The sequence below is a fragment of the Pseudomonas sp. MYb185 genome, assembly GCF_002979975.1.
Lineage (GTDB): Bacteria > Pseudomonadota > Gammaproteobacteria > Pseudomonadales > Pseudomonadaceae > Halopseudomonas.
This window is the reverse complement of sequence record NZ_PCQD01000012.1, coordinates 56,930-107,837: the sequence shown is the minus strand read 5'-3', so window position 1 is coordinate 107,837 and position 50,908 is coordinate 56,930. Positions and strand designations below refer to the sequence as shown.

At 63.2% G+C, this 50,908-nt stretch carries 41 protein-coding genes and 1 pseudogene; 21 read left to right on the top strand and 21 right to left on the bottom strand.

Annotation, left to right across the window (positions count from 1 at the left end):
• From CQ007_RS16190 to CQ007_RS16170, 5 genes and pseudogenes are all read right to left on the bottom strand, one after another.
• A pseudogene (locus tag CQ007_RS16190) lies at positions 1-107 on the bottom strand (electron transfer flavoprotein subunit beta/FixA family protein); the annotation flags it as partial.
• 172 nt (positions 108-279) lie between these two features.
• A complete protein-coding gene (locus tag CQ007_RS16185) occupies positions 280-1,413 on the bottom strand; it encodes an acyl-CoA dehydrogenase family protein (protein ID WP_105646867.1) in 1,134 nt (377 codons plus the stop codon).
• Between the two features lie 12 nt (positions 1,414-1,425).
• Positions 1,426-2,622 carry an acyl-CoA dehydrogenase family protein gene (locus tag CQ007_RS16180; RefSeq protein ID WP_105646866.1) on the bottom strand — a complete coding sequence of 399 codons (1,197 nt, stop codon included), beginning with the start codon at positions 2,620-2,622 and terminating at the stop codon, positions 1,426-1,428.
• 63 nt (positions 2,623-2,685) lie between these two features.
• Positions 2,686-4,779: a 3-hydroxyacyl-CoA dehydrogenase NAD-binding domain-containing protein gene (locus tag CQ007_RS16175; RefSeq protein WP_105646865.1), complete on the bottom strand. Its 2,094-nt coding sequence runs from the start codon at positions 4,777-4,779 to the stop codon at positions 2,686-2,688.
• Between the two features lie 134 nt (positions 4,780-4,913).
• Positions 4,914-5,699 (bottom strand): IclR family transcriptional regulator, encoded by a 786-nt coding sequence (locus CQ007_RS16170; RefSeq protein WP_105646864.1) that lies wholly within the window; start codon positions 5,697-5,699, stop codon positions 4,914-4,916.
• Between the two features lie 231 nt (positions 5,700-5,930).
• Between CQ007_RS16170 and CQ007_RS16165 the strand changes: the two genes are divergently transcribed.
• The 3 genes from CQ007_RS16165 to CQ007_RS16155 all read left to right on the top strand — a co-directional run bounded on the left by CQ007_RS16165 (position 5,931) and on the right by CQ007_RS16155 (position 10,979).
• Entirely contained in the window at positions 5,931-7,556 is a 1,626-nt protein-coding gene (locus tag CQ007_RS16165) for an AMP-binding protein (protein ID WP_105646863.1), read from the top strand.
• 14 nt (positions 7,557-7,570) lie between these two features.
• Positions 7,571-8,248, top strand: a complete 678-nt coding sequence (locus CQ007_RS16160) for a crotonase/enoyl-CoA hydratase family protein (RefSeq protein WP_218278899.1) — start codon at positions 7,571-7,573, stop codon at positions 8,246-8,248.
• A gap of 199 nt (positions 8,249-8,447) precedes the next feature.
• Positions 8,448-10,979, top strand: coding sequence for a penicillin acylase family protein (locus tag CQ007_RS16155; protein WP_158256786.1), 2,532 nt, complete (start codon positions 8,448-8,450; stop codon positions 10,977-10,979).
• Between the two features lie 63 nt (positions 10,980-11,042).
• Here the strand turns inward: CQ007_RS16155 and CQ007_RS16150 are convergent, their stop codons facing one another.
• Positions 11,043-11,864 carry an acyl-CoA thioesterase II gene (locus tag CQ007_RS16150; protein ID WP_105646860.1) on the bottom strand — a complete coding sequence of 274 codons (822 nt, stop codon included), beginning with the start codon at positions 11,862-11,864 and terminating at the stop codon, positions 11,043-11,045.
• 63 nt (positions 11,865-11,927) lie between these two features.
• Positions 11,928-12,365, bottom strand: coding sequence for a hotdog fold domain-containing protein (locus CQ007_RS16145; RefSeq protein WP_105646859.1), 438 nt, complete (start codon positions 12,363-12,365; stop codon positions 11,928-11,930).
• Between the two features lie 174 nt (positions 12,366-12,539).
• Between CQ007_RS16145 and CQ007_RS16140 the strand changes: the two genes are divergently transcribed.
• On the top strand, positions 12,540-13,154 hold the full coding sequence (locus CQ007_RS16140) for a TetR/AcrR family transcriptional regulator (RefSeq protein WP_105646858.1): 615 nt from the start codon (positions 12,540-12,542) through the stop codon (positions 13,152-13,154).
• A 34-nt stretch (positions 13,155-13,188) separates the two neighbouring features.
• Here the strand turns inward: CQ007_RS16140 and CQ007_RS16135 are convergent, their stop codons facing one another.
• The 4 genes from CQ007_RS16135 to CQ007_RS16120 all read right to left on the bottom strand — a co-directional run bounded on the left by CQ007_RS16135 (position 13,189) and on the right by CQ007_RS16120 (position 17,035).
• Entirely contained in the window at positions 13,189-13,671 is a 483-nt protein-coding gene (locus CQ007_RS16135) for a YbhB/YbcL family Raf kinase inhibitor-like protein (protein WP_105646857.1), read from the bottom strand.
• A 36-nt stretch (positions 13,672-13,707) separates the two neighbouring features.
• Complete coding sequence (locus tag CQ007_RS16130) at positions 13,708-14,004, bottom strand: hypothetical protein (RefSeq protein WP_105646856.1); 297 nt, start codon at positions 14,002-14,004, stop codon at positions 13,708-13,710.
• 312 nt (positions 14,005-14,316) lie between these two features.
• Positions 14,317-15,516 (bottom strand): 3-oxoadipyl-CoA thiolase, encoded by a 1,200-nt coding sequence (locus CQ007_RS16125; protein ID WP_105646855.1) that lies wholly within the window; start codon positions 15,514-15,516, stop codon positions 14,317-14,319.
• A gap of 4 nt (positions 15,517-15,520) precedes the next feature.
• Positions 15,521-17,035 (bottom strand): 3-hydroxyacyl-CoA dehydrogenase, encoded by a 1,515-nt coding sequence (locus tag CQ007_RS16120; RefSeq protein WP_105646854.1) that lies wholly within the window; start codon positions 17,033-17,035, stop codon positions 15,521-15,523.
• A gap of 201 nt (positions 17,036-17,236) precedes the next feature.
• Here CQ007_RS16120 and CQ007_RS16115 point away from each other — a divergent pair, with 201 nt between their 5' ends.
• From CQ007_RS16115 to mutM, 3 genes are read left to right on the top strand one after another with little or no spacing between them, the layout of a single operon-like run.
• On the top strand, positions 17,237-17,665 hold the full coding sequence (locus tag CQ007_RS16115) for a PaaI family thioesterase (RefSeq protein WP_105646853.1): 429 nt from the start codon (positions 17,237-17,239) through the stop codon (positions 17,663-17,665).
• Positions 17,662-19,002, top strand: a complete 1,341-nt coding sequence (locus tag CQ007_RS16110) for a hypothetical protein (protein WP_105646852.1) — start codon at positions 17,662-17,664, stop codon at positions 19,000-19,002. The genes CQ007_RS16115 and CQ007_RS16110 overlap by 4 nt, the downstream gene beginning before the upstream one ends.
• Positions 19,003-19,013: 11 nt before the next feature.
• Complete coding sequence (mutM, locus tag CQ007_RS16105) at positions 19,014-19,826, top strand: bifunctional DNA-formamidopyrimidine glycosylase/DNA-(apurinic or apyrimidinic site) lyase (protein ID WP_105646851.1); 813 nt, start codon at positions 19,014-19,016, stop codon at positions 19,824-19,826.
• A 46-nt stretch (positions 19,827-19,872) separates the two neighbouring features.
• On the opposite strand, the gene CQ007_RS16100 is transcribed toward mutM, so the two are convergent.
• Complete coding sequence (locus CQ007_RS16100; protein ID WP_105646850.1) at positions 19,873-20,334, bottom strand: DNA-binding protein; 462 nt, start codon at positions 20,332-20,334, stop codon at positions 19,873-19,875.
• A gap of 341 nt (positions 20,335-20,675) precedes the next feature.
• On the opposite strand from CQ007_RS16100, the gene CQ007_RS16095 reads away from it, so the two are divergent.
• The 3 genes from CQ007_RS16095 (at position 20,676) to CQ007_RS16085 (ending at position 24,779) form a co-directional block, all read left to right on the top strand.
• A complete protein-coding gene (locus tag CQ007_RS16095; RefSeq protein ID WP_146114597.1) occupies positions 20,676-22,397 on the top strand; it encodes a bifunctional diguanylate cyclase/phosphodiesterase in 1,722 nt (573 codons plus the stop codon).
• 219 nt (positions 22,398-22,616) lie between these two features.
• Positions 22,617-22,895, top strand: coding sequence for a hypothetical protein (locus CQ007_RS16090; protein ID WP_256582315.1), 279 nt, complete (start codon positions 22,617-22,619; stop codon positions 22,893-22,895).
• Positions 22,896-22,958: 63 nt separating this feature from the next.
• A complete protein-coding gene (locus CQ007_RS16085; RefSeq protein ID WP_105646847.1) occupies positions 22,959-24,779 on the top strand; it encodes a Na/Pi cotransporter family protein in 1,821 nt (606 codons plus the stop codon).
• On the opposite strand, the gene ggt is transcribed toward CQ007_RS16085, so the two are convergent.
• The 6 genes from ggt to CQ007_RS16055 form a co-directional block, all read right to left on the bottom strand.
• Positions 24,766-26,454 carry a gamma-glutamyltransferase gene (gene ggt / locus CQ007_RS16080; protein ID WP_105646846.1) on the bottom strand — a complete coding sequence of 563 codons (1,689 nt, stop codon included), beginning with the start codon at positions 26,452-26,454 and terminating at the stop codon, positions 24,766-24,768. The two genes, CQ007_RS16085 and ggt, sit on opposite strands and share 14 nt — an antisense overlap.
• Positions 26,451-26,702 carry a YfhL family 4Fe-4S dicluster ferredoxin gene (locus CQ007_RS16075; RefSeq protein ID WP_105646845.1) on the bottom strand — a complete coding sequence of 84 codons (252 nt, stop codon included), beginning with the start codon at positions 26,700-26,702 and terminating at the stop codon, positions 26,451-26,453. Before CQ007_RS16075 ends, ggt begins: the two co-directional genes overlap by 4 nt.
• A gap of 29 nt (positions 26,703-26,731) precedes the next feature.
• Complete coding sequence (coaD, locus tag CQ007_RS16070) at positions 26,732-27,211, bottom strand: pantetheine-phosphate adenylyltransferase (protein ID WP_105646844.1); 480 nt, start codon at positions 27,209-27,211, stop codon at positions 26,732-26,734.
• A gap of 201 nt (positions 27,212-27,412) precedes the next feature.
• Positions 27,413-28,006, bottom strand: a complete 594-nt coding sequence (gene rsmD, locus CQ007_RS16065) for a 16S rRNA (guanine(966)-N(2))-methyltransferase RsmD (RefSeq protein WP_105646843.1) — start codon at positions 28,004-28,006, stop codon at positions 27,413-27,415.
• Positions 28,003-29,580 (bottom strand): pitrilysin family protein, encoded by a 1,578-nt coding sequence (locus tag CQ007_RS16060; RefSeq protein WP_105646842.1) that lies wholly within the window; start codon positions 29,578-29,580, stop codon positions 28,003-28,005. The genes rsmD and CQ007_RS16060 overlap by 4 nt, the downstream gene beginning before the upstream one ends.
• Positions 29,580-30,941, bottom strand: coding sequence for a pitrilysin family protein (locus CQ007_RS16055; RefSeq protein WP_105646841.1), 1,362 nt, complete (start codon positions 30,939-30,941; stop codon positions 29,580-29,582). Before CQ007_RS16055 ends, CQ007_RS16060 begins: the two co-directional genes overlap by 1 nt.
• A 112-nt stretch (positions 30,942-31,053) precedes the next feature.
• On the opposite strand from CQ007_RS16055, the gene ftsY reads away from it, so the two are divergent.
• The 6 genes from ftsY (at position 31,054) to hemN (ending at position 37,543) form a co-directional block, all read left to right on the top strand.
• Positions 31,054-32,295, top strand: a complete 1,242-nt coding sequence (gene ftsY, locus CQ007_RS16050; protein ID WP_105646840.1) for a signal recognition particle-docking protein FtsY — start codon at positions 31,054-31,056, stop codon at positions 32,293-32,295.
• 3 nt (positions 32,296-32,298) lie between these two features.
• Complete coding sequence (gene ftsE / locus CQ007_RS16045; RefSeq protein ID WP_105646839.1) at positions 32,299-32,961, top strand: cell division ATP-binding protein FtsE; 663 nt, start codon at positions 32,299-32,301, stop codon at positions 32,959-32,961.
• A 1-nt stretch (position 32,962) separates the two neighbouring features.
• Positions 32,963-33,967 (top strand): permease-like cell division protein FtsX, encoded by a 1,005-nt coding sequence (gene ftsX / locus CQ007_RS16040; protein ID WP_256582313.1) that lies wholly within the window; start codon positions 32,963-32,965, stop codon positions 33,965-33,967.
• 198 nt (positions 33,968-34,165) lie between these two features.
• Positions 34,166-35,029, top strand: a complete 864-nt coding sequence (gene rpoH, locus CQ007_RS16035; RefSeq protein WP_105646837.1) for an RNA polymerase sigma factor RpoH — start codon at positions 34,166-34,168, stop codon at positions 35,027-35,029.
• A gap of 90 nt (positions 35,030-35,119) precedes the next feature.
• On the top strand, positions 35,120-35,728 hold the full coding sequence (locus tag CQ007_RS16030) for a hypothetical protein (RefSeq protein WP_146114596.1): 609 nt from the start codon (positions 35,120-35,122) through the stop codon (positions 35,726-35,728).
• A 426-nt stretch (positions 35,729-36,154) separates the two neighbouring features.
• Positions 36,155-37,543: an oxygen-independent coproporphyrinogen III oxidase gene (gene hemN, locus CQ007_RS16025; protein ID WP_105646835.1), complete on the top strand. Its 1,389-nt coding sequence runs from the start codon at positions 36,155-36,157 to the stop codon at positions 37,541-37,543.
• A gap of 592 nt (positions 37,544-38,135) precedes the next feature.
• Here the strand turns inward: hemN and CQ007_RS16020 are convergent.
• Both CQ007_RS16020 and CQ007_RS16015 read right to left on the bottom strand, forming a co-directional pair.
• Positions 38,136-41,126 carry an EAL domain-containing protein gene (locus tag CQ007_RS16020; RefSeq protein WP_105646834.1) on the bottom strand — a complete coding sequence of 997 codons (2,991 nt, stop codon included), beginning with the start codon at positions 41,124-41,126 and terminating at the stop codon, positions 38,136-38,138.
• Positions 41,127-41,296: 170 nt separating this feature from the next.
• Complete coding sequence (locus CQ007_RS16015; protein ID WP_218278898.1) at positions 41,297-41,887, bottom strand: YigZ family protein; 591 nt, start codon at positions 41,885-41,887, stop codon at positions 41,297-41,299.
• Positions 41,888-42,002: 115 nt separating this feature from the next.
• Between CQ007_RS16015 and CQ007_RS16010 the strand changes: the two genes are divergently transcribed.
• The 5 genes from CQ007_RS16010 (at position 42,003) to CQ007_RS15990 (ending at position 48,653) form a co-directional block, all read left to right on the top strand.
• The gene (locus tag CQ007_RS16010) at positions 42,003-42,707 is read left to right on the top strand and encodes a response regulator transcription factor (protein ID WP_105646832.1); all 705 of its coding nucleotides are present in this window, start codon (positions 42,003-42,005) and stop codon (positions 42,705-42,707) included.
• Positions 42,704-44,041, top strand: coding sequence for a cell wall metabolism sensor histidine kinase WalK (locus tag CQ007_RS16005; RefSeq protein ID WP_105646831.1), 1,338 nt, complete (start codon positions 42,704-42,706; stop codon positions 44,039-44,041). The genes CQ007_RS16010 and CQ007_RS16005 overlap by 4 nt, the downstream gene beginning before the upstream one ends.
• A gap of 153 nt (positions 44,042-44,194) precedes the next feature.
• On the top strand, positions 44,195-46,276 hold the full coding sequence (locus tag CQ007_RS16000) for a TonB-dependent receptor domain-containing protein (RefSeq protein WP_105646830.1): 2,082 nt from the start codon (positions 44,195-44,197) through the stop codon (positions 46,274-46,276).
• 90 nt (positions 46,277-46,366) lie between these two features.
• A complete protein-coding gene (locus CQ007_RS15995) occupies positions 46,367-47,665 on the top strand; it encodes a class I SAM-dependent methyltransferase (protein WP_105646829.1) in 1,299 nt (432 codons plus the stop codon).
• Positions 47,666-47,723: 58 nt separating this feature from the next.
• Positions 47,724-48,653: an alpha/beta hydrolase gene (locus CQ007_RS15990; RefSeq protein ID WP_218278897.1), complete on the top strand. Its 930-nt coding sequence runs from the start codon at positions 47,724-47,726 to the stop codon at positions 48,651-48,653.
• Between the two features lie 444 nt (positions 48,654-49,097).
• On the opposite strand, the gene CQ007_RS15985 is transcribed toward CQ007_RS15990, so the two are convergent.
• On the bottom strand, positions 49,098-50,861 hold the full coding sequence (locus CQ007_RS15985; protein ID WP_371919838.1) for a S8/S53 family peptidase: 1,764 nt from the start codon (positions 50,859-50,861) through the stop codon (positions 49,098-49,100).
• Positions 50,862-50,908: the final 47 nt, after the last annotated feature.

Below are 50,908 nucleotides of genomic sequence, written 5' to 3'. Positions count from 1 at the left end.
TTCATGGACATCTTGACGTTGGCGAGGTCGACACCGCTGTTGTCCGCCTTGACGCGAACCTTGACGTTGTAGTCAACCACGCGCTTTACGGCGACGAGGATTTTCATGGACGTTAGTCCTCCGCAAGTCTGTGAGACGCCCGAGTGGGCGCGTGACATTTAAAAGGGGCCTTAGCATACCGGGCACTTTTCGTGTTCGATAGTACCCGGACACCCGATTTACAATGAATTGGTCGGGAAAACAGGACAAAGACCTGTTTTCCCGACCGGATGCCGTGGCTTAAGCAACAACCAGCTGGTTGGAGTAGGCTTCCAGGTGATGATCGTCATCACCGAACTGGTGGCTGATCATGACCAGGCGCTTGGCGTAGTGGGCACCGTTGTACTCCCAGGTCATGGCGATACCGCCATGCAGCTGGATGCACTGTTCGGCTACATAGCGGGCCGCGCGGTTGACGATGAACTTGGCGGCGGAGAGCTTGGCAGTGCGCTCGTCGCTGTCCTGGTCATCGGCCACACAGGCTGCCAGGATGGCCATCGAGGTGCCGCGCTCCAGCTCGCTGATCATGTCGACCATGCGGTGTTGCAGAACCTGGAACTTGCCGATCGGCACGCCGAACTGCTTGCGGGTCTTCAGGTAGTCCAGGGTCAGGTCGCAGGCGGTGCGCATGGCACCGACCGCCTCGCCGCACAGGGCGGCGATGGCGCGGCCGCTCTGGTAGCGGATCGCGTCGTAGGCATCGCCGGCGCTGCCGAGCAGCTCACCCTTGACGTTGTCGAGGAACAGTTCGCAACCCTTGCGACCGTCCATGGTGGCGTACACGCGGCGGGTAACGCCTTCGGCAGTCGGGTCGATGATGAACAGGCTGATGCCCTGCTGGTCGCGTACATCACCGGCGGTGCGCGCCGATACCAGGATCTTGCCGGCGGTCTGGCCGCCGATCACCACGCCCTTGCGGCCGCTCAGTACCCAGCTGCCAGCTTCCTGCGCGGCAGTGGTCTGCACGTCATGCAGGTTGTAGTGGCTGCTTGGCTCTTCCAGAGCGACACTGGCCTGCAGCTCGCCGCTGGCGATGGCGCCCAGCAGTTCTTCCTTCTGCTGGTCATTGCCCAGCTGGCCGATCAGGCCGCCGGCCAGGACGACCGACTCCATGTAGGGTTCCAGGCAGATGCCGCGGCCCAGTTGCTCCATGATCAGCATGGTTTCCACGCCGCCGCCGCCGAAGCCGCCGAGTTCTTCGGCGAAGGGGATGGCGGTCAGGCCCAGTTCACCCAGCTGTTGCCAGAACTCGGTGCTGAAGCCGGCGTCGCTGGCGCTGAACTCAAGGTGCTTTTCAAAGGTGTAAACGTCGCGTACCAGGCGGGCCGCGGTGTCCTGGAGCATCTGCTGCTCTTCGGTCAATTTGAAGTCCATGGTCGGCGCTCCTTAGAGTTCGAGAATCATTTTCGAGACGATATTCTTCTGGATCTCGTTGGATCCGCCGAAGATCGACAGTTTGCGCATATTGAAATAGGTCGAGGCCGGAGCAGCGGCATAGTCGTCGACGAGGAACTCGCCGTCATAGTCCAGCTCCAGCTCTTCCGGCAGGAAGGGCAGGGCATACGGACCCAGTGCCTTGCGCGTCAGGTGGGTGATGGCCTGACGGATCTCGGTACCCTGTACCTTCAGGATCGAGCTTTCCGAACCGGGTACACCACCTTCGGAGGCGGCGGCGACGATGCGCAGGGTGCTCACCTCGGCAGCCATCAGCGACATTTCCACTTCAGCGATCTGCGCGCGGAACAGGGTGTCTTCCAGCAGCGACTTGCCATTCTTCTGCTGCTTGGCGGCGATTTTCTTCAGGTGGCTCAGTGCCGCCTTGGAGGAACCAATACCAGCCAGGCCGGTACGCTCGTGAGTCAGCAGGTACTTGGCGCAGGTCCAGCCCTTGTTCTCTTCACCAACCAGGTTTTCCACCGGTACGCGCACGTCGTCGAAGAACACTTCGTTGACTTCATGATCGCCGTCCAGGGTGATGATCGGACGCACGGTGATGCCGGGGGTGGCCATGTCGATCAGCAGGAAGGAGATGCCGCGCTGCTGCTGGGCTTCCGGATCGGTGCGCACCAGGCAGAAGATCCAGTTGGCGTGCTGGCCCAGGGTGGTCCAGGTCTTCTGGCCGTTGACGATGTAGTGGTCGCCATCGCGTACCGCACGGGTCTTCAGCGAGGCCAGGTCGGAACCGGCGCCCGGCTCGGAGTAGCCCTGGCACCACCAGTCCTCACCGGACAGGATGCGCGGCAGGTACTGCTGCTTCTGTGCTTCCGTGCCGAACTTGATGATCACCGGGGCGACCATGTTGACGCCGAAGGGAATGGTGCGCGGTGCGCCGGCAGCGGAGCTTTCCTCGTCGAAAATATGTTTTTCGATAGGGCCCCAGGTAGTGCCGCCGTGCTCGACCGGCCAGCCCGGCGCGTACCAGCCCTTGTTCGACAGGATCTGCTGCCAGCGCTCGTGATCAGCCTTGGTCAGGTGCTTGCCGAGTTTGACCTTGGTTGAGATATCGGCCGGCAATTCCTGCTTGAGGAATTCACGCACTTCGTCACGGAAGGCGAGTTGTTCAGCTGTGTAATGGATTTCCATGTTGGGTCCTCGTTGTTATTCAGCTGTCGGTGCCGAGGTAGGGACGGCACCGACAGAAAAGTCTCAGAGATCGGCGAACTTGCGACCTTCTTTGGCCAGTTTCTCCAGCAGCGGAGCCGGTTTCCACCAGGCGCCGAGCTGTTCGTGGAATTCGCAGATGCGGGCATAGACACGATCCAGACCGACTGCATCAGCATAGAACATGGGCCCGCCCTGATGTGCCGGGAAGCCGTAGCCGTTGATGTAGATCACGTCGATATCGCTGGCGCGCTGGGCAATGCCTTCTTCGAGGATCTTCGCCCCCTCGTTGATCAGCGCATAGATGGTGCGTTCGATGATGTATTCATCGGACAGCTGATGCCGCTCGACACCCTGCTCTTTTGAAGCGGCTTCGAGGATGGCCGGCAGTTCCGGGTTCGGCAGCGGGGTACGCGAGCCCTTTTCATAGACATAGAAGCCCTTGCCGGTCTTCTGACCGAGCATGCCAGCCTCGGCCATCTTGTCGAGAATGGTCGGCAGCTTGAACTCGGCGGGCAGGGTCTGACGCTGGCGGGTACGGATCGCCAGGCCGATATCCAGGCCGGACAGGTCGCGCATGGCGAACGGGCCCATGGCCAGGCCGAACTTGCGCAGCACGCCATCGACCTGCTCCGGGGTCGCGCCTTCTTCCAGCAGGAACTCGGATTCGCGACCGTACTGGAACACCATGCGGTTGCCGACGAAGCCGTCGCAGACGCCCACTGGCACGGCGACCTTCTTCAGTTTCTTGCCGATGGCCATGGCGGTGGCCAGCACGTCGTCGCTGGTCTTCTCGCCGCGCACCACTTCCAGCAGACGCATGACGTTGGCCGGGCTGAAGAAATGCAGGCCGACCACGTCCTGCGGACGCTGGGTGAAGGCAGCGATCTGGTTCAGGTCCAGTGATGAGGTGTTGCTGGCAAGGATGGCGCCGGGCTTGCAGTTGGCATCCAGCGCTTCGAAGACCTTCTGCTTGACGCCCATCTCCTCGAACACCGCTTCGACGACCACATCGGCATCGGCCAGATCGGCGTAGTCGGTCACCCCGCTGACCAGGGCCATGCGTTTTTCCAGGGCGGCTTCGGTCAGGCTGCCGCGCTTGACGCTCATGCCGTAGGTATCGCGGGCGCGTTGCAGCGCCTGGTCACGGGCGGCTTCGCTGATTTCCAGAATCTGCACCGGGATGCCGGCGTTGGCAAAGCACATGGCGATACCGACGCCCATGGTGCCACCACCGATTACCGCAGCGGATTTGATGTCGCGCACCGGGGTGTCCTTGGGCAGACCATCGACCTTGGAGGCCAGCCGTTCGGTGAAGAACGCATGCACCAGGGCGGCACGTTGCGGGGAGACCAGACACTCGCCGAACAGCTCGCGCTCGCGCTTCAGGCCTTCGGCCAGCGGCAGAGTAAAGGAGGCTTCGACGGCGGACACGCAGCGCTGCGGCGAGAACAGACCCGGGGTCTTCTTCTCGATCTCGGCGCGCTTGGCCGCGACCAGCGCGGCATTGTCCACGCCTTCCAGCTTGTCGGTGCGCTCACCGGTGCGACGCGGGCCCTTGCCCTCGGCGATCAGCTTCTCGGCAAAGGCCAGTCCGGCAGCCAGCAGCTCGCCGTCGAACAGCTCATCGACCACACCCAGTTGTTGCGCTTCGGCAGCAGCGATAGGGGCGCCGCTGACGATCATGTCCAGGGCTTTCTCGACACCGACCACGCGGGGCAGACGCTGGGTGCCACCGGCACCCGGCAGCAGGCCGAGCTTGACTTCCGGTAGGCCGACCTTGGCGTCCTTGCGGGCGATACGGTAGTGGCAGCTCAGGGCCACTTCCAGGCCACCACCCAGGGCGGTGCCGTGGATCACGGCGATGCTCGGCTTGCTGCCGGCCTCGATACCGTTGACCACGTCAGGCAGGCCCGGCGCTTGCGGCGGCTTGCCGAATTCCTTGATGTCGGCACCGGCAATGAAGGTGTTGCCTTCACAGACCAGAACGATGGCCTTGACCTCAGGGTCAGCCTCGGCTGCATTGAAGCTGTTCTGCAGCCCTTCACGCACGGCCACGCCCAAGGCGTTGACCGGCGGATTGTTGACTCTGACAACGGCAACGGCGCCTTGCCGTTCCAGGGTGACGACGTCCGACATGCTGAATCTCCTGTGAATCAGATCAGTTTCATTGTGCGAAATAATGGAATCACGTTTCGCATAGCAAAATACAAAACTTGGGAAGCATTGTCGATGCCCGTTGCAAAATGGTGCGTCATAACAGGCATTGATGATCAGACGCCGAGGCGTTCGATATCCCGGGCGAGGATCGCCAACTGGTGTGCCAGCTGGTTCTTCACCTTGTCTTCGGATACCAGATAGGTCGGCGCACCGCAGGTCAGGGCCATCAGGGTGCCGTCCTGCAGATGCAGGGCCACGCCGGCGGCATTGACGTTGCGGTCCCAGTCACCCAACGACAGGCAGAAGCCGTATTTTTCGTAGTCGCTGAAGGCCTGTTCCAGCTGCTTTTCCAGCTCCGGCCAGGTATCGGGATTGCGGGCGGCCAGCGAGCTCATCACATGCCGGCGCTCCTCTTCCTTCATCGCGGCCAGATAGGCGCGTCCGGCGGCGGTGGTGGCCAGTGGCAAGCGCACGCCGACATCCATGCGCAGGGAGGTGATTTCGGCGGGGCGGCAGTTTTCCACGTAGATCATCGACAGGCGGTCGCGGCAGGTCAGGCCCACGGAGGTATTGGTGTTGCGCGCGAACTCATCGAGATAGGGCTTGGCCAGCTGGCGCACCCGCAGGTTCGATACATAGGCGTAGCCGAGGGCCAGCACACCCGAGTCCAGTTGGTATTTCTCCAGTTGCGGGGAATAGGAGAGATAGCCGAGCTTGGTCAGGGTGTAGGTCATGCGCGAGACGGTGGGCTTGGGCAGACCGGTTATCCGGGCGATGTCCTGGTTGCCCATCACCACCGCGCCCTGGCTGAAGGCGCGCAGCACATCCAGTCCGCGGGACAGGGCCTCGACGAACTTGCGGTCCTTGGGTGGGGTCTGTTCTGCCTGATCGTGATTCATAGAGCGTGAGTACCTTGGTAAATGCATCCGTAGAGAGCGGTTGTCGTTCCGATTGTTCGATGTCGGTCGGCTATTGTTGTCCGTGACGCTGAACGCTACCAGAGACAGGCGCTCCGCATGGCAATATTGTTTTGATTTGTTCGGATGATTGCACAGCCGCGACGGATAGAATAGCATCTTTTTGGTATCCTATTCCGCACTGCAAAATAATAGTCCAAAAAAGAGGTTCCGATGTCCACTCCCGAATCCTGCATTGTTGCCGGCCAATTGGCTGAACTCGGCCATACCAGCCTGTATGATCTGCTTGAACAGGCCTGTCGTGAGTATGCCGACAAACCGGCATTTTCCTGTGGCGCGGACTCGGTCAGCTTCACGGCGTTACGCAGTCACGCGGACTGCTTTGCCCGCTATCTGCGGCATGAAGCGGGGTTGCAGCCCGGTGATCGGCTGGCCATCCAGTTGCCCAACCTGCTGCAATATGTAGTCGCCATCTTCGGCGCGCTCAAGGCCGGTCTGGTCATCGTCAACACCAACCCGCAATACACTGCGCCGGAAACCCGCCACCAGTTCGCCGACTCCGGTGCCAGGGCGGTGGTGGTGCTCGACAAGCTGGTACCCCTGGTACGCAGCATCCAGCCGCAGACGCAGATCGAGCGCCTGATCGTCACCAGCCTGGACGACTGGCGACAGCCGCAGGAGCAGGGCGATGCCGCCGACGAGACCCGTTTCATGGCAGCGCTGGCCATCGGCAGGACACTGCCGGAGATCGAAACCGGGCGTGGGCTGGATGACCTGGCCGTGCTGCAATACACTGGCGGCACCACCGGGGTGTCCAAGGGTGCCATGCTGACGCACCGCAACCTGCTGAGCAATGTGCTGCAGGCGGTGAGCATCATCAAGCCCGGCGAGGTGGAGTACGGCAACGAGGTGCGGGTATCGCCGCTGCCGCTGTACCATATCTTCGCCTTCACCGCGAACTGCCTGGCCTCGGTATTCACCGGCTTCAACAGCGTGCTGATCACCAACCCGCGGGACCTGGACGGCATGATCGCCGACATGCAGCGGCACTCCATCACCCTGTTCACCGGCATCAACTCGCTGTTCGTCTCGCTGATGGCCCACCCGCAGTTCGACAGCATCGACTTCAGTCGCCTGAAGTGGGTCAACTCCGGCGGTGCGCCATTGAATCTCTCGGTGGCCCAGCGCTGGTTCGAGCGTACCGGCAGCGTCGTGCGGGAGGGCTTCGGCATGACCGAGACCTCACCCGTGGTGGTCGCGTCCACCGGCAACACTCCTTATAAGGAAGGTTTTATCGGCCAGGCGGTGATCGACACCGAAATGAAGATCGTCGATGACCAGGGCCAGGAGCTGCCTGCCGGCGAGCCGGGTGAGCTGCTGATCCGTGGCCCGCAGGTCATGCAGGGCTACTGGCAGCGTCCCGAAGCCACCGCGGAAACCTTCACCGAGGATGGCTGGCTGAAGACCGGTGACATCGGCGTGATCGACGAGGATGGATTCCTCAAGCTGGTCGATCGCAAGAAGGACATGATCCTGGTGTCCGGCTTCAACGTCTATCCCAATGATGTGGAAGATGCGGTGATGCGTCACCGGGGCATTCGCGAGTGTGTGGCCGTGGGCGTGCCGGACGAGCGCAAGGGCGAGGCGATCAAGCTGTTCGTCAGCCTGCATGATCAGAACCTGACCGAAGCCGACATCATCGCCCATTGCCGGGAACAGTTGACCGGCTACAAGGTGCCGAGCTACATCGAGATCCGCGACGACCTGCCCAAGTCCACCGTCGGCAAGCTGCTGCGTCGGGTGCTGCGTGACGAAGCCAGGGCGCAGGTACAGCCATGAGCGGGGATGCAGCCATGAGCGCTCTGTCGCTGAGGATTGCCGATGGCATTGCCGAAATCGCCCTGGATGATGGCAAGGTCAATGCGCTGTCCGAGCAGATGCTGAATGATCTGCTGGCGGCGATCGCCGAGGCGGCGAGGGCGGATGCCGCCTTGTTGATCTATGGCCGGGCAGGCTGCTTCAGTGGTGGCTATGATCGCAAGCTGATCGCCGCCGGTGGTCCGGCCTGCGACGCCATGCGCGCCGCCGGCGACCGGTTGACCCTGGCATTGCTGGACTATCCGGCACCGGTGGTGATGGCCAGCACCGGACATGCGATGGCCAAGGCGGCTTTCATGTTGCTGCTGGCCGACTACCGCATCGGTGCGGCGGGTGCGTTCAACATCGGCCTGAACGAAGTGGCCATCGGCATGACCATGCCCGATGCCGCCATGCCCCAGGCGCGGGCGGGACTGGCGCCGCAATGGCTCAATCGCTGCGCCCTGCAGGCGCAGATCCTCGATCCGCAGCAGGCGCTGGAGGCTGGCTTCTATGATGAGCTGGTGACCGGTGGCGAACTGCTGGAGCGTGCCCGGGACAAGGCCCGGCAACTGGCGGCACTGGACCGCAAGGCCTACCGGGAAACCCGGCAACTGCTGAATGCGCCGTTGCGCACGGAAGTGGTCGCGGCATTGGCGAACCAGAGCAACTGAGTATGCATGGGGGCGCATATCGGGATTATGCTGCTCCCCTGAATGGGGGATTAACAATTCCGCGAATAATGTGGTAGCCGAGCTTGTGCATGGTGGCGAATCGACAATACTGATTCTGGGCTATATCGCCCGAACAGCCCCACCCGGGTTGCAGTGGCCCGGATGAGGCGGGAAACAACAATAAAAAAGGATGATTCCCATGCAAACCAGGCTGATCAGCGCGCTGGCTGTCGGTTCGTTTCTCCTGACCGGATGTCTCAGTGGTGGCGGAGGCTCTTCGAGCCGGCCATCGACCCCCTCACCCGATGTCACCATTACCTATACCTCCCACGGCGTACCGCATATCCAGGCGTCGGATTACCGTGGGCTCGGCTATGGCGTGGCCCATGCCCATGCCGAAGACAACCTCTGCACCCTGGCCGAACAGATCCTGAAAATGCAGGGTAACAAGTCCCGCTATTTCGGCCCCGGTGAGAATATGGCCAACCTGCTGTCGGATGTGGCCTACAAGGCACTCGACTTCGAGGCGCGGGCCGACGCGCTGTACGACAGAATGTCGGACAATTCGCAGCAACTGATCGAAGGCTACGTCGAGGGCTACAACGCGGCGCTGGGCGCCTATAACAGTCCCCAGGACTATCCTTCCCCGTGCCGGGGCGCCGACTGGGTACAACCGATCACGCCCACCATCCTGGCAGCCTATCACCTGGATCTGGCGACGCTCGCCAGTACCCGCAACTTCCTGGCCGCCATGGCCATTGCCCAGCCGCCGAGCACTGTCGTCATGCAGGGCGAGCAGGCCGATACGCTGCTGGCCCAGCAGCAGCGCCCGCGCCCCTTGCGCAGCGCCTATCCGCTGACCGTCCAGCTGGATGCGGAGAAGGTCCTCACCAACGAAGGCATCGGCAGCAACGGCTGGGCACTGGGCTCGCAGCGGGTCAATGACGCCAACAGCCTGCTGCTGGGCAACCCGCACTTTCCCTGGGATGGCGAGCTGCGTTTCTTCGAGGCGCACCTGAAGATCCCCGGTGAGCTGGAGGTGCATGGCGCCAACATGCTCGGCCTGCCGGTGATCACCATGGGCTTCAACAAGGATATCGGCTGGACCCATACCGTATCCCAGGCCAAGCGCTTCACCCTGTATCAGTTGGCGCTCGATCCGTCCGATCCGCTGCGTTACTACTATGATGGCGAGCTGCTTGATATCGAGTCGAAGACTGTGCTGATCGACGTGCAACTGCCTGACGGCTCGCTCGTTCCCCACTCCCACGAACTGTACTTCAGTCATTACGGGCCGATGGTCGATCTGTCCAGCCTGAGCCCCGCCCTGGGCTGGACCGGCGCGACAGCCATCACCTACCGCGACGTCAATATCGACAACAACCGGGGAATGGACCAGTGGCTGGCGATGGGGCTGGCGACCAGTACCCAGGAGGTGATGGACAGTTTCGCCGCCCACCAGGGGCTGCCCTGGGTCAACACCATGATGATCGACAAGGAAGGCAACGCCTCCTATATCGACGCCTCGGTGACGCCGCTGTTGTCACCGCAGGCCGAGGGTTACTGGCGCTATGCAATGAGTTTGCCGGAGCTGGCCGGCCTGTGGCAGGACGGAGCCGGCCAGATCCTGCTGCCGGGCCATGAGTCGCAGTATGCATGGGTCAGCGACCCTGATGCCGTGGTACCGGGCATAGTGCCGTTCAGCCAGGCGCCCCGCCAGACTCGCACCGACTATGTCTACAACGCCAACAGCAGTCATTGGCTGTCCAACCTGGACGCGCCGCTGGAGAACCACAGCATCATCTACGGGCCGGAAGGAACCGTTCGCAGCCCGCGCACCCGCTACAACGCGCAGATGATCAGCGACCCCTACGCCTTTGGCCTGACCCAGGCCGATCAGCGCTTCGACATGGATTCGCTCAAGGCGGTACTGGACATGAATGGTTCGTTGTTCAGTGGCAGTTTCCGCAACGAGCTGGTCCAGCGTTGCACCCAGCATCCGCAGATCATCGTCGAGGGCCAGGCCCTGGATGTCAGCGAGGCCTGTGGGGTACTCGAGCGCTGGGACGGACTGTACAACCTGGACAGCCGGGGCGCGCACCTGATGCGTGAATACCTGCAGGGCTTCCGGGTGCCCCTGCACCGCGACCTGAGCGACGACCTGTTCGCCGTGCCCTTCGATGCGACTGCGGCGGCCTTCACCCCGGGCGGGTTGACCCAGACCATGGCGCCGGAAGACCTGCTCAAACCGCTGTACGATGCCGCCGAGCGACTCAGGGCCGAAGGGATTGCGCTGGATGCGCCGCTGGGCAGCATCCAATACGTGCTCAAGTCGCCAGAGCACAAGATACCAGTGCATGGCGGGCAATCCTTCGAGGGGCTGTTCAACATGATCAGCCAGGGCTCACGCTCGACCTCCGACCTGGCCACCATCCTGGTCGGTGAGCCGGTGCCCGACAGCGCCAGCCTGTCCCGTCTTGACGAAGGCAACGGCGAGCAAAGTGCCTATCGCATCACCTATGGCTCCAGCTTCGTGCTGGCATTGGCCTATACCGATGAAGGGCCGCAGGCGCAGATGTACCTGAGCTACAGTCAGGCGCATGACCCCGAGTCGGCGTTCTTCGCCGACCAGACCGTGATGTTCAGCCACAAGGAGTGGCGCGACATGGCGCTGACCGAGGCCGATATCGCCGCGGACACGGTGCGTGTCGTCGAGTTGAGTCTGCCGTAGAGCATTTCCGGCCGGCCCTGTTCTGGGCCGGCCGGCATCCTGCCCAGCGCTGCTTGCCAGCGCTCATTCCTTGAAATAGACGATCTGCGTGGTGCTCAGCAGCAGTTGCCCGTCCCTCGACCACAGATGGGCACTCTGATCGAAGTAATTATTGCGGGTCTGGTTGGCAACGGCCTCGGCCAGCAGATAATCATCACCGATCTGCGCCAGTTGCGTACTGTCGGTATGGAAATACATGGTCAGCGACACCGTGCCGGCGGGGACGAACTGTTGGCGACGGGTGAACAGGCGAGGAAAGAAGCTGTCGCCGATGGCGGCCAGTCCAGGGAAGTCCAGTGCCCGGCGCGGATGGTCGCGAATCCACAGCAGGCTGCGTGAACTGCTGGATTCATAGGGCCGGGCCGGATCATAGCCACCGGTCACGAAGCGAAAATCGTAATTGCTGATCCAGCCGCGCCGGCCCTCGGTTGGCAGCCGTTCCAGAGTGTCCGGTGCGGGTGCAGAGGGGGCCGCAAGCTCCTGCTCGGACCAGGTTTCCCGGCGAACGGCACAGAATACCGTGGCGGTGGTAGCAACCGTGCCGTTCTGGCGCAGCAGCAGATTCCAGTGCTGAGTGGAGCGGTTGGTGCGTACTGGCACGGCTTCAATGATGAATTCGCCCGTCTCGATCGGCCCAGCGAAATTCACCGTCAATGATACCGGCTCACCGATACGTTCGGGGTGCTGCATGACGGCGTTGAGTAGTGTTGCCGCGGTGATGCCGCCGAACGGGCCGACCATGTTGGCGTAGGGTTCGGAGGTATGGCCACTGAACTGGTTGGGTTCGGTTGGAGCCAGCAGGACTGCCTGGTCGAAGGCATGGGACGATAGGTTTACTTCAGTCATGGATAGGCCTTGTCACGGATTCAGGTCAGCTGCTCCGGCAGCCGGAGCAGCTTTTGCAGCGGGTTACAGTTTCACATTCATGGTGATGCGGGCAGTGAATACCTGTTGTTCCTGTTCATCGAAGATTGCCACAGTGACCACCTTGTCGCCAGCGGTGCTCCAATCGACGTCGCCGCCATCAGCAATGGCACGCACCGAGGTTTTTGCCTTGGCCAGATACTCCACTGTCATGCCTTTGGGAATCCAGCGTGCACCGGCCGGGATCGAAGCATCGGTCATCAAGCCGGCGGTCAGCTCGGCGGCATTGCACAGGGCGATGGCATGCACAGTGCCCAGGTGATTGGTGATCTCGCGGCGAAACGGCACAGTTGCTTCGGCATAGCCAGGCCGCAAGGCGATGACCAGCGGATTGATGGTGCTGAAATAGGGCGCCATCTGGCAGGTCATGGCGCTGAATTTTTCCGAGCCGAAACTGTTGAAGGCGTTCAATGCATTGCTCATGGTTCCTCCTGGGCAATAGAAACAGAATTATTTTCTGCAAAAGAACATTATTCTGTTATTCTCGATCCGTCAACCATACCGGTCCTGCGTGCGGTGCTTTACCATCAACGGCCTATGGCGCAGCGATACGATTGCGCCGCATCGTCCATCCACCTTGGGAGCAAGCCAGCATCCATGAGCAACACCAGCATTCTGGAACGCAGATTTCCCGGCAGACGGGCACAACTCAAGCGCGACATCCTGTTGCAGGCGCTGCAGTGCTTCAATACGCACGGCCTGGAGGCGACCACCATCGACATGATCAAGGCGCGGTGCGATACCAGCGTGGGGGCTATCTATCACCATTTTGGCAACAAGGATGGCCTGGTGGCGGCCCTGTTTCTTGCTGCGTTGGAAGATCAGCAGCAATTGATGCAGCAGTACCTTGAACAAGCGGACAGCTTGCGCGAGGGCATTGCTGCGCTGGTATACAGCTATGTCGATTGGGTGGAGGCGCAGCCAGACTGGGCGCGTTTTCAGTATCAGGCCCACTCGTCAGTGAGCAAGGGACCGCATGGGGCGGAGTTGGCTCGCCGCAATGCCGAGCGTGGCAAACAGGTGGCGCAGTGGCTGGAACAGCGCGAGCAGGGTGCCGCGTTGCGGGACTGGCCGGCCGAACTCAGGGCGTCACTGATCATCGGTCAGTCGGAGAATTATTGCCGGTCATGGCTATCTGGCAGAGCAGGTACGCCGCCCAGCGCCTATCGGGAGCTGCTGGCAGAGGCGGCCTGGCGCTCGGTAAGCGGTTGAGCGGGCACCTGGCGGATGCCCGCTGCAGCGGGGTTCAGCCGCGCTGGTAGGTACCGATCAGACGGTTCATCGCTAGGGTATGCGGCTCCACCTTGGCCAACAGCTGCCACATATCCAGCCCTTGCTCCAGGTTCGCTTCGCAATCGAGCGCCAGAATCCAGAAGTAGTACTTGTGTTGACCGTGACCCTCGGGCGGCATGGGGCCGCCGTAGCCGGCCTTGCCGAAGTTGGTCGGGCCGTCGGTGTGCTGTTTGCAGCCTTCGGGCAGCGAGGTGACATCGGCGGGAATGTTGTAGTGTACCCAGTGCACGAAGCCGTAGGTGCCGTTGGCCGAGACTAGCGGTGCATCCGGATCGTGGCAGATCACCGCGAAACTTTTGGTGCCAGCAGGCGCATTGCTCCAGCTCAGCGCCGGGGAGACATCCTCACCCTCGCCGGTGTGCCGGGTGGGAATCGCGCCGTCGGCCGTGAAAGCGCTGCTGGTCAGTTGCAGATCGAGATTCAATGCAAAACCCATGGTGTTCTCCTTGTTGGCATGAAGAGGGAAGGTGCGTCAGCGGATCAGCGTGCTCAATAGCCACAGCCCGAGCAGCAGCCAGATGATGCCGCCGATGAAGCGTTTCCTGATAAAGGCGCTGACCCCAAGATAGATGAGAAACAGCCCGAGCACGACAAAGGCGATGCTGAGGATGCTGCTGTCGACACCCAGCGCCCGGGAAAAGCCATTGACGAAGGCGGTGCTGGCGCCACTGAGCATATCGAACACCCAGGCCAGGCCATCGACGATCAGCCTGACCAGGGTGCCGAAGGCCTGGCCCAGCCATTCAAAAGGATTGGTACTCACATGCATCGGAAAGCGTCCGGTTGGATGGGATCGATACCATAGCAGAGATGTGGGCAAGGCCAGAAGTTCCAGTGCCCGGGTTCGATCATGTGGGGGTGGGCTGAGTTTGTTCCCCCTCTCCCCGGCCCTCTCCCGCAAGGGGAGAGGGAGAAAAACAGCGTCTCCGGCTACAGAGTGCCAGCCAGTAGGTTCTGCATTTGTACAACCGGAACATGGGTACCCATGTCATGGGTCTGATCTGTTACCCATGTTGCCGGCTTGCACAGACCGAGCCCCTCTCCCCTCGCGGGAGAGGGGTTGGGGAGAGGGGGAAAACCCTCACACCCGCTCGATCACCGCCGCCACACCCTGGCCCAGACCGATACACAGACTGACCAGCGCATAGCGCTTGCCAGTACGCTCCAGCTGGCGCAGCGCGGTCAGCGTCAGACGGGCGCCGGAGGCGCCCAGCGGGTGGCCGACGGCGATGGCGCCGCCGTTGGGGTTCAGGCGCGGGTCATCGAAGGCGATGCCCAGCTCCCTGGCGCAACCCAGCACCTGGGAGGCGAAGGCCTCGTTGATCTCGATCACATCCATGTCATCCAGGCCCAGGCCTGCACGGGCCAGGGCTTTCTTGCAGGCCTCCACCGGACCCAGGCCCATGACCCGTGGCGCGACGCCGGACACGGCACCGGCAAGGATACGGGCGCGCGGCTTGATGCCGTACTTCTGGCCAATCGCTTCGTTGCCGATGATCAGCGCCGCGGCGCCATCATTGACCCCGGAGGCATTACCGGCGGTAACCACGCCGTCAGCGGACAGCGGGCGCAGGCCGGACAGTGCCGCCATGTCGCTGCTCGGGCGCGGATGCTCGTCCTGATCGACCACCTTGTTCGGCTTCTTGCGGCCCTGGGGTACTTCGATCGGCAGGATTTCTTCGGAGAAGAATCCCGCGGCGCGGGCTTGTTCGTACAGCGCCTGGCTGCGAGCGGCATAGGTGTCCGCTTCTTCGCGGGTAATACCCAGCTCCGCGGCGACGTTGTCGGCGGTCTGCGGCATGGTGTCAGCACCGAATTCGGCTTCCACCCTGGGGTTGGGGAAGCGTGCGCCGATGGTGCTGTCGAAGGCGCGGAACTCGCGGGCGTAGGGGCTTTCGCTCTTGGCGATGACGAAGGGTGCCCGGCTCATGCTTTCCACGCCGCCAGCGACGAACAGTTCGCCTTCACCGGCCTTGACCGCGCGGGCGGCATCCAGAATGGCCGCCAGTCCGGAACCGCACAGGCGGTTGACCGTGACGCCGGCGACTTCCTGCGGCAAACCGGACAGCAGACCTGCGTGGCGCGCGACGTTGCGTGCGTCCTCACCCGCCTGGTTGGTGTTGCCGATGACCACATCTTCATAGTCAGTGCCGGCGAAGGGGTTGCGCGCCACCACGGCACGGATCACATCGGCCAGCAGGTCATCGGGACGCACGCTGGCCAGCGCACCGGCATGGCGGCCGAAGGGGGAACGCAAACCGTCATAGATATAGGCAGTCATGGGATTACTCCTGGGAATCGGGGGTGGTCAGCGGCAGGTCCAGCTGTACGCGGCGCCGCAGCCAGGGGCTGGGACGATAGCGCGGCTCGCCGTAGCTGGCCTGCATGTTGTTCAGAACAGTGAAAATCGCCTGCTTGCCATAGTGCTCACCGAAGGCCAGCGGGCCCTTCGGATAACCCAGCGCGAGCTGGATGGCGCGGTCCAGGGTTTCCGGCGTGGCGATACCTTTCTGGGCGATGTCACAGCCCAGGTTGACCACACTGGCGATCAGTCGCTGGATGACGAAACCGGGGGAGTCGTTGATCACTTCCACCGGTACACCATCGGCAGCCAGTGCCTGACGGGCCTGGGCCACGACATGGCTGTCGGCGGCGGGCTGGCGCATCAGCGTGCGGCGTTTGTCCCAGTTGGCGAAGCTGTCCAGCGCCAGGGTGCGGCTTGCGGGCAGACCCAGGCGGGTCAGCGCGGCCGTGCAGTCTTCGCCCTGCGGAGTAATCAGGCAGATGGCCTCGGCGGAGGGGTGCTCGCTGGTTTCCAGCGTGGCGCCGGCGGCACTCAGCACATCGGCTACCTGACCGCGCAAGGCCTGATCATCGCTCTGCAGCCAGAAGGGCTGGTTGAGCAGGACGGTTTCCACTGCTGGCTCGGGCTGCTCGATCTTCTGACCTTCCTCATAGCGATAGAAGCCCTGGCCGGTCTTGCGGCCGAGCAGGCCGGCGGCGACCCGCTGGGCAGCGATGAACGACGGGGTATAGCGCGGGTCATGATAGAACTGCTCGTACACCGACTCCATCACCGCATGGGAGACGTCCAGCCCGGTCAGATCGAACAGCTCGAACGGCCCCATGCGAAAGCCCGGGCCGTCACGCAGGATGCGGTCGATCTGCTGCGCGCTGGCCACGCCCTCGCTGAGCATGCGCAGCGCTTCGGTGCCGAAGGCACGGCCGGCATGGTTGACCAGGAAGCCGGGGGTGTCGGGGGTGATGGCCGGGAAGTGGCCGGCCTTGTCCGCCAGCTTCACCAGGCCGTCGATGTAGCGCTCCTCGGTACGTGAACCGCGTACCACTTCGACGATCTTCATCAACGGCACGGGGTTGAAGAAGTGAAAGCCCGCGACCCGTTCCGGACGGCTGCAACCGGCGGCGATGCGGGTAACCGACAGCGAGGACGTATTGGTGGCCAGCAGGCAATCTTCGCTGACGATGGCTTCCAGGTCGGCGAACAGCTTCTGCTTGACCTCGAGAATCTCGACGATGGCCTCGATGACCAGGTCGCAGTCCTTGAGCTGCTGCAGTTCGGCCGCCGGCTGCATACGGGCATTGATGGCCTCGAACTCCGCCTCGCTCAATTTGCCCTTGGCCAGCTGGCGTTGCAGCAGGTTGCGGTTAAAAGCCAGAGCGTCCTCGATGGCTTCGGCACGGGTATCGAACAGCAAGACCTGCTGGCCGCTGCTGGCGAACAGTTGGGCGATACCCCGGCCCATTGCGCCGGCGCCGATGACTCCAATCCGATTGAACATATACAGACCCCTTTGCTACCATGTTCCGCCATGCGAAATGGTATTTCAATTTAAAGTGGGACGAGATTAAATCCTGCGGGCCATCAGTGCAAGCCAGCCCTGTTTATGGCGGCCCATCAGTCAATATTAACTCTGCTTACGCTCAGCCTGGCCCATGGCATACTGCCGGCCCGTCGACAAGAGCCCTAGAGAACAGCATCTATGAGTGAAGATCGTAATCTGGCCGTACAACGCACGGTAACCGGTTTTTTTCAGGATATCGGGGGTGAGCTGCTGGAGTTCGGGCCTGGCCGTGCCGTAATCGGCCTGACCCTGGGGCCTCGCCACCTGAACAATGCCAGCAACCTCCATGGTGGCGTGACCGCGACCCTGCTGGATGTAGCCATGGGGCTGTGCGGCACCTATGCGGAAAATCCCGACGAGCGACGGGTTGCCATTACCCTGTCACTGAACGTCAACTTCAGCAGTGTCGCCAGCGCCGGTGCCTGCCTGCGCGCCGTAGCCACTTGTCGCAAGGCCGGGCACAAGATCTTCATGGCCAGCTGTGACCTGCTCGACGAGAACGACAACCTCATCGCCTTTGGCGAAGGCGTGTTCAAACAGGGTGCGCTACGTCGAGACCTGCCGTGAGGTCGCTGCTGCCGCTGGGGGTCGGCCTTGAGCTGGTGGCCCTGGCCGGACAATGGCCACAGCTGAGCTGGCTGGCGGCGGCAGCACTGGGCGGCTACTTCCTGCTGCATTTCCCCCGTTTGTTGCCCTACCCACGCATGCTCGGCCTGCTGACGCTGGGCATGTTGCTGGCGCTGGTGGTGTTGGGCCAGGCTGACCCAGCGCTCTGGGGCCGGCTGGCCAGCTCCGCGGCATATTACGCCAGCTTTCTCGGCGCACTGGGGTTGATGCAACTGCTGGCCAGGCACCTCCCGCACCTGCGGGAAATGCACAAGGCACTGCTGGCGGGCCCGGCGGTGTGGCTGTATCCGCGTTATGTCCTGACCGCCGGCAGCATTGGCTCGATCCTCAATTTCGGCATGATGAGCCTGCTGTGCGGCACCCTCAGCCAGCACCTGCAGCAGTACTCCCTGGATGACGCGCAACGCCGTGCCGGCATGCGCGCAGTGATGGTGACCACGCTGCGTGGTTTTGCCCTGGTGCCGCTGATCGCGCCGACCAGCATCACCATCGCCATGATCAGCCGGGAAATGCCCGAGCTGTCCTGGGCGGTCATGTTTCCCTACGGGCTGGTGGCGACCGTGCTGCTGGTAGTGGTGGGCTGGCGGCGGGAGACCCGGGGGCTGCTGGCGCTGCGCGAGAGCATCGGTGACAGCAGTCGCGCCGCCGGCATGGGCCAGTTGCTGCTTGGCAGCCTGCTCGGCCTGGCCGCGATCGGCGTGCTGGCCTGGCTGACGGTGTTGACGCCCTCCCAGGCGGCGATGATCCTGGTGCCGCTGGGCATCGTCGGCTACCTGTTGTGGCGCGAGCGCTCGCCGCGTGAGGTACTGAGCCAGGTGACCGACAACCTGGTGACCATGCATAACGAGATGTTCATCTTCGGCTGCGCCGCGTTGATGGGTGGTGTGCTCGGTGCCATCGCGCCGCTGGAGGAGCTGGCCGCCTGGCTGGCGCAGGAGCCGAAATACAACATGCTGCTGGCGGTGGCCAGCCTGCTGGGTATCATCCTGCTGGCCATGGCCGGAGTGGCGCCCATCGTGTCGCTGTCACTGCTGGTCGGCCTGTTGGCCGAGCTGGCACGGCTGGGAGTGCCGATCATGACGCCGGCCCTGGGGCTGATGTGCGGTTTCTCGATCGCCATGATCTTCTCGCCGTTCGGCCCATCGACCCTGATCCTGGCGCGCTACAGCGGCGAAAGGCCGCTGCGGGTGGCGTTCGGCTGGAACGGCCGCTTCGTCGCCAGTGCACTGCCGCTGCTGTTGCTGCTATTGTTCGTTGTCCATTGGTTACACTCATAGCAAAACTGTCCATGCCCGAGCTGCCCGAAGTAGAAACCACCCGCCGCGGTATCGCCCCTCACCTGGAGGGGCGCCGCGTGACCCGCCTGATCGTCCGAGATCCCCGTCTGCGCTGGCCGATCCCCGAGGACCTGGCGATCCAGATCGAGAACCAGACCTTCACCGCCATCCGCCGACGGGCCAAGTACCTGCTGATGGATATCGGCGGTGGCACCCTGATCAGCCACCTGGGCATGTCCGGCAACCTGCGGCTGGTACCGGTCGATACACCGGTGCTCAAGCATGAGCATGTGGATATCGAACTGGATTCCGGGCTGACCCTGCGCTACACCGATCCCCGGCGTTTCGGTGCCATGCTCTGGCAGCGTGCCGGGGAACAGCACCCGCTGCTGGCCCGGCTCGGCCCCGAGCCGCTGTCGCCGGAATTCGACGGTGAGCGCCTGTACCAGATGTCACGCAAGCGCAGCATGGCGGTAAAGCCCTTCATCATGGATAACGCAGTGGTGGTCGGGGTGGGCAACATCTATGCGACCGAGGCGCTGTTCGCCGCCGGCATCGATCCACGTCGCGAGGCGGGACGGATCAGCCGTGCCCGCTATCAGGAGCTGGCCGAAGAGATCAAGAAGGTGCTGGCGCGGGCTATCGACAGTGGCGGTACCACCCTGCGCGACTTCATTGGCGGAGATGGCAAGCCGGGCTATTTCCAGCAGGAACTGTTCGTCTATGGCCGGGCCGGGCAGATGTGCAAGGTCTGTGGCACTACCCTGTCCGAATGCCGGCTGGGCCAGCGCAGCTCGGTGTATTGTCGCCGCTGTCAGAGCTAGGTTCCTGGGCCTGGGTTGGGGTGCGTGGAGGGAGCGCCAGCAGACCTCAGGCCGGATCTTGTTCGGCGGTGGTGTTCTCCTGGTCATTGTCGGGTTTGGCTGGCGGTGTGCCGAATTGCGCCTGCTCGGCCAGGGCGAAGGTCATGATCACATCGCAAATTACCTGGCGACGGGACGGTGATAACTCAAGAAACATCTCGATGACTTCCTGTTCCCGATGAGGAATCTCGGGATAGGGGAGCTGTCGTTCCCGGACCTGATGACTGACCTGCTCGCCGAAGCGCAATTCGCGCACGTCCACCTTCAGCCATCGCGCCAATACCAGCAGCTTGTCTTCGCTGGGCAGGGTCTCGCCCTTCAGCCAGCGCCGCACGCCATGCAGCGTCATCGGTTTGCCCAGATAGCGCAGGTTGAACTCGCGCTCGAGCACCGCAGGCTTGGGCGCATAGCCCGCGTGTTTCAGAGCTTGCTGCAGGCGTTCGGCGAATTGTTGGCGTGTATTTTCCATGCCGGAAACACTACAGGCTAACCGGGAGGGGTGGCGTAACCGGGAAAACAGCTTTGGTTACGCCTGTTGCGTAATTTGTGGTTAACAAATGATGGTGTCGTGCTACCATTCGCTGGGTTTCGCTGGATGGATTGCGGCGGATGCGACGGAACGGGAGCGCTCAGCCCGCCGGACACGCAGGTGATTTCGGCACTCGCCATGAGCATGTATTTCGCATCCTTTGAGGTTTGATGGAGAGAGAAGCAAATCGTTGCAGCCATGGCGAACTTTATTGGGTTGCGGTCATGCCAGGCCGTATTGATCCCGGCTGAGCGTTGCAGCACGAGGACGAGGAATCTGCGGTGGAGTACCCAGGAGACGAAGTAGACAGCGGGGCCGGTGCAGCCAGTCTATTGGGCCGGGCAGGCCTGGATGCTGCGTTCCTCACGGCCATGTTCGATGCGCTGCAGGACGGCGTACTGGTGACCGACGAGCAGGGCACGATCCGGATGGCCAACAACGCTGCTCTGGAACTGTTCCGTTATACCGCCGGCCAGTTGCTGGGCCAGCATATCTCTCTGGTGATATCCCTGCCTGCTGCATTGTCCGACCCTGATCCCCAGCCGCAGTCCTGGTATACCGGAGGAATCACGGGGCGGGAGTTGGCGGGATGGCGCCGGGGCAGTGAATGTCTGACCCTGCGGCTGAGTGTTGGCGAGTTCATGTGGCGGGGGCAGCGGCTGTTCGTCAACAGCTGCCATGACATTACCGAGCAACGCAGATACACCGAGCATATCGCGTTTCTCGCTTCCCACGACAGCCTCACCGGATGCCCCAACCGCGAACAGTTCCTGCAGGCCCTGACTCAAGCACTACAGGAGTGCCGCAGCCGGGGCCACTCCCTGGCAGTGCTGTACATAGACCTGGATGGTTTCAAGGCGGTCAACGATAAACACGGCCATCGGTTGGGAGATCTGCTGCTCAAGAGGGTGGCCGAGCGCCTGCGTCGCAGGCTGCGTGATCATGATCTGCTGGGCAGGCTCGGTGGGGACGAGTTCGTGGTGCTGGCGCACCTGGACAATGACCCGGAGCTGGCGCAGCGGGTTGCTGCCCGTCTGGTCGCCAGCCTGCAACAACCGTTCAGCGTGGAGGGCCTGGCTTTGCAGGTCACCGCGAGCATTGGTATCAGCCTGCTGAACGGGCAGCAGGAGGCCGATGACTTGCTGGATGAGGCCGATATCGCCATGTACCAGGCCAAGCTGGATGGCGGTGATCGCGTCAGGGTCTTCAGCATGGCCTTGCTCGAGCGCACCGAGAAGGCCCATCGGCAACTGACAGCACTGCGTCGGGCCGTCGCACAGCGGCAACTGGAACTGCACTACCAACCGCAGTTCGATATGCGCAGCCTGAGGCCGTCCGGCCTGGAGGCGATGTTGCGTTGGCGCTCCGAGCAGCGGCTAGTCATGCCCGAGGAGTTCATGCCCATGGCCCAGGCGCATGGCCTGGCGGCTGATATCGAGCGCTGGGCCTTGCAGCAGGCCTGTCGGGACAAGGCGCAGCTGTTGGCGGCGGGGTTGCTGGATGCGCGAGTGACAGTGCGCATTGGCACCGCTCTGTTACGTACGCCGGGTTTTGCCCAACTGGTGCAGCAGGTGCTGCAGGAAAATGGCCTGGCGCCGCGCCATCTGGAGCTGGAGGTCATCGAGGAGACTGCCGTGGACCCCAGCACGCCGGTGCGGCAGAACCTGCTGGCCCTGGCCGAAACCGGTGTCAGTCTGGGAGTGGGCGGTTTTGGCACGGGCCACGCCTCACTCGCGCGATTGAAGGGGTTGCCGGCCAGCACCTTGAAGATCGACCGTCTGTTTACCGCAGGTCTGCCGGATAATATCGGTGACCGGGCGCTCACTCGCGCAGTGGTGGAGATGGCAGCGGTGCTGGGTATGCGGACCTTGGCGGACGGGGTCGAGACCGTGGCGCAGATGGCATGTCTGCAGGGCCTGGGTTGCGTGCTGGGACAGGGCTGCTGGTACGCCACGCCGATGCCGTTACCGGAGTTGGGCCAGTGGCTGGAGGACCTCGGTTGAGACTCGGTTGAGGAAAATGTGCGACTGGTAGCGCTTTGCCCATGTCACGTTTCCTAATATTCCGAATGGGCCTACAATTGCCATTGAGTGCACTCCGGGAAGGAGTGCCCTGACAACAAAACGATGCTCCCATCGGGCTCACCATCAGGGATTACACATATGCGCCTGTTACGTCACTTCACTGCTCTGTTCGCCGGCCTGCTGCTTGCCGGCAGCGTCATGGCCACCGAGGCCAACTATGGTTACCAGGAACACGTCGAGAACCCCGGCATCTTCGCCATGGTCGGTGATCTGGTCATCGCCCGGCCGATCGGCGCCGCCATCACTGCGGTCGGCGCGGCAGCCTTCGTCGTCAGCCTGCCGTTCACCGCACTGGCGGGCAACACCGCCGAAGCGGGGCAGGAGCTGGTGGTCCGCCCCGGCAAGGAAACCTTCATGCGTTGCCTGGGTTGCACCAAGAGCGGTTACGGTCGCAAGCAGCGCGACGAGAATCGCTGATCGAGGCAATCCGGCTGCGGCGTTAGCCGGCAGTCCTGGCCTGTCTGATGGTAGTCGGGGCTTATGCGCAAGATAGTCGGGCAGGTCTGGCTGCCAGCCCTGTTGCTGGGATTGCTCGGTTTGATGATCTGGAGCACGGCAGTGGCCACGCTGGCTGCCGGCGTGGCGCTGTTCGTGCTCGGTATTGGCCGGCTGGAGGAGGGCTTTCGCGCCTTCTCCGGCGGCGCGCTGGAGCGCTGGCTGAAGTGGAGCACCAGCGGCCTGTGGAAAAGCCTGCTGGTGGGGGTAGTGAGTACCGCCATGGTGCAGTCCAGCACCCTGGTCACGCTGCTCGGCATTGCCTTTCTCAGTGCCGGGCTGATCAACACCCTGGGCGGAGTCGGCCTGGTATTGGGTGCCAACCTCGGGACCACCTCCGGCGCCTGGCTGATTGCCCTGGCCGGTCTCAAGCTGGACATGGCCCAGCTGTCGATGCCCATGCTCGCCTTCGGCGTGTTTCTGGCCCGACGCGAGGCCGGCAACTGGCGTGGCCTGGGGCTGGCGCTGCTGGGTATCGGTTTGCTGTTTCTCGGCATCGATCTGATGAAGACCGGCTTCAGCGGCTTCGAAGGCGCCTTCGATCTTGGGCGCTACGCTGTCGAAGGCTGGTCCGGGGTACTGTTGTTCGTGCTGATCGGTGCGCTGGCCACGGTGATCATGCAGTCCAGCCACGCTACCCTGGTGCTGACCCTGGCGGCGCTGGCAGCGGGGCAGGTGCAGTATGACAATGCGCTGGCGCTGGTGATCGGTGCCAATCTCGGTTCCACGGCCACCGCGTTGTTCGCCGCCATCGGCAGCAACAATGCCGGTCGCCGCATCGCCGCCACCCACCTGATCTTCAACCTGGTCACCGCCGGTGGCGCGCTGCTGTTGCTGCATCAACTGATGGCAGCGGTCGAATGGCTGGCCGATGTGGGTGGCCTGGCGCCGGATGCGCACATGCTCAAGCTGGCGATCTTCCATAGCCTGTACAACGTCTTCGGTCTGGCGCTGATGCTGCCCTGGAGTTTTCTGCTGGTCCGCGCGCTGGAGCGCTGGCTGCCCGATGGCGAGCCACTGCCGGAAGGCGGCGGCATGCTCAGTGAGCAGCCGCGCACCCGAGCGTTGTACATCAACGAGTCGGCCTTGCTGCACGCCGATACTGCGCTCAAGGTACTGGACCAGGAGGTGCAGCATCTGGCGCAATTGAGCCGGCAGGTGGTCGGTGCGGCGCTGTATCTGCCGTCGCGCCTGGCCGAGCTGACGCCAGCCGAACTGCATGAGCAGGTGCGCCAGCCGGTGCCGCTGGCGATGCGTGAAGACGCCGATGCCTTGTACGAACGCCACATCAAGGGGGTGTATGCCGATATCGTCGACTTCCTGTCCCATGTCGACGTCTCGCTGCTGCCCGAGCAGCAACAGGCGATGCTCAACGCGACTACGGCGGCGCGGGATCTGGTGAGCGCGGTCAAGGCGGCCAAGCACCTGCAGAGCAACCTGCGTCATCAGATCGACAGCACCCAGCCGGCGATCCGTGAGGCGTACATGCGGCTACGGGAACAGGGTGGCCTGTCCCTGCTGGAACTGCGCCACTGGCTGGAGGTGGCCGATGATGCCGAGGCTCGCGGCCAGCGGCTGGAGGATGGCGAAGCGCAGGACCGGCTGTTTGCCGAGGCCTTCCAGCGTGAGCTGCAACAGCAGTTGCGCAACCGGGAGCTGGATGGCTGGCAGGCCACCTCGTTGCTCAATGACCTGCATTACATGCTGCGCGTGCGCCGGCATTTGCGGCGCGGCCATGCCGGGCTGGCGCAGCGGGTATCCACGAATGAGGCCCAGCGTCTGGAACAGGCGGTCAGTCTGGCTTGATCGGGTGCTGCACGCTGGCCTCGCCTTCACCGCGCGGATCACTGGCGGCGCTGAGCTCGCCGCGGCGCTTGTCCCACAACAGCGCCTGCATATCGCCATAATCCCGGCCGACCGGCCTGATGCTGTGGCCCAGGGCCTGCAGCGCTGCCTGTTGGCGGCTATCGAAGGCGCTGTCCTCGACCTGGATATGATCGGGCAGATACTGATGATGAAAGCGTGGGCGGCTGACCCATTCGGTCACCGGTCGGGCGTCCATCGCCTGCAGCGTGCCAAGCAGAACCATGCTGATGATGCGGCTGCCGCCGGGCGTGCCGAGCACCGCCAACTGCCCATCGTTTTCCAGCATGGTCGGGGTCATGCTCGACAGCGGGCGCTTGCCGGGGGCGATGGCATTGGCCTCGCTGCCGGCCAGCGCGTAGCTGTTCTTGCCCGAGGGGTCGGCGGCGAAATCATCCATCTCGTTGTTCAGCAGCACGCCGGTGCCCGGTACGGTAAAAGCCGCCCCGAACGGCAGGTTGATGCTGAGGGTGGCGGCCACCGCGTTGCCCTGGCGGTCGATCAGGGAGAAATGCGTGGTATTGGTGCCTTCCTGGAAGGGCTGTGGCGGGCCCAGCTCGGTGCTCGGTGTGGCTTGCTCGGGATTGACGCCTGCAGCCAGCTGGCGAGCGTACTCCGCTGATACCAGCCGCGCGGTCGGCACCTCGATGAAATCGCTGTCGCCCAGCAGTACTGCCCGGTCGCGGTAGGTACGGCGCATCAATTCGACCAGCTGATGCGTCCACTGCACGGAGCCCGGGGTTGCTGCCGGCAACTGTTCCAGCCCCTGCAGGATACCGGCCAGGGCGATGCCACCGGCCGAGGGCGGCGGTGCGCTGATCACCTCGAAACCGCGGCTGTCGAAGCGGATCGGTTCGCGCTCGATGACCCGGTAGTTTTCCAGGTCGGTGGGCTGCCAGATGCCGCCAGCGGCTTGCACTCCGCTGACCAGGCGTTCGGCTACCGGTCCGCGATAGAAACCGTCATGGCCCTGGGTGGCCAGTGCGCGCAGGGTATCGGCCAGCTCCGGCTGGCGGATCAGGCTGCCGGAGGCCGGTGCTTGGTCGTTCTGCAGGAAGATACGCGCCGTCTCCGCATCCGCCTGCATGGCGGCCAGACGGAAGCCGACCAGTGTGCGATAGCTCTCGCCCACGGCGAAGCCGTCTTCGGCGGCGGCGATGGCCGGCGCCAGGCTTTGCGCCAGCGGCAGCACGCCATAGTTCTCCGCCAGATGCACCAGTGCCGCCGGTGTGCCCGGGATGCCGGCGGCCAGCGGCCCGTTGATCACCCGTTGCGGTTCGTTGGCCTGATCCAGGTACATGTCCCGATGGGCCGCCAGGGGGGCGGTTTCCCGGGCATCGATGAAACGATAGCGGGGTGTGTTGTCGCCAGGCTGGCGCAACAGGAAGAAACCGCCGCCACCGATACCCGACCCGTAGGGCTCGACCACGGCCAGGGTAGCCGCCACGGCAATGGCGGCATCGAAGGCGTTGCCGCCCTGATCGAGAATCAGGTGGCCGGCGGCGGTAGCGACAGGGTGAGCACTGGCAACGGCCTGCTGATCGGGCGCCGGGGCGGCGTGAACCGTCAGGCTCAGCAGCAGTGCCAGCAGGATCGGCAGGCGCACCAACATACTCATTTGGTGCTGGTGAGCAACTGATACTTATCCATCAGCTGCTCCCTGGTCTCGGCGTGCTCGGGGTCAAGGGGTATGCAGTCGACCGGACAGACCTGCTGGCACTGGGGCTCGTCGAAATGGCCGACGCACTCGGTGCACAGGTTGGGGTCGATGACATAGATTTCCTCGCCCTGGGAAATGGCCCCGTTGGGACATTCCGGCTCGCAGACGTCGCAGTTGATGCAGTCGTCGGTAATGATCAGGGCCATTGACTTGCTTTACTCCGGGTAGCTGCCGTTCAGCCGCTGAAGCGCTCGAGCAGGGCTTCATGCACTACCGGATGAACGAACTTGGTGACATCGCCGCCCAGGGAAGCGATTTCGCGGACCAGGGTGGACGAGATATAAGAATACTTCTCCGAGGGCGTCAGGAACAGACTTTCCACTTCCGGTGCCAATTGACGGTTCATGTTGGCCAGCTGGAATTCGTATTCGAAATCCGATACCGCCCGCAGGCCGCGCAGCAGCACGTTGGCGCCGACTTCACGGGTGAAGTGCGCGAGCAGGCTGGAAAAACCCACCACTTCAACGTTCGGGTACTCCTTGAGCACCTCGCGTGCCATTTCAACGCGCTGTTCGAGCGAAAACGCTGGGTTCTTCTTCGGGCTGGCGGCGACCGCCACCACCACCTTGTCGAACAGCTTGGCTGCGCGTCCTACCAGGTCCATGTGGCCCTTGGTAATGGGGTCGAACGTGCCGGGATAGAGAACAGTATTCATTGGCTTTATCCTGCCTGTGGGTACCGGAGCGCAGATGGTAGCGTAATGACCCTGCTGCGGCAAAATGGAAAACGGCATGGAGGCCAGCTTTGCAAGCTATTCCAGGTCTGAGCGGCAAGCGTCTTTCGGGTTGTCGCGCGCCTGCGCGACGACAGGGGTTCCGGGTGGCCTGCGTGGGTACCAGAGCGTAGCGCGGGCGCACTACACTCCAAGGGCTTGTGTCTCGTGTCGCTGCCACAGGCTGTACCAGACCTGGCCGGCCTTCTTCTGCCGGTGCAACTGCCAGTTCGGCGGGTGCGGCAGGCGGTCCGGCGCGGTTTCGCTTTCGGTATAGATCAGCGCATCGGTGCTCAGCCAGCCGTTGGCTTCCAGTGCGGTACAGGCTGGAATCAGCAGATCCTGGTGGAATGGCGGGTCGAGGAACACCACGTCGAAGGGTGTCTCCGGGGAGCTTGCCAGCAGGCTCAAGGCATCCTGCTGGCGCACCTCGCCGCGTTCGCACTGCAGGGTCTGCAGATGGCCGCGCAGGGTTTCCACCACCTCGCGGCTCAGGTCGCAGCTCAGCGCGGTGGCTGCGCCACGGGACAGGGCCTCCAGGGTCAGCGCGCCACTGCCGGCGAACAGATCGAGGCAACGGGCCCCTTCGATGTAGGCGCTCAGCCAGTTGAACAGGGTTTCCCGTACCCGGTCGGGCGTGGGCCGCAGGCCCGGCTGTTCGGTGAAGCTGAAACGGCGGCTGCGCCATTCGCCGGCGATGATGCGCAGCTGGCTCTGGCGGGTTTTGGACTGCTTCATGCCTGGGGCTCCGGGACCGGGGGGTTGCTGCCAGGCTCGACGGCCTGCGTAGACTCGTCTTCCTGACTATCGAGATCCTCTTCGCTCTGCTGGATGACCAGCGCCGGGCCCACGGTGATCACCAGGCGCTGGTCCGGGTGGAAATACCGGGCGAAGGCGTCGCGGATATCCTCGGTGGTCAACGCCTGTACCTGGTCGAGGAACAGTTGCAGGTGATTGAGCGGCAGGCCATAGAAACCGATCACCCCCAGTTGGGCGACGATCGACGCATTATTGGCTGTGCTCAGTGGGAATTCGCCATTGATCTGCCGCTTGGTGCGCAGCAGCTCTGCTTCGGTCGGCCCTTCGCTGATGAACTCATCGAGGCTCTGGTGAATGACCGACAGCGCCAGGTCTACCTGGTCGGCACGGGTCTGCATGCTGACCATGACCGGGCCGGTGGCCTGCATCGGCACCAGGCGACTGCTGACCGAGTAGGACAGGCCACGGCTCTCGCGGATCTCCTGCATCAGGCGTGAACCGAAGCCCGACCCACCGAGAATCTGGTTGCCGACGTACAGTGCGGCATAGTCGGGGTTGTGCCGGCTGATGCCATGCTGGCCCACCAGGATGTGCGTCTGCTGGCCGTTGAAGTCGATGTGCCGATGGCTGGTGGCGATCGGCAACGGCTCGCCGATGGGGGCGGCAGCTGGACCCTGGGGCAGGGCGTCGGCCAGCCGCTGGGCGATGCGTTCGGCGCGTTCGCGGTCGATATCACCGACCAGCGCGATCACTGCATTGCCGGCGCTGTAGTACTGCCGATGGAACTGGCGCAGGTCGTCCGGGCCCAACTGGCCGAGGCTGTCGGCAGTGCCTTCTGGCAGGCTGCCATAGGGATGGTGCGGGTACAGATCGGCCCAGAATGCCTCGCTGGCCAGTGCCGAGGGGCGCTGCAGGCGGAACTGGAGGCTGGCCAGCAACTGGTTGCGCAGGCGCTCGAAGGCATCCTCGGGGAAGCTGGGGCGGGCGATGACCTCGGCGAACAGAGCCAGTGCCGGGTCGAGTTTGTCGGCGGCGGTCAGGCTGCGCAGGCCAACCAGTGCCATGTCCCGGTGCGAGCTGTTGGAAAACTCGGCGCCAAGCCGCTCGAAGCCCATCGCGATGGAGCCTGCGTCCTTGCTGCCGCTGCCTTCGTTGAGCATGGCATTGGTCATGGTCGCCAGCCCCGGCAGCTCGCCGTCGCGGCTGGCGCCGGCGGCGAACAGCAGTTGCACGTCGAGCATCGGCAGCTCCTCGGCGGGCATGAAATAGACTTGTGCGCCCTGGCTGGTAGTCCAGTGCTGCAGGTCCAGGTTGCGCCGGGCGGGTGGTTTTTGCAGATCGATGTTCTGCAGCGAGTCCAGTTCCGGCAGCAGCTCCTCCACCGCATCCGGTTGCGCCTCGGGGTCCGACTCGGTGACTGGCTGGCTGGTCTCGGCGGGTATCTGCGCCGGGGCTTGCGGTGCCGGCTTGCGCAGCAGCACCAGAGCCGCCACCAGGGCGATCAACAGCAGCAGGGCCAATACCCAGCGCCGGTTGGTTGTTGCAGCGGCCATCAGCGCTCCTCCTCGGTGGCAACAGGCAGAATGTGTGCACGGGTCAGGCGCTCGGGCACCAGGTAGCGTCGCGCGACCTCGCTGATCTGCTCGGGGGTGATCGCCTCCAGCGCGGCAATATCCTCATCCAGCAGGGTCCAGGGCAGGCCGATGCTTTCCAGCATGCCGATCTGGTTGGCCTGGTGGCTGATGCTGTCCTGGGCATAGACCAGGGCAGCGGTCATCTGTGCCTGCACCCGGTTCAGCTCCTCCTGGCTGGGCGGGGTCTGCTTGAGCTCATCGATCTGCTCCCAGAGTGCCTGTTCCAGTTGTTCGAGACTGACCTGCCGGGACTGGCTGGGTACACCCGAGAGCAGGAACAGGGTATCGCCGCGGGCGAAGCCTTCATAACTGGCCGAGGCTGCGGTGGCGATGGACTGGGCGCGCTCCAGATGGCTGGCCAGGCGGGCACTGTAGCCACCGTCGAGCACCGCTTCGAGCAGACGCAGGGCATGCACTTCCCAGGCATGTTCGGCGGTGCTCAGGCTGGGCACATTGAAACCGAGCAGCAGGCTGGGCATCTGTACCGGCAGGTTCAGGCTCAGGCTGCGCTCACCCCCGACCGGCAGTTCCAGCGGCGCCCTGGCGGCCGGGCTGGGGGTATTGTCCAGCGGACCGAAATAGCGTTCGGCCAGGCTGCGCACCGCATCCACCTGTACATCGCCGACCACCACCAGGATGGCGTTGCTCGGCTGGTAGTAACGCCGATACCACTCACGCAGATCCTCCACGCTGAGGCGATCCAGGTCGTGCATCCAGCCGATCACCGGTTGGGCGTAGGGGCTGGCCATGTGCGCCAGGGTCAGGAAGCGCTCGTAGGCGAGGCTGTTGGGGTTGTCGTCCACACGCAGGCGGCGCTCCTCCTTGATGACTTCCATCTCGCGCAGGAACTCGTCCTCGGGCAGGGTCAGGCCATGCATGCGCTCGGCCTCCAGCTCCAGGGCAATGGCCAGCTGGTCGCGGCTGAGCACCTGGTAGTAGGCGGTGTAATCGCGGCTGGTAAAGGCATTCTCCTGGGCGCCGAGGCTGCTCAGCAGATGCGATGCCTGGCCCGGAGCCAGGCGTTCGCTACCTTTGAACATCATGTGTTCCAGGGCGTGGGACAGACCGGTACGCCCCGGAGGTTCGTAGCTGCTGCCAACCCGGTACCACAGCTGCGATACCACCACCGGGGCGCGGTGATCCTCGCGGACGATGACCTTGAGGCCATTGTCGAGGGTGAATTCGTGGGTCGGCTGCCGGGTGCCGTTGGCCTGGACGCTGCTGGTCAGGCCGACCATCAGCAGGAGAATGAAAAATAATGAGCGCCGCGCCATGTGCATCTGAAGTCCTGTGGCTAGAGGGTCATACCGTCGGTAGCGGAAGTGGGGTAGGATAACCCAACCTTCAACGCGCAGGCTAAATGCCTGCGCCAGACTCAGATAGTGATCGTCAATGTTTGGTTCCAAAGACAAGCCAGAGCACCCCGAACAGGACCCCGAGCGCAACGACGACGGCAAGGCCGGCAAGAAAGGTCTGTTCGGCTGGATGCGCCGCAAGGCCGATGAGCCGGTGGCCGAGCCGCCGCCAGTGACGCCTGCTGCGCCCGAGCCGCAGGATGTTGCCCAGCAGAACGCACCGTCAGCCCCCGCCAGCGAGCCGGCCGCCGCCTCCGCCAGCCACGATCAGGCTGCCCGCCAGGCTGCCGCGGAGCTGTTTTCCGGTCTGGGCGAGGCTGCTGCGCCGGCCCCTGAGCCGCAGCAGGCCGCCGAGCCCAAGGGCTTCTTCGCGCGGATGCGCGCCGGACTGTCGAAGACCAGCGCCAACCTTGGCGAGGGCATGGCCAACCTGTTCCTCGGTGAAAAGGAAATCGACGACGAACTGCTGGAGGAGATGGAAACCCGTCTGCTGATGGCCGACGTCGGTATCGAAGCCACCACCCTGATCATGGAGTCGCTGCAGCAGCGCGTTCGCCGCCGCGAACTGTCCAACCGCAATGCGCTGTACCGCGCGCTGCAGAACGAACTGGAAGGTCTGCTCAGTCATGTCGCCAAGCCGATGCAGATCGATGCCGGCAAGCAGCCGTATGTGATCCTGGTAGTGGGCGTCAACGGGGTAGGCAAGACCACCACCATCGGCAAGCTGGCCAAGCGTCTGCAGGGCGAGGGCAAGCAGGTGATGCTGGCAGCGGGTGATACCTTCCGTGCCGCGGCGGTCGAGCAACTGCAGGTGTGGGGCGAGCGCAACAGCATTCCGGTGATCGCCCAGCACACTGGCGCGGACTCCGCCTCGGTGGTGTTCGATGCGTTGCAGGCGGCCAAGTCCCGCGGGGTGGATGTGCTGATCGCCGACACCGCCGGACGTCTGCACAACAAGGACAACCTGATGGACGAGCTGAAGAAGGTCAAGCGCGTGCTGACCAAGCTCGATGCCGAGGCGCCGCATGAGGTACTGCTGGTGCTGGATGCCGGCACCGGCCAGAACGCCATCAGTCAGACCAAGCTGTTCGATCAGGCGGTCGGGCTGACCGGCCTGGTGCTGACCAAGCTCGACGGCACCGCCAAGGGCGGGGTGATCTTCGCCCTGGCCAAGCAGTTCGGCCTGCCGATCCGCTTCATCGGCGTGGGTGAGCAGATCGATGACCTGCGGCCGTTCACTGCGCCGGAGTTCGTCAAGGCCCTGTTCGGTCGCGAGTAGCCCATGATCCGTTTCGACCAGGTCAGCAAGCGTTACCCCAACGGCCACCAGGGCCTGGACAGTCTGAGCTTCCATATCCGTACCGGGGAGATGGTGTTCATCACCGGGCATTCCGGGGCGGGCAAGAGCACCCTGCTCAAGCTGATCATGTGCATGGAGCGGCCGAGCTCCGGGCACGTGCATGTCGGCGGGCAGAACCTGCGCGACCTGGGCAGTCACGACATTCCCTATCTGCGCCGCCAGGTCGGCGTGGTGTTCCAGAACCACCAGCTGCTGTTCGATCGCACGGTATTCGACAACGTGGCGCTGCCGCTGATCATCAACGGCACCCCGCGTGACGAGATCGGCCGCCGGGTGCGCGCGGCGCTGGACAAGGTCGGCCTGCTCAAGCGCGAGAACATGTACCCGATCTCCCTGTCCGGGGGTGAGCAGCAGCGGGTCGGTATTGCCCGGGCGGTGGTGCACAAGCCGGCACTGCTGCTGGCCGATGAGCCCACCGGCAACCTGGACCCGGCGCTATCGGCGGAAATCATGGGGCTGTTCGAGGATTTCAACCGGGTCGGGGTGACGGTGATCATCGCCAGTCACGACCTGCCGCTGATCGCCCAACTGGATCATCGCATGCTGACCCTCAGCGACGGTCGACTACTGGCGGATGGGGACTGACATGGCGGCCAATCAGAACCGACCCACGGACAAGCGTCCGCAGAAGGCTGCCAGCGGCGCGGCCCGTTCCAGCCGCAACTGGCGGCACCCGCTGCGCAGTTGGGCCAGCAGCCACCGCGACAGCGCCCGGCTGGCGGTGCGCCGCATCTGGGACTATCCCTTCAGCACCGTGATGATAGTGCTGGTCATGAGTATCGTACTGGCGCTGCCGATGGGGCTGACGGTGCTGATCGACCAGGTTGAGCGGCTGGGCATCGACTGGCAGCGCGCCGCGCAACTGTCGGTGTACCTGGACGGCGAGGTCGAGAGCGATGCGGCCCAGGCTCTGCAGGCCGAGATCGAGTCGCTGGAGGGCGTGGCCGGCACCCAGTTGCTGGACCGCGAACTGGCGCTGGCGGAATTCCAGCAGCATTCCGGGCTGGGCGATGCCCTGCAGCAACTGGCCTACAATCCGCTGCCGGATGTGATCCTGGTCATGCCACAGGACCTCGAGGGCGGCGCCTCGGCGCTGCAGCCATTGCGCGATCGTCTGGCGCAGATGCCCGGTGTGGATGAGGTGCAGATCGATCTGCTGTGGGTAGAACGCCTGACCTCGATCCTGGCCATGTTCGAGCGCTTTACCGGCGGACTGGCGGTGCTGCTGGTACTGGCATTGCTGCTGGTGATGACCAACACCATCCGCCTGGCGATCGAGAGCCGGCGCAACGAGATCTTGGTGATCAAGCTGGTGGGTGGGACCGATGCCTTCGTGCGCCGGCCATTCCTGTACCTGGGCGTACTCTATGGCCTGCTTGCCGGCCTGATAGCCTGGCTGTTGCTGGCCGCCGGGCTGGCCTGGCTGAATGTCACCGTGCGCCAGGTGGCTGCGCTGTATCAGAGCGACTTCGCGCTGTCCGGCATGCCGCTGTCCGATGGGCTGGTGCTGCTGGCGGGAGCCATGCTGCTGGGGCTGGCCGGGGCCTGGTTGGCGGTGGGGCGACATATCCGTGATATCGAACCGCAGTAACAGAGTGTGTCATTTTTATTAACGTATTGATTTATAAAGATAATTTATGTATCTGCGGAACTTGTCAAGACGTTCCATGTCCTAGCATGTGGTGATACACTGAAGCGTCATTCCGGGTGCCCTGTCACCCCTCAGCCCCTGGCGGGCCGTCGCTGACACGACGTTAAACTGTCTTTCACCTTTTTTTGGAGTCCAAGCATGAGCACTGCTTTGCAGCCCGTACATAACCTGATTCCGGGTGCGAACCTGGAGGCCTATGTTCAGACCGTAAGCAGCATCCCGATACTCAGTGTCGAGGAGGAGCGCGAGCTGGCTGATCGTTTGTTCTATCAGCAGGATCTGGAAGCGGCACGACAACTGGTCATGTCGCATCTGCGCTTTGTCGTGCATATCGCACGCAGTTATTCCGGCTACGGTCTGGCCCAGGCCGACCTGATCCAGGAAGGCAACGTTGGCCTGATGAAGGCGGTCAAGCGTTTCAACCCGGAAATGGGTGTGCGCCTGGTGTCCTTTGCCGTGCACTGGATCCGCGCCGAGATCCACGAGTTCATCCTGCGCAACTGGCGTATCGTCAAGGTCGCCACCACCAAGGCCCAGCGCAAGCTGTTCTTCAACCTGCGCAGCGCCAAGAAGAAGCTCGCCTGGCTGACCCATGATGAGGTCAATGCCGTGGCCGAGGACCTGGGTGTGGCTGCCCGCGAGGTGCGCGAGATGGAGAGCCGCCTGTACGGTCAGGACCTGGGCTTCGACGGTTCCGACGACGATGATGACGATGCCGCCTACGCGCCGGTGCATTATCTGGAGGACAAGCGCTACGACCCGGCCACCCAGCTGGAAAGCGCCGACTGGAGCGACAGTTCCAGCCAGCAGCTGCAGCAGGGGTTGGCGCAACTGGACGAGCGCAGCCGCGATATTCTCTACCAGCGCTGGCTGGCCGAGGAAAAGGCCACCCTGCATGAACTGGCGGCCAAGTACCAGGTGTCGGCGGAGCGTATCCGCCAACTGGAAAAGAACGCCATGAACAAGTTGAAGAAGCACATCAGCGTCGATGACGCTGCCTGAGATCAACGATCAGCACAAAGGGCATCCCCAGGGATGCCCTTTTGTTTTTGTACTCGCCGGTCCGGATGCCGGCTGCCAGAGAGGGACTGCATGAACGCACGCATGGGCTTACGTATCGGTACGCTGCTGGCAGTGGTATTGCTGTCGCTGTTCGCGCTCGACCGCTGGCGCGCCGCGCAGGAGGGCGGGCAGAGTGGGCAGCCGCTGGCCTGGAAGCAACAATACCAGCCCAGCCTGTGGACCCCGGTGCGTGAGCGCGTACTGACGCTGGCCGAGGTCGGCCGCATCCTCGGTGATGGCAGTCTGTGGATGATCAGTGCCGATGGCGAGCCCCGGCTGGTCAGCCGCCATCCGCTGGATTCCGATGGACAGCGCTGGCGGGTGCAGGCGGTCATCGGCCTGGATGAGCAGCAGACCGACAGCTTGGTCGAGGCACAGGCCTGGCAGCCGGACATGCCGGATCAGGCGGTATCGCCGGCGGTGGGCGCGGCACTGGCGCAGTATCCGGTGGAGCGCCTGAGCCTGATTCCCGAGAAGCCGCTCGGGCTGGGCGATATCGAGGCCACCTTCGGACCGGTCGAGCTGCGCGCGCCGATAGGCGACGGCGATGAAGCCTGGATCTATGCCCGGGAAGGTGTGGTGGTCTCGGTCAGCGGCGGTAAGGCCCATGCCATCATGTTTGGCCTGCGCCAGGAGTAGTTTTTACTTTCATTCGCTACCGTACCGGGGTGTAGCGCGCCTGCGGGGTTCCGAGTCACTGCGTCGTCGAGCAGGCGCTCGATAACCCGGGCGGATGCGGCGCATGGTTTTCGGGGTGTAGCGCGCCTGCGCTACGCCTCGGGGTTCCGAGTCACTGTGTCGTCGAGCAGGCGCTCGACAACCCGGGCGGATGTGGCGCATGGTTTTCGGGGTGTAGCGCGCCTGCGCTACGCCTGCGGGGTTCTGAGTCACTGCGTCGTCGAGCAGGCGCTCGACAACCCGGGACAACGAAGCGTGCGAGCTCATGATCAGTTCCTGGCTGGCCGCTCCTTGACCCGCCTCAATGCAAAGGTGGATTGCTTGCCTTACACTCTCCCCATGTGATTTGCCAGACAGACGTCGCCAAATGATGAGGGCGAGAGACCCATGACGCAGAAAATCAGCTTCAACCGTGCGCTGATCGAGAAATACGATCGGCCCGGCCCGCGCTACACGTCCTACCCGACCGCGCCGCAGTTCCACCAGGCGTTCGCCATGGACGACTATCGTGCCGCGGCCAGGGCCAGCAATACCGCCGAGACGCCCAAGTGCCTGTCGGTGTACATCCATATCCCATTCTGCAAGAGCCTGTGCTACTACTGCGCCTGTAACAAGATCATCACCCACAAGACCGAACGGGCGGTGGAGTATCTTGAATACCTCAAGCGCGAGATCGCCATGCAGGCCGCCTTGTTCGACAGGTCGCGTAAGCTGACCCAGCTGCACCTGGGTGGTGGCACGCCGACCTATCTGACCAGCGAGCAGTTGACGGACCTGATGGACACCCTGCGTGCGTCGTTCAACCTGGACGACAGCGATGCCCATGAGTTTTCCCTGGAAGTCGACCCGCGCACCGTAACCCCGGTACAGATCCATCAGTTGCGCGCGTTGGGCTTCAACCGCCTGAGCTTCGGCGTGCAGGACTTCGACGAGGCGGTGCAGGCCGCGGTCAATCGCCTGCAGAGTGAGGAACAGACCCGCGACCTGGTGCAGGCTGCCCGCGAGGCGCAGTTCAAGTCGGTCAGCGTCGATCTGATCTACGGCCTGCCACTGCAGACCGTCAAGAGCTTCAATACCACCCTGGACAAGATCATCGACATGCGCCCCGATCGCATCGCCGCCTACAGCTATGCGCACCTGCCGGACCTGGTACGCGCGCAGCGGCTGATCCGACCCCAGGACATGCCGCCGCCAGAGCGCAAGCTGGAGCTGCTGGAGCTGACCATCGAGCGGCTGACCGGCGCCGGCTACGTCTATATCGGCATGGACCACTTCGCGCTACCGGAGGATGAGCTGGCGCTGGCCCGCGAGAACGGCACCCTGCAGCGCAACTTCCAGGGCTACTCGACCCACGCCGACTGTGATCTCATCGGTATTGGCGTGTCGTCCATCGGCAAGGTCGACAACACCTACAGCCAGAGCGTCAAGGAGCTGTCGCAATACTATGCACGGATCGATGCGGGCATGCTGCCCATCCACCGCGGCTATACCCTGAGCGAGGATGACTGCCTGCGGCGCGAGGTGATTCTCGACCTGATGTGCCAGGGGCGTATCGATTTTGCCAAGTTCGAGGATCACTACGGTATCGACTTCCAGGCCTACTTCGCCGACGCCCTGGAGCAGTTGGCCGAGCCGGTCGCCGATGGACTGGTGGCGATCGGTGACCGGGAGTTGCTGCTGTTGCCCGAAGGGCAGTTGATGCTGCGCAATGTGGCAATGGCCTTCGACGCCTACCTGGGCGCCGAACAGAAGGGTAATTTCTCGCGCACGGTGTGATCTGCCTTTCTGGGAGCTTCACCCACTCTTGGTGGAGCCCTGTTGCGCAGCAAACCCTGTCATTGCGAACCGCAAGGCGGTGAAGCAATCCACGGGCATGGAATAACCGGTGCGCACCCGTGGATTGCCACGCCCTTCGGGCTCGCAATGACGGTTGGGCAGGCGTGGGAATGGTCTGGGTATGCTACCCCCTTCGTCATTGCGAATCGCGAAGCGGTGAAGCAATCCATGGGCACGGAATAACCGATATGCACCTTGGGTTGCCACGCCCTTCGGGCTCGCAATGACGGTTGGACAGGCGTGGGAATGGTCTGGGTATGCTACCCCCTTCGTCATTGCGAATCGCGAAGCGGTGAAGCAATCCATGGGCACGGAATAACCGATGTGCACCTTGGATTGCCACGTCCTTCGGGCTCGCAATGACGGTTGGGCAGGCGTGGAGATGGTCTGGGTATGCTACCCCCTTCGTCATTGCGAACCGCAAAGCGGTGAAGCAATCCATGGGCACGGAATAACCGATGTGCACCTTGGGTTGCCACACCCTTCGGGCTCGCAATGACGGTGTACGGACATGCTCAATGGGAGCTCAGCGCTACTGCAGCTCCCGCTCGAACTCCTCGATGGTCATCGGCCGGCCGAACAGGTATCCCTGGAAATTATGGCAGCCCCGCTCCTGCAGGGCGGCGCATTGGGCCTGTGTTTCCACACCCTCGGCCAGCACCGACAGCCCCATGCGATCGGCCAGCAGGATGATCATCTGGGCTATTTCACCGCTGTTGGGGTCGCGCAGGATGCTGTGGACAAAGCTCTGGTCGATCTTCAATTGGTCCAGCGGCAGCCGGCTCAGGTAGGTCAGCGAGGAGTAGCCGGTACCGAAGTCATCCAGCGAGAAGCAGACGCCAAGGCCCTTGAGTTCGCTCATCTTGCCGATGGTGCTTTCTATCTCATTGACCAGCGCGCTCTCGGTCAGCTCCAGCTTGAGGTGCCGCGTGGGTGCCCCGGTGCGCTGCAGGATCTCGCGTACCTGAGCGACGAAGTCGGGCTGGCTCAACTGGTTGGCACTGACGTTGACCGCCAGGCTCAGCTCCGCCATGCGCGGGTCATCAGCCCAGTGCGCCAGTTGCCGGCAGGCGGTTTCCAGTACCCAGTGGCCGAGTGGCAGGATCAGGCCGTTCTCCTCGGCTACCGGAATGAAGCGTGCCGGGGAGATCATGCCGTGTTCCGGGTGGGCCCAGCGTACCAGTGCCTCGGCGCCGGTGATGCGACCTTCAGCATCGACCTGCGGCTGGTAGTGCAGTACGAACTGCTGTTGCTCCAGGGCGATGCGCAGGCCGGCATCGATCTCGCTGCGCTCGCGCACCTGGGCCTGCATCTGCGGATCGAAGAAGCACAGGGTATTGCTGCCGGCGGCCTTGGCCTGGGACATGGCCAGGTCGGCATTTCTCAGCGGCTCCTCCGACAGCAGCGTATCGCCGGCGCCGAACAGCGCGATACCGATGCTGGCCGAGCCACGGTATTCGCTTTGTGCCAGCAGGTAGGGCTTGGCCAGCGCCGCGAGAATATCCCGGCCGATCAGCTCGGCCTGCCGTGCGGCCTCGATTGCATGGCTGGCCAGATCATCCAGCAGCACCACGAACTCGTCACCGCCCAGCCGGGCCACCGAATCCTTGTGCGGTACGCAGTCGATCAGGCGGGTGGCGACCAGCCCCAGCAACTGGTCACCGGCGGCATGCCCCTCGGTATCGTTGAGCGCCTTGAAGTTGTCCAGATCGACCACCAGCAGGGCGCCCCTGGTCTGGTGGCGCTGCGCTGTCCGCAGGGCATGCTCGAGCCGCTCGAGGAACAGGCGCCGGTTGGGCAGTTTGGTCAGCGAGTCGTAGAACGCCAGGGTGCGCATCTGCTCTTCGGTGGCCTTGCGTGCGGAGATGTCCGATAGCGAGGCCACATAATGGGTGGTCTGGCCCTGCTCGTTATTGACCGTGCCGATGGACAGCAGTTGTGGGTAGACCTCGCCATTCTTGCGCTTGTTCCAGATTTCACCCTGCCAGGCGCCATGCTGATCGAGCGCCCGCCACATGCCCGCGTAGAAGCTGCTGTCGTGACGGCCGGACTGCAGCAGGTTGGGCTGGCGACCGATGACTTCCTCGGCGCTGTAGCCGGTGATGCGGCTGAAGGCCTGGTTGCAACGCAGGATGTTCAGCTGGGCATCGGTAATCAGCATGCCGACTTCGGACTCGAAGGCGCGGGCGGCGATGCGCAGGTCCTCATCCAGTTGCTTGCGCTCGCTGATATCCCGGGCCGCATTGAACAGCAGCGGCTGGCCATCGATTTCCAGCAGCACGCTGGTCACCTCGACCGGGAAACTGTGACCATCGCGGTGGCGGAACAGGGTCTCGAAGGTGATCAGGCGGTTGTACTGCAACTGACTGGCGATCAGTTGGCTCAGCTCCTGCGGTGTATGCAGTGCATCCCAGTTGTAGGGCGAATGATCGGCGGGATCACCGACGGGATAGCCGAGCATCTTGTAGAAGGAGTCGCTGGCTTCCAGCAGTCGGCCTTTACTGTCGAGGATATGGATGCCGTCGCTGGCATGCTGCAGCAGCATGCGGCTGCGCCGGTTGGCCCGGTTGCTGGCCCTGATCTGGCGCCACAGCAGGCATGCGCCGATGCAGGTGACCAACAGAAACAGCAGACCCAACACCAGGGCCTTGGTCAGGTCGTGGCGCCAGGTGAGCAGATAGTCTTCCTCACCCAGCCCGGCGACCACGAACACCGGCATGGCCGACAATCGGCGGAAGGCATCGGTGCGCGGTATGCCATCGGCGGTGCCGTCGCTGTAGAAGATGCCGGTCTGCGCGCCGGACTCCAGCAGTTCGGTCAACTCCTGGGAGCCACCTACCGAGCCGGTATGTCCGGGCGCGGCATCCAGCGGTGGATGGCGGGCCACCAATCTCTTGTCCAGATCACGCACCAGGGCGATGCCGTTCGGCCCCAGATCGAGGCCCGAGATCAGCCTGACGAAATGGCTGGCTGGCACGGTGGCGGTGATGACGCCGGCAAAACGGCCGTCGGCATCATCATAGCGCCGGGAAAATACATGCACCCAATCCTGGCTGAAGCGACTGGGAATCAGCTTGCTGACCAGCAGCCCGGCATCGCTGCTGTCCCGATGGGCGATGAAGAATTCATTCCGGGTAAAGTCGGCAGGCGGTTGTGCACCTATGTTGGAACCGAAACGAACGCGGCCCCGGGCATCGGTTACGCGGATAATGGCGATGTCGCTGATCCAGCTCTCGCGGGATACGAGCAGGGCGTTGACGGTATCTTCCTGCAGCTCACCGTTGCGCAGTTCGGTTTCCAGGTAGGATTGGATTTCCTGTACCACCAGGCCGATCTCGGTGGCCGCACCGCTCACGCTTTGATCCATCAGTAGCGCCAGGTTGGTGACGTTGGTGCGCACCTCCTCGATCTCGCGCTTGTACGAGGCGTGCAGGGTATAGGCCAGCAGAGCGATCATGAACAGGTTCAGGGTCACTACCGTGACAAGCAGCATCGATGCTACGGATTTCAGATTCTGCTGCATGGTATTTCCTGACAGGTGCGGCGTGCCCAGAGATGGGGTGAAATTATATCGCTGCTGCGGAGGGCTGTCCGGTTTGGAGCAGCCGACCCCAGGCGTGAAATCATCGAATAGTGTAGGGGGATCGACGGAACGCGGCGAGTCAAAATGACAACGGAACTGCACGATCTTTGCTATTGATCGAGTAACCGCCAGTCCAGCTCGCCGCGCGTTGCGCTCAGCAGTTGCTCGCGCAATTCGCCGACTGCGGTCGCCGGCAGACGCAGGCGCAGTTGCACGGTGACCGCATGCCTGACTTCCAGCAACTCTCCTCCAGCCTGGCTCAGCAGATGGCGGGCAATGCCTTCATGGGCATAGGGCAACTCGCACCAGACAACCAGTGTGGGAATGTGGGCGATCTTGTCGGCCTGCAACAGCGCCTGGGCCACCGCGTCGGTATAGGCTCGCACCAGACCACCGGCGCCCAGCTTGATGCCGCCGTAGTAGCGCACCACACTGGCCAGCACGCCGTCGAGCTGCTGATGGCGCAGTACATCGAGCATCGGCCGCCCGGCGGTACCGGCTGGCTCGCCATCGTCCACCGCCGCGCTGTGCCCACCCGCCAGCAATGCCCAGCAGACGTGCGCGCAATCCGGATGCTCGGCACGTAGCGCCGCTACCCGCAGCTGGGCGCTGGCACGGTCGGCGATTGGCTCGACGCAACCGAGAAAGCGGCTCTTGCGGATTTCCAGGAGACTGGTGACGGGGTGGGCGAGGCTGTACATAGGCGTCAGCATACCGGGGAAGGATATGTCCCGACAGCCTTGGCACGCTCGCTGGTTGCAAGTGGCATGCAATTAGGGTGTAGAATGATTCGCATTCATTTGTCGGTCACGTGTCATGTCGCCCGCTGCCCAGCCAACTCGTATCCTCGCCGTCGAAGACGACCCTCTGCTCGCCAACCATCTGCAGCTTCATCTGCAGGGCAGTGGCTATAGCGTCACTCTCAGCCATGACGGCGACGAGGGGCTGCGCCTGGCCGAGAGCGAGGATTTCGATCTGATCCTGATGGACATCCTGCTGCCCGGCACCAATGGCCTGGATATCCTGCAACGTTTGCGCAGCCATCATAGTGTACCGGTCCTGCTGATGTCGGCCCTGGGGGATGAGCAGAACCGCATTGCCGGCTTCAGCCAGGGTGCCGATGACTATCTGCCCAAGCCTTTCAGCCTCGGTGAGTTGAGCGTACGCATCGAAGCCATCCTGCGTCGGGTGGCCTACGAGCGGCGTGAGCAATTGCCACGCGAGCCCAGCGGTGATCTGCACTTCGATGAAATGGACTGCGATGTGGTACTGGCTGGCACGCCGGCTGGTCTCACTCCCAGCGAGTATCGCGTGCTGGAACTGCTCTGGCGACACATGGACGAGGCGCTGAGCAAGCCCTTCCTCTATCAGCAGGCCCTGCGTCGCGGCTATGCCCAGCATGATCGCAGCCTGGATATGCATATCAGCCAGATTCGCCGCAAACTGCAAGGTATCGGCTACCACGGCGGGCGGGTGGAGACGGTGTGGGGCAAGGGCTACATGCTGGCTCGCCTGGTATGACACTGCCCAGCCGGTACTCGCTGTTGTGGCGGCTGACCGGAACGCTGGCACTGTTCTGCCTGCTGCTGGTGAGCTTGCACGTCGACCTGGGCCGTTTGCTGATGCGCGCCACTTCCTACCTGCCTGCACCGACCAAGACCATTCTGACCGGCTATGCGCAGGAGGCCGAAGCTGCGTGGCAGGCAGAGGGGCCCCAGGGGGTTGACGGCTTTCTCCTGCGTCTGCGTGCCCGCGAACAGATCTGGGCCGTAGTGGTGGATGGACAGCAGCGATCGTTGTCATCACGACCGCTGGAGGAGGCCGAGCGGCAGCGGCTGCGCTTTGTACGCCAGTTGGACGGGCAAATGGGCCGGCCTGATGGCACGCCGACCTTCGAGGTGCCGTTCAGTGATGGGGAGAGCCGGCTGGTGATGACACTGCCCGAGCGCCTGAGCCCGCGCAAATATCGCGAACTATGGGAAATGCTGTTGCAGCGGGTATTGCCAACGCTGCTGGCGGCGCTGCTCGGCGTTCTGCTGTATCGCCTGCTTATTGCGCCGCTGGCAATACTGCGGCACCAGGCCGTCGCCTTGAGCGCCGGTGACCTGGCGGCGCGCGTCGGGCCAGCGGTGGCCTTGCGCCGGGACGAGCTGGGCGATCTGGCCGGGGCTTTCAACCATATGGCCGGGCGACTGGAAGGCACACTGACCTTCCAGCGCCAACTGCTGCGTGACCTGTCCCACGAGTTGCGCACCCCGCTCAGCCGGCTGCGGGTAGCGGGTGAACAGGCGGAGGACGTGCAGGCTCTGGGTCAGCGCCTGGAGCGTGAGGTGGGGGTCATGGAGCGGCTGATCGCCGACAGTCTGGAGCTGGTCTGGTTGGACACCGAGCGCCCGAGTCTGCCGCTGGAACCGGTAGACGTGGGCCGGTTGTGGGATGTCCTGCGAGAGAATGCCTGCTTCGAAAGCGGCTGGCGCACCGAGCAGCTGCCCTGCGAATTGCCCGCTGACTGCAGCGTACTGGGCAACCTGAATGGCCTGGCCCAGGCCATGGAAAACATCCTGCGCAATGCCATTCGCCATTCCCCGGCGGATGGCGTCGTGCGTCTGGCCGGACACCGGGATGGCAACTGCTGGCACCTGTGGATCGAAGATCAGGGGCCGGGGGTCGAGGCGGGCGAACTGGAACGCATCTTCCAACCCTTCGCCCGGCTCAACGCGGCGCGCCCGGGTGGCGATGGCTTCGGATTGGGGCTGGCCATCGCGCGTAGCACGCTGCGTCTGCAGGGTGCAGAGCTATGGGCGGAGAATCGCGCTCCGGGTCTGCGCCTGAATCTGCGCATGCAAAGTGTATAGATTGTAAATTACATTTACTCGCAAATGGCAATGTATATCATTTGCGTCGACCTGCGAAAGCCGTGAGGCGCTGTCTCTGCTCTTCCGGCCCGGTTACAGCATAAAAAATATAGCCAACTGCTCAAATCATTTCTTACTTCTGGAGAAAGAAGCATGTCACGCAGTAAGCGTCCCTTTGCTAGGACTTCACAGCCACAGTTCAAGAAAACGCTGTTGGCGGTAACCATGGCCTCGGTGGCCTGTTCGGCTGTTGCGCAACAGTCACAGGAAGCGCTGGACCTGGGGCAGACGGTAGTGACCGCGTCCGGCTTTGAACAGAATCTTCGGGACGCGCCGGCAGCCATCACGGTCATCTCCCAGGAAGAGCTGAAGAAGAAATCCTATACCGATATCACCGACGCGCTGAAGAACGTCGCCGGTGTGCAGATTTCCGGTGGTGGCGTCGAGCAGTCGATCATGATGCGTGGCATGACCTCCGCCTATACCCTGTTCCTGATCGATGGTCGCCCTGCGCAGGGTAACGATGCTTTCAGTGAACGCGGCTCCCAAGCCGGTACCCCGATCAATTTCCTGCCGCCGCTGGAGGCCATCGAGCGCATCGAGGTCATCCGTGGCCCGGCATCGGCGCTGTACGGCTCCGACGCCATGGGCGGTGTGATCAATATCATCACCAAGAAAGTCGGCAAGGAGCTGACCGGCAGCATCACTGCCGAATATGCCATGGCTGGCAGCGGTAACGATGTGAACGAAGACGGCTTCCAGACCAGTGCTTTCCTGAACATGCCGCTGATCGAGGATGTGCTGGGCCTGCAACTGACCGGCGCCTTCCAGAACCAGGATGAAAGCAACCTGGTGGGTCTCAGCGACAGCGCTGCCACCGACCCCGAATACAAGAAGAGAAACGCCGGCGGCAAGCTGTCGTGGAACCTCAATGAGCAGAATCTGCTGACCTTCGGGCACAGCTATACCAAGCAGGAGCGCTGGAAGAATCCCGGCAGAAGTATTGCCGAGGAGGATAACCCTACCTACGCGGAGTCGATCAAGAAGAACTACTTCCTGGCCCACGAGGGTAAGTACGGTAACGTCTTTACCAACTCCTATATCAACTATGACCATTCGGAAAACGCGACTACTCTCAACGCCAATACTGGCAAGGGTATCGAGTTCGAGGTGATCACCGCCAACACCCAGGCGAGTTGGTTCCTGGGCGCACATACCCTGACCGGTGGTCTTACCCATAAATACGAAAACCTGGAACATGGCAGCAACGGTCTGCGCGAACCGGTGGTGCCCGATGCCGATGCGGTAGTCAAGATGAACCGCTATCAGAACTCCATTTTCCTGGAAGATAACTGGAGCCTGACCGACGATTTGATCCTGACCCTGAGCGGTCGTCTGGATGACAACCAGGCTTTTGGTAGTGAATTCAGTCCCAAGGTCTACGCAGTCTGGCACATGAACGATAACTTCACCCTCAAGGGTGGTGTCACCTCTGGCTACAAAGCCCCTGACCTGCGCTCTTCCGCCACCGATTTTGGTTCCACTTCGATGGGGGGAGTGATCATCGGCAACCCGGATCTGACTCCGGAAACCAGTCTGAACCGTGAGATCGCTCTCCATTACGAGAATTTCGACATTGGTCTGGCCGGCTCGGTAACTGCTTATGTGACCGAATACAAAGACAAGATCAACCGCACCGGGCGGGTCTGCGAAGCGAATGAGGAGTGTTACTACAACGGTACCTACTACCCGCCGCACCAATACGGCTATACCGCCTACGAGAACGTTGACAAGGCCGAGCTGCGTGGTATCGAGTTCACCCTGGACTATGACATCCTGGATAACCTGACTTACCGCCACAGCTACACCTACACTGAGACCGAGCAGAAATCCGGCGAGTACAAGGGCGAGCCGCTGAACGATGTGGCCAAACATATGTTCAACGCTTCGCTGGACTGGCAGGCCACACAACGGGTCAACCTGTGGGTCCAGGGTAACTACCGTGGCAAGACCTCTGGTCGGTGGCAGACCGGCACCAGTGGCTCGAATACCAACGGCATCAAGTATCCGTCCTATACCTTTGCCGATGCAGGTGTGATGTTCCGCCCTCAGGATGACTTGAGCCTGAAGGCGGGTATCTACAACCTCACCAACAAGAAGGTGACCACCGATGGCAACTATGCCTACAACCTGGATGGCCGCAGGCTGATCTTCGCCCTGACCAAGAGCTTCTGATCCCGGCCCCTGAAGCCCCCAGCCCCTCTGGTTAATAGCCAGAGGGGCTTTTCACTTTGAACAGTGCAGACGATTTGAAGGTGCAAGCACATGAAGAAGGAAGCTGGCTATGTTCTGGATGTGTCCTATCCGGCCCATTTCCATAAGGAAATCCAGCCTGTCTGGCTGAGCAGCCTGACGCACTTTCTCGGTACAGTGGCACCGGATATCAGCAAGCCCTACTCCTATTGCGAGCTGGGTTGTGGTGTTGGCATCAACCTGCTGGTGGCCGCAGCGACCAATCCACTGGGACAGTTCGTTGGCGTCGACTTCAACGAGCGGCACCTGGCCGTTGCCCGGGATGCGGCGCGCTCTATCGGGCTGGACAATATCCGCTTCATCCAGGCGGACTTCGCCCGGTTCGCCCAGGACAACAATCTGTTCTTCGACTTCATCGTGAGCCATGGCGTCTGGTCATGGATCGCGCCCAACCATCAGCAGAGCATGTTGCAACTGGTGCAGAAGTTCCTGAAACCCAAGGGGCTGTTCTACCTGCACTACATGTGTCATCCCGGCGCGACCCAGATGATACCGGTGCAGAAACTGCTCAATGAGCTGGCGCACCACCGGGCAGGGACCGCCGAGCAGAATATCCAGGCCGGGCTCGAGTTGCTCGGGCGGTTGGATGGTGCTGGGGCTTTTGTCGACCAGCCCCGTTTGAGCGCCAGCGTACAGGGCTTGCCAGGAAAGGGGACAGCCTATCTGGCCCATGACTTCCTCACCGACTACTGGCGTCCGCAACACTCGGTGGACGTGCACCGGCTGGCGGCACAGGCCGGTGTGACCTACCTGGGCAGCGCCGATACCTTCGACAATCTGGAGGGCTTGTCCATCCCCGGTAACCTGCAACCGGTGCTGGCGAGCATCACTTCCCCGGCGGTACGGGAAACGGTAAAGGACCTGGCGCGAAACCAGCACCAGCGCAGGGACCTGTTCCAGCGTGCCCCCGAGCGCCTGTCGGCGCAGCAGCATCTGCAGCAGGTGGATGCGATACGCTTCCGGCTGTTGCCGGAGGCTCCCCGCTCGGGCGCCGTGCACTTTGCCACGCCCATAGGTGCGATCCAGGGCCCGGAGGAGATATTCTCGCCCTTGCTGCAGGCGCTGGCGGCGCGCCCGGCCAGTTTCGCCGGGCTGCGGCAGTTGCCGGCTTTTGCCAACAGTGTCGGTTTGCTCTCGCAGTCGCTGCAGATGCTCATGTGGCGTGGCTATGCCCATCCGTTGCGTCAGGGGCAACTGACCAACCCGGAGCCGGTGGGCAGGCTGAAAGAATGGATTGTGCAGCAGCAGCTCAATCTGCAGGTTGTCGAGGACTGCGGAACGGCGACCTATCAACTGCCCGACAAGATGTGAGCAACGCACCCTGGGCCGCGCGCCCAGACGAGTCACCATCTGGATCATGGAGATCACCATGCCTTTTCGTCGTCTGATCACGCTGGGGCTGCTGCTGGGGCTCGGCCTGGTGTCGCTGGGGACCCTGGCCCGGCCCAGCTTCGAGCAGAAGCTCGGCCCGACCCTGGCCGATAGTGGATCGCAGTACTACCGCTTCGACCGCTTCGAGCTGGATTCCGCCGATGGCCAGCGCCGCTACCGCATCCACCTGGCCATTCCCCGGCGTGACGCACCGCCAGCCGGCTACCCGGTGCTCTACCTGCTGGATGGCAACGCGGCGCTGGGTGCATTGCGCGAGGAGTGGCTGGCGGAGCAGGATGAGCGCGGTCCCGCGCTGCTGGTGATGATCGGTTATGCCACTGACCTGCGGCTGGATGTCGATTCCCGGGTCTATGACTACACACCGGCTCTGCAACCGGGCCAGCCGCTGCTGGAGGATGATACCCGGCGGCGCCCGGCCGGCGGTGCGGCGGAGTTTCTCGAACTGATCGAGACGCGCATCAAGCCGCAGGTGGCGGAGCACTACCCGCTCGATACCCGGCGCCAGGCCCTGTGGGGGCATTCCTATGGGGGTGCCTTCGTACTCAATACATTGTTCACCCAACCGCAGGCATTCCAGCGTTACATCGCCGCCAGCCCGTCGCTGTGGTGGAAGTCCGGCCTGCTGCTGCGCACGGAACAGGACCTGCCGGCCTCGGCCCGGGCGCAGTTGCTGATCCTGCGCGGCAGCGATGAAGCGGGGCCACGTGCGGCGCACGCCCAGCCAGACGAGCGCCGCCGCGCCATGGCGGTAGTGCCCGCCGATGCAGCGCAGCAGATGGCGGCCCGGCTGGCCTCGCACCCGGGCCTGGAGGTCGAGTACCGGGAGCTTGCCGGGCTGGGCCACGGCCCCATGCTGGATGGCTCGATCCTCCCGGCCCTGCGCTGGGCCACCGAGCCGGCTCATTAACTGTAGGGTATAGCGCAGGGGCGCTCCCCCCGGGTTGTCGAGCGCCTGCTCGACGACAGATGTGCACGGACTTCACCCCCGCAGGCGTAGCGCAGGCGCGCTACACCCCGGGTTGTCGAGCGCCTGCTCGACGACGGATGTGCACGGACGTCACCTCCGCAGGCGTAGCGCAGGCGCGCTACACCCCGGGGTTGTCGAGCGCCTGCTCGACGACGGATGTGCACGGACGTCACCTCCGCAGGCGTAGCGCAGGCGCGCTACACCCCGGGGTTGTCGAGCGCCTGCTCGACGACGGATGCGCACGGACTTCACCTCCGCAGGCGTAGCGCAGGCGCGCTCCCCCGGGGTTGTCGAGCGCCTGCTCGACGACGGATGCGCACGGACTCTACCTTTGCAGGCGTAGCGCCCGAACGCGGACCTGGGCTACACCCCGGCTGCTCCTCTTCAACGTACGCTGTCCAGACTCTGCACCGCCAATTCCAGCGCCCGGTACATATCCAGCCTGGCCGAGCGGCCGACATCGGGATGATTGAGTTCGTTATTCCGTTCTGAGGGCAGGATCGGTGCGGTCAGGTCATCCGCTTCCATGGGCTCGAAATCGTTCTCCTCGCCAATGGTCATGGCGCTGCGGCGTAGCAACATGCGCAGTTGATCCGGTTCCAGCTCAGGGTTGATGGACAGCATCGCCGCCAACAGCCCGGCGACCAGCGGCGTGGCATAGGAAGTGCCGCAATGCACTGCGCCAGTTGCATCGGCTTCCGTCATCGAACCGTGGACGCAGGCCGCGGCGGTGATATCGACACGCATATCGACGTTGGATGTCTTGCGTCGGGTCGCGTACCGGGGATCGTCGATGTCGACCTTCTTGTCGCTGCGCTGATGGCCGCCAACCACGAACAACTGATCGGTGATGAACGAGGAGGGCAGACGGTATTCATCCCGGCCGGAGAATGACGCACCGTTGCCGGCCGAGTTCACCACCACCACGTCGGGATGCTCGCGGCGCAGCCACAGGAAGAACTCCTCCAGCAGCTCTTCATAGCCACTCATGGCGATCCCGGAGCGGACCAGCGAGTCTACCGGGGCGCCATCGACATCGATGGCGCCGGTGCGGTGGATACCCCAGCTCCAGTTCAGTACCCTGGCGCCGTCCTCGACCAGATTGACCGAGGCGGCGATGTTGGCAGTGATCCCGGCATCCGAGCCGCGATCGACAATCACATCGAAGCCCGGCCCGACCTTGTCCAGCGCTCGCAGAAAACCACTGTTGCCACCGTTGTCCCAGGCCGCAGCGAGGATACCGGCAACCGTGGTGCCATGCCCTCCGGCCTTGGCCGCATCCCGGGCGTACACGCAGACGCGGCTGGCATCACGGCGGCAGTCGCCTGCGTAGTCGGCGAAATCCGGATTGTCGAAGTCCACGTCCCGTTCGATCACGCCGATACGCACCGGCCGGGTGTCGATGTCCTGCTCCTTCTGCAGCCGGCGCTGGTAGAAATTCACCGCATCCAGAAAGCGATTGGCAGCCCATTCCTGGCTCTCCCGCGCTGGCGGGTCGCTGGCGTCCTGTTCGATGGACTCTTCGGCGCCGGACTCCTCGATCACCACCGCATCCACGCTCACCTCGGCACCCAGGCGCAGCACCGTCGCGTCACGCTGGTCCAGGTTGCGGGCGGGCAGGCGCAGCTGGTAGGTGTTGAGTGGCGGTATCGCACCGACCACCTTGGCATCGTATTTGTCAGCCAGGCGCTGGGCTTGCTCCGCGCCGTCATGGCTCTCTTCGATGATCACACTGACCAGATCGACATAGGTGCTCAGGCCTTCCCGGTTCTTCGTCACCGCCTTCTTGTCGGCGGCCAGGATATGGCTGCTGCCCAGGCTCATCCATACCGGATTGCTGAACTGACCCTGCTGTTGCAGCCATAGCGGGCCGCTCTGGGCTTCGGTGGCATCGATCTGCAGGCGCAGTTGACCCTGGCGTCTGCTGATCCGCTTCGCATCCAGCACCGCCCCATTGACGTACACCTGCCACTGGCCCTGCTGCAGGCCACTGGTCTGCAGGCAGAAGGTCGGTTGGCGACTATCCAGCAGGTCGCCGCAGCGCTGCAGTTGGGTGATCCGCAGCGGCTCGGCGGCCATGGCGGCGCCGGCGACTGCCAGCGATATCATCACTGCCAGCCGGCAAACAAGCGCATGCATCCTCTTCATCCTTACCTCTGACCGTCATTTGCGCTGGGCTGGCGAGCGGCCGCCCG

What these genes read in the sequence shown, in the direction of transcription:
- CQ007_RS16010 (WP_105646832.1), top strand. Translation starts at nt 42,003, where the DNA reads ATGTCGCCCGCTGCCCAGCCAACTCGTATCCTCGCCGTCGAAGACGAC.
- CQ007_RS16170 (WP_105646864.1), bottom strand. Translation starts at nt 5,699, where the DNA reads ATGAATCACGATCAGGCAGAACAGACCCCACCCAAGGACCGCAAGTTC.
- CQ007_RS16160 (WP_218278899.1), top strand. Translation starts at nt 7,571, where the DNA reads ATGAGCGCTCTGTCGCTGAGGATTGCCGATGGCATTGCCGAAATCGCC.
- CQ007_RS16125 (WP_105646855.1), bottom strand. Translation starts at nt 15,516, where the DNA reads ATGACTGCCTATATCTATGACGGTTTGCGTTCCCCCTTCGGCCGCCAT.
- ftsY (WP_105646840.1), top strand. Translation starts at nt 31,054, where the DNA reads ATGTTTGGTTCCAAAGACAAGCCAGAGCACCCCGAACAGGACCCCGAG.
- CQ007_RS16100 (WP_105646850.1), bottom strand. Translation starts at nt 20,334, where the DNA reads ATGGAAAATACACGCCAACAATTCGCCGAACGCCTGCAGCAAGCTCTG.
- CQ007_RS16090 (WP_256582315.1), top strand. Translation starts at nt 22,617, where the DNA reads ATGGCCACCGAGGCCAACTATGGTTACCAGGAACACGTCGAGAACCCC.
- CQ007_RS16140 (WP_105646858.1), top strand. Translation starts at nt 12,540, where the DNA reads ATGAGCAACACCAGCATTCTGGAACGCAGATTTCCCGGCAGACGGGCA.
- CQ007_RS15985 (WP_371919838.1), bottom strand. Translation starts at nt 50,861, where the DNA reads ATGAAGAGGATGCATGCGCTTGTTTGCCGGCTGGCAGTGATGATATCG.
- CQ007_RS16150 (WP_105646860.1), bottom strand. Translation starts at nt 11,864, where the DNA reads ATGACTGAAGTAAACCTATCGTCCCATGCCTTCGACCAGGCAGTCCTG.
- CQ007_RS16155 (WP_158256786.1), top strand. Translation starts at nt 8,448, where the DNA reads ATGCAAACCAGGCTGATCAGCGCGCTGGCTGTCGGTTCGTTTCTCCTG.
- coaD (WP_105646844.1), bottom strand. Translation starts at nt 27,211, where the DNA reads ATGAATACTGTTCTCTATCCCGGCACGTTCGACCCCATTACCAAGGGC.
- CQ007_RS16145 (WP_105646859.1), bottom strand. Translation starts at nt 12,365, where the DNA reads ATGAGCAATGCATTGAACGCCTTCAACAGTTTCGGCTCGGAAAAATTC.
- CQ007_RS16185 (WP_105646867.1), bottom strand. Translation starts at nt 1,413, where the DNA reads ATGGACTTCAAATTGACCGAAGAGCAGCAGATGCTCCAGGACACCGCG.
- CQ007_RS16015 (WP_218278898.1), bottom strand. Translation starts at nt 41,887, where the DNA reads ATGTACAGCCTCGCCCACCCCGTCACCAGTCTCCTGGAAATCCGCAAG.
- CQ007_RS16005 (WP_105646831.1), top strand. Translation starts at nt 42,704, where the DNA reads ATGACACTGCCCAGCCGGTACTCGCTGTTGTGGCGGCTGACCGGAACG.
- CQ007_RS16175 (WP_105646865.1), bottom strand. Translation starts at nt 4,779, where the DNA reads ATGTCGGACGTCGTCACCCTGGAACGGCAAGGCGCCGTTGCCGTTGTC.
- CQ007_RS16060 (WP_105646842.1), bottom strand. Translation starts at nt 29,580, where the DNA reads ATGGCCGCTGCAACAACCAACCGGCGCTGGGTATTGGCCCTGCTGCTG.
- CQ007_RS16075 (WP_105646845.1), bottom strand. Translation starts at nt 26,702, where the DNA reads ATGGCCCTGATCATTACCGACGACTGCATCAACTGCGACGTCTGCGAG.
- CQ007_RS16180 (WP_105646866.1), bottom strand. Translation starts at nt 2,622, where the DNA reads ATGGAAATCCATTACACAGCTGAACAACTCGCCTTCCGTGACGAAGTG.
- CQ007_RS16130 (WP_105646856.1), bottom strand. Translation starts at nt 14,004, where the DNA reads ATGCATGTGAGTACCAATCCTTTTGAATGGCTGGGCCAGGCCTTCGGC.
- CQ007_RS16055 (WP_105646841.1), bottom strand. Translation starts at nt 30,941, where the DNA reads ATGCACATGGCGCGGCGCTCATTATTTTTCATTCTCCTGCTGATGGTC.
- rpoH (WP_105646837.1), top strand. Translation starts at nt 34,166, where the DNA reads ATGAGCACTGCTTTGCAGCCCGTACATAACCTGATTCCGGGTGCGAAC.
- CQ007_RS16120 (WP_105646854.1), bottom strand. Translation starts at nt 17,035, where the DNA reads ATGTTCAATCGGATTGGAGTCATCGGCGCCGGCGCAATGGGCCGGGGT.
- ggt (WP_105646846.1), bottom strand. Translation starts at nt 26,454, where the DNA reads ATGAGTATGTTGGTGCGCCTGCCGATCCTGCTGGCACTGCTGCTGAGC.
- CQ007_RS16135 (WP_105646857.1), bottom strand. Translation starts at nt 13,671, where the DNA reads ATGGGTTTTGCATTGAATCTCGATCTGCAACTGACCAGCAGCGCTTTC.
- CQ007_RS16030 (WP_146114596.1), top strand. Translation starts at nt 35,120, where the DNA reads ATGAACGCACGCATGGGCTTACGTATCGGTACGCTGCTGGCAGTGGTA.
- CQ007_RS15990 (WP_218278897.1), top strand. Translation starts at nt 47,724, where the DNA reads ATGCCTTTTCGTCGTCTGATCACGCTGGGGCTGCTGCTGGGGCTCGGC.
- ftsE (WP_105646839.1), top strand. Translation starts at nt 32,299, where the DNA reads ATGATCCGTTTCGACCAGGTCAGCAAGCGTTACCCCAACGGCCACCAG.
- CQ007_RS15995 (WP_105646829.1), top strand. Translation starts at nt 46,367, where the DNA reads ATGAAGAAGGAAGCTGGCTATGTTCTGGATGTGTCCTATCCGGCCCAT.
- CQ007_RS16115 (WP_105646853.1), top strand. Translation starts at nt 17,237, where the DNA reads ATGAGTGAAGATCGTAATCTGGCCGTACAACGCACGGTAACCGGTTTT.
- CQ007_RS16020 (WP_105646834.1), bottom strand. Translation starts at nt 41,126, where the DNA reads ATGCAGCAGAATCTGAAATCCGTAGCATCGATGCTGCTTGTCACGGTA.
- ftsX (WP_256582313.1), top strand. Translation starts at nt 32,963, where the DNA reads ATGGCGGCCAATCAGAACCGACCCACGGACAAGCGTCCGCAGAAGGCT.
- hemN (WP_105646835.1), top strand. Translation starts at nt 36,155, where the DNA reads ATGACGCAGAAAATCAGCTTCAACCGTGCGCTGATCGAGAAATACGAT.
- CQ007_RS16165 (WP_105646863.1), top strand. Translation starts at nt 5,931, where the DNA reads ATGTCCACTCCCGAATCCTGCATTGTTGCCGGCCAATTGGCTGAACTC.
- CQ007_RS16085 (WP_105646847.1), top strand. Translation starts at nt 22,959, where the DNA reads ATGCGCAAGATAGTCGGGCAGGTCTGGCTGCCAGCCCTGTTGCTGGGA.
- rsmD (WP_105646843.1), bottom strand. Translation starts at nt 28,006, where the DNA reads ATGAAGCAGTCCAAAACCCGCCAGAGCCAGCTGCGCATCATCGCCGGC.
- mutM (WP_105646851.1), top strand. Translation starts at nt 19,014, where the DNA reads ATGCCCGAGCTGCCCGAAGTAGAAACCACCCGCCGCGGTATCGCCCCT.
- CQ007_RS16000 (WP_105646830.1), top strand. Translation starts at nt 44,195, where the DNA reads ATGTCACGCAGTAAGCGTCCCTTTGCTAGGACTTCACAGCCACAGTTC.